Here is a 57,252-nt window from a genome sequence, read left to right on the forward strand (position 1 = left end):
CGCGCGCCTGTCGGCGCAAGAGCAGGAGCGCGTCTTCAAATCGAGCAACGCGCGCCGCATCGTGCTGGCGACCAACGTCGCCGAGACTTCGCTGACCGTCCCCGGCATCCGCTACGTGGTCGATGCGGGTCTGGCGCGCGTGAAGCGCTACAGCTACCGCAACAAGGTCGAGCAACTGCAGATCGAAGCGGTCGCGCAATCGGCCGCCAACCAGCGCGCCGGCCGTTGCGGCCGTGTTGCTGCAGGCGTATGCATCCGCTTGTACGAAGAACAGGACTACCTGCAGCGACCGAAATTCACCGAGCCGGAAATCCTGCGCTCGTCGCTGGCCTCGGTCATCCTGCGCATGAAGTCCCTGCATCTGGCCGACGTCGAAACCTTCCCGTTCATCGAACCGCCATTGGGCCGCGCGATCGCCGACGGTTATCAACTGTTGCAAGAGCTCGGCGCCGTCGATGAGTTCAACCAGTTGACGCCGCTCGGCAATCAACTTGCCAAGCTGCCACTGGACCCGCGCGTGGGCCGCATGATTCTGGCGGGCCGCGAGAACGCCTGCCTCTCCGAATTGCTGATCATCGCCTCGGCGCTGTCGGTGCAGGATCCGCGCGACCGCCCGATGGAAGCGCAGGCCGCCGCCGACCAGGCGCACAAGAAATTCGCCGATGAGAAATCGGAATTCCAGAGTTATCTGCGAATCTGGAAGTGGTTCGAAGAAGCCGTCGAGCACAAGAAATCCAATCGCCAGCTGCAAGACCATTGCCGCGCCAACTTCCTCTCGCAGCTGCGCCTGCGCGAGTGGCGCGACGTCCATTCGCAACTGCTGACCATCGTGCGCGAGCAGGGTTGGCGCATGAACGAAGCGCCGGCGACCTACGAGCAATTGCACACCGCGTTGCTGACCGGTTTGCTCGGCAACGTCGGCTTCAAGTCGGACGAAGATCCGCATTACCTTGGCGCGCGCGGCATCAAGTTCCACATCTGGCCCGGTTCCAGCTTGCAGAAGAAGGCAGGCAAGTGGATCGTCGCCGCCGAACTGGTCGACACCTCGCGCCTGTACGCGCGTTGCGTGGCGCAGATCCAGCCGGAATGGCTGGAGCGCGTCGGCGGCCATCTGCTCAAGAAATCCTGGGGCGAACCGCGCTGGGAAAAGCGCAGCGCCCAGGTCACCGCATCCGAACGCGCCACCTTGTACGGCTTGGTGGTGTACAGCCAGCGCCGCATCAACTTCGGCCTGATCAATCCGCAGGAAGCGCGCGAAATCTTCATCCGCGACGCGCTGGTCGGCGGCGACTTCGACACGCGCGCACCGTTCTTCGCGCACAACCAGAAGCTGGTGCGCGAGATCGAAAACCTCGAACACAAATCGCGCCGGTTGGACGTGCTGGTCGACGATGAACTGATCGCCGCCTTCTACGACAAGCTGATCCCGGCCGACATCTGCAACGGCATCACTTTCGAGAAGTGGCACAAGGACGCCACTGCCGCCAACGCCGATCCCAAGCTGCTGTTCCTGAACCGTGACGACCTCATGCGTCACGAAGCGGCCGGCGTGACCACCGAGCTGTTCCCGAAAACCATGACGGTGGCGGGTTTGTCGATGGCGCTGTCCTATCACTTCGAACCCGGCACGCCGCGCGACGGCGTCACGCTGACGGTGCCGCTGTATGCGCTGAACCAAGTGTCCGCCGCGCGCTGCGAATGGCTGGTGCCCGGCATGCTCAAGGAAAAGGTGCACCTGCTGCTCAAGTCGTTGCCGCAAAAGCTGCGTCGCCATTGCGTGCCGCTGCCCGACTACGCCGCCGGTTTCTGCGCGCGCATGGAAGAGCGTCATCTGTTCGGCCGGGGCGACCTGATCGATGCGCTGATTGCCGACATCCGCGAGCAGATCACCATCATGGTCAAGAGCACCGACTTCAAGCAGGAGACCTTGCCCGCGCATCACGCGATGAACTTCAAGATCGTCGATGAGCACGGCCGCCAGCTGGAGATGGGCCGCAACCTTGGCAGCCTGCAAGCAGAATTCGGCGGCCAGGCGCGCGAGCAATTCCAGAAGCTGGCCGAGCAGACGGCGATTACCGGGATTGCGACGCCGGTGGCATCCATTACCGCCGCCGCGCCCGCAGGAAAAACTGCAACAGCTGCGCCTTCAGGAGCGAGCGCGGCTTCGGTTTCCGAATACGGCAATCTCACCAACTGGACCTTCGGTGAGCTGCCCGAGCTGCTGGAAATCCAGCGTGGCGCAGTCGGACCAAATTCAGGCAAGTCACAAACGCTGATCGGCTTCCCCGCACTGGTCGACAAAAAGACCCATTGCGATCTCGAAGTCTTCGACGACCCCGCCGACGCTGCGCGTCAGCATTTCGCCGGCCTGCGCCGCCTGTTTGCGCTGCAACTGAAAGAGCAGCTCAAGTACCAGGAAAAGAACATCCCCGGCCTGCAGCAGATGGGCATGCAATTCATGGCGCTGGGTTCGCAGGAAGAGTTGCGCGACCAGATCCTGTCGGCAGGTCTGGAGCGCGCCTTCATGCAGGACCCGCTGCCGAAGAATGCCGACGAGTTCAACCGCCGCAAGGAAGAGGGCAAGGCGCGCTTCGGCCTGCTGGTCAATGAAATCGCGCGCCTGGCCGCACTGGTGCTAGCCGAGTACTACACGCTGCCGAAGAAGCTGCAGACCATCAAGACGCACGCGCAGGCCTCGGCCGACATCCAGTCGCAGTTGCAGAACCTGGTCGGCAAGCGCTTCATCGCCGACAGCGACTATAACAACCTGATGCATTTCCCGCGCTACCTCAAGGCGATCAATGTGCGCCTGGAAAAGCTGCGCGCCGACCCGACCCGCGACGCACGCCTGTTGTCCGAGTGGACCCAGGTGGCTGCGCCGTGGCAGCGAGCGCAAAAGGACCGTGGCGCAAGCGACCCCAAGATGCAGGAGTTCCGCTGGCTGCTGGAAGAGCTGCGGGTGTCCCTGTACGCGCAGGAGTTGAAGACCCCGATGCCGGTGTCGGTCAAGCGGTTGCAGAAGGTGTGGGAAACCATGCAACGTTGATGGTACGGCATGTAGTATTTGAAGAACGATGCTGCGTTTAGCGTAAAATTGCAGCACTTTTACCGCAATCTATTTCCAAAAAGACAATGGCAATCAAATCCGACAAATGGATCCGTCGCATGGCGGAAAGCAGTGGCATGATCGAGCCGTTCGAGCCCGGTCAGGTGCGCGAGGCCAACGGCCAGAAGATCGTTTCCTACGGCACCTCGTCGTACGGCTACGATATCCGCTGCGCCAACGAATTCAAGATCTTCACGAACATCAACTCGACCATCGTCGACCCCAAGAACTTCGATGAAAAATCCTTCGTCGATTTCCACGGCGACGTCTGCATCATCCCGCCGAACTCGTTCGCGCTGGCGCGCACGGTCGAATACTTCCGCATCCCGCGCAGCGTGCTGACGATCTGCCTCGGCAAGTCGACCTACGCGCGTTGCGGCATCATCGTCAACGTCACGCCTTTCGAGCCGGAATGGGAAGGTTACGTGACGCTGGAGTTCTCCAACACCACGCCGCTGCCGGCCAAGATCTACGCCGGCGAAGGCTGCGCGCAGGTGCTGTTCTTCGAGAGCGACGAGATCTGCGAGACCTCGTACAAGGATCGCGGCGGCAAGTACCAGGGCCAGCACGGTGTGACATTGCCGAAGACCTGAGTCCGAGATTCAGACCGTTCCCAGAACGCCACCATCGCTGATGCGCTGGTGGCGTTTCTTTTGGTGCCGGGACCAGGTAAAGCTGCTGCCAGTCATTGAAATTTTTTCCTGTTCAGCGATAATGTCGAGCCTGTATACCTATCATCGTCTCAGCCCACTGTGGTGAAATTTGTTGTTGCACTGCCTTGGCGGCTTTGGCACGTATGCAGGCCGATTGGTTACCACAGCCTGTTGCTGCGGTTCTTACTCTCCCGCGAGACAAGATCAAAACGATGATTCTTCTCGCTTAAAAAAATTATAGGGGCAATTCATGTTTTTACGTACTCTGAAATTATCGACGTTCGTGTGCGCCTTGACCGCAGGTGTTTGCGGTTCATCCGTCGCTGCCGAAGCGCAGGGGTGGTATGCAGGTGTCAGCGCGGGTTATGCGCAAAACAAGGCAAGTGGAATCAATTTCTTGGCTGGCACTTCGAAAAAGGAAAGCGATACGGGCTTCAAGGTTTTCGGTGGTTATCAGTTCACTCCTAACTGGGCAGCGGAACTGGAAGCAGTCGATTTCGGCAAGTTCCAGGCCGACTCCACTTTTCTGACGTCACGGGTGAAAGCCTCCGCTATTGGCGCCAGTGTCATCGGCAGCTATCCTTTGTCGAGTGAATTTTCAGTGTTCGGCAAGCTCGGGGCCGCTGCGAAATTCACCAAGGTCGATGAGAGCGCCCCGATCATCGGCTATAAGTATTCGCAGAAAAAAACATCCGGGAGCGTTCTGGCCGGCGTCGGAGCGGAATATAAACTGAGCGCACAGCTGAGCCTGCGCGCAGAGTACGAATACTTCGGCAAGACATCTGTCGGTGAAACCACCGGAAAGCTGACCAATAGTCTGGCATCCCTGGGGTTGCGTTACAGTTTCTGATCTTCTCAGATCCGGAGCGAACGTAAAAAAGCCGTCGCAGGCATCAATGTCTGCGACGGCTTTTTCTTGCACGCCTTATTTTGCAGGTGAGCGACCAAGGTTTCGTCCCGCCTTCGCACACTTCCTGGCTTCCACAATAAACCGCTTGACCGCCCCCGACTGCCCGCTGTCGCGATACGCCAGATGCAGCGGCGCTTTCAAGTCGGGCGCGTCGTCGATGCTGAGATAGCTGACCGATTCCAGTTCGACGTGGCGCATCGAGGCGGGGATGATGGAGATGCCCAGGCCTGCCGCCACCAGGCTCAGCGTGGACAGGTTCTTGCGCGCCTCTTGTTCGACGCGCGGGCTGAAACCGGCGGCGCGGCAGGCGGCGATGATGGTGTCATACAGGCCGGGGCCGCTGGGGCGCCGATTGAGCACGAACACCTCTTCGGCCAGCGCCGCCAGCGCCACGCTCTTGCGACGCTTGTTGCGCACCAGCGGATGGCCGGCGGGCAGGGCGACGATCATTTCTTCCACCATCATGGTTTCGATCGTGATGTCGCTGACGTCACCCACCGGTGAACGGATGAAAGCGACGTCGATGCGATTCTGGCTCATCTGCGCCACCAGGTCGGTGGTGCTGCTTTCCTCCACGGTCAGTGCAACGTCCGGGGCGGCGTCGCGGAACGCGCGGATCACGGTCGGTACGAACGGATGCAGTGAGGCGGATTCGGTGAAACCCACCGCAATGCGACCGAGCTCGCCGCGCGCGATGCGCCGGACGCCGGCCACGGTGGAGTCGACTTGCGCCAGGATCGTGCGGGCATCAGTCAGCAGCGCCTGGCCGCTTTCGGTCAGCTCCATGCCGCGCGGCAGGCGGTTGAACAGCGTGACGCCGAGCTCGGTCTCAAGCGCGCGGATCTGCTGGCTCAATGGCGGCTGCTGGATGCCGATGCGCTGCGCGGCCTTGGTGAGGTGGCCTTCTTCGGCCACGGCAATGAAATAACGCAACAGGCGCAGGTCGATGGCTGACATATGATTTATGTATGGTTGATGTGCTTGCCATATATTAGACAAAATAACGACGCAAGAGTAGCCTTCTGTTTGTGGTCGCAACGACCCGCAGAACAGAAGGCAGAACAGAAGGCCAACAGCATGCTCAACGACAACAATCCACTTTCATCCGCGCCACCGGTCACGCCGGAAATCCGCGTCGTGCCGACCTCGCGCGAACTATTCCTCGGTTTCCTCGGCCTCGGCATGACGGCCTTCGGCGGCGCGCTGCCGCTGGCGCACCGCATGGTGGTCGAGCGCCACCGCTGGCTGACCGAAGCCGAATTCGTCGAGCTGCTCGGCTTGTGCCAGTTCCTGCCGGGCGGCAACATCATCAACCTGTCGGTGGCGCTGGGCATGCGTTTTCGCGGCGTCAAAGGCGCGCTGGCGGCGATCTTCGGTCTGATTGCCGTGCCTTCGATGGTGGTGGTGATGCTCGGCATTCTGTATCAGCACTACCAACACGATCCATTGATCAAGCACTTGTTTGCCGGGTTGGCCGCAGCCGCGTCCGGATTGCTGATCCAGATGGCGGTCAAGATCGCACTGCCGCTGCGCAAGAACCTGGTGCTGTCAGGACTGGCGACGATCTGCTTCATCGCCATCGCCTGGCTGCGCATTCCGCTGTTGTGGACCATGCTGGTGATGACGCCGGTGAGCGTGCTGGTCACGGCGAAGTTTGGCGGAAAGAATGCGCCGAAAGATGACGCCAAGAAGGGAACCGCATCATGATCCAGACCCTGATCTCGCTCGGATTGATTTTTTCGGAATTGTCGGTGCTGGCCTTCGGCGGCGGCAACACCATCCTGCCGGAGATGCAGCGCCAGGTGGTGGAAGTACACCACTGGATGACGGCGGAAGATTTCAGCGCGCTGTTCGCACTCGGCCAGGCCGCGCCCGGCCCCAACCTGATGATCGTGACCCTGGTCGGCTGGCACGTGGCCGGCTTCTACGGCATGCTGGTCACGACCATCGCCAAGTTCGGTCCGTCGTCATTGGTGACCATCCTGATGCTGCATGTATGGGAGCGTTTCAAGGACCGCCCGTGGCGGCGTCATGTGCAATCCGGTCTGCTGCCGGTGACCGCCGGCCTGGTGGCCGCCAGCGCCGCACTGATTGCGCATGCCTCGATCAGCAACGGCATCCTCGCGGCGATCACGGCGGCGACAGCCATCATCGCGCTCAAGACCAAGCTGCATCCGCTGTGGCTGCTGTTCGGCGGCGCCATGTCGGGAATGATTTTCCTGCGCTAGGTGCGGCTCAGTCCAGATATTGCCGCAGGAATTTTTCCATTTCGGTGAAGGTCGTGACGCGGTCTTCCTCGCGGCTCAGGTTATGATCACCGAGCGGCAGCTCGACGTAACGGTAATCCTTGTTGCCGGCACTCTTGAGCGCAGAAGCCATGTCGCGTGATTGCTCGACGTCGACAATGCGATCTTCCTTGCCGTGGATCAGCAGCAGCGGCGTGCGGATTTCCTTGACGCGGTTGACAGGTGAAGTCTGGCGCAGGCGTTCGCGGTCGTTCCACCATTCGCCGATCTGGCGTTCGGCGGCGATTTCATAGCCGATATAGCGCTGACTTTGAGCCAGCAGATCCCGCAGATCGGCAACGCCGGCAATGCTGACCGCGCAGCGGTACAGGTCCGGCGTCTTGACCACGCCCATCAGCGCTGCGTAGCCGCCATAGCTGGCGCCCACGATACAGACTTTGGACGGATCAATCTTGCCGCTCCTGGCCAGCCAGTCGACGCCGTCGGTCAGGTCGTCCTGCATTTCCATGCCCCAGCGTTTGAAACCTGCCGTTTCGAAGTCGCTGCCGTAGCCGCTGGAGCCGCGGAAGTTGACTTGCAGCACGGCCCAGCCGCGGCTGGCGAAGAATTGTGTCCAGTAGTCGAAGCCGGCGACGTCGCGTACGCCGGGGCCGCCATGCGGGAACAGGATCAATGGGGCCTTGCGGTTTTCTTGCCCCGTGCCAGGCTCCGTTAACGGCATGGTCAGGTAGCCGTGCAGGCTGATGCCGTCGCGACTCTTGAAGTTGACTGACTGCGGCGTGGCCAGGCGGGCTGATGCCAGCTCTGGATAAGTCTCGGCAAGCAGCGACATCTTGCCGGCCTTGCGATCGAGCCAATACAGGCGCGGCGGTGCGGCGAGCGATAGCGAGGCGACGATATGGCGCATGCCGTCGTCGCTGCTGCTGACGAGGATGTTGTTGTGGCCCGGAAGGGCGCCGTCGAGCTGTTGCTGAAGCTGGCGTGCGCTGTCGTCCCAATAGAGACGCTGGCCGTACTCGGTGGAATAGCGCAAGCCCACCACCTTCTTCAGCCATGGTGCATAGATCACGCCGCCGTCGACGTCGAAGCGCGCGTCGGCATGCACCAGCGTGCGTGGAAAGCCTGCTTGCGACAGATCGACGCGGAACACCGCTTCCTTGCCCTGGTGATCGGCATTGACGTAGAGGAAATTCGGATCACTGTCGAAGCCCAGCGGCGTCATGCGTTTTTCGCGTATCTCGTCGTAGTTGTCGGCGGTGTAGCGGCTCAGAGTTTCCCATTTGTCGCTGCCCGGCGCCTTGACGATCACCCTGATGGTTTTCTCGCTCCAGCCGGTGCCGACGCGCGCTTCGCCGTTGCGGTCGGCCATCCAGCGATAGATATTGCCGGGATTGCGCATCACCTTTTTTAGTTCGGCGGTTTCGACGTTGAGGCGGTAGACGTCCGGTTTTGTCGCGTTGTCGAGATCGAGCGAAACCAGCACGCTGTCGGGCGCGCCGGCGATCTTGCCGAGGATGCGGTCCTGAAACTGCGGTACGTGTTTTCTGTTGCTGAACGCGTCGAATTGCGACCGCAGCAGGTCGGCGTTGAGATTGCTGCCATCGCTGTTGATCGCCAGCATGCGCGTCTCGATGGATTGGCTGCCGTAGCGGCGATCGGGGTAACGCACGCCGATCAGCAGCCGTTTGTCGTTGGCCCAGCGCAGGCTGGAGAAATAGAACTTCTGGTTATCGGTGGTGAGGATCGCCTTGGGTTTGACGCCGCCGCTTTGCGTCACCAGATAGCTCTTGCCGTCGACGTTCTGTATATAGGCCGTGGTCAAGCCGTCGGGCGAGAGTCGGACACTGCCGATCAGGGGCAGCGATGCAAATGCCTTGAGCGGGATGTCTTCAGCGAAGGCGAGCGGAGCAGAGACGAGGAAAATACAGAAAACCAGCTTTTTTATTGTGTGCATGGACAGGTTCTGGCGACGTTGAGCAGAGAATGACGGAGAAGAGCGCCGCGCCATTCTGCATGAGGCCTGGGCACGGGTCAATCGCCGGGATTTTGGATGCGCCATGAAAAAAAGCCGATACCAGTTTTCTGGCATCGGCTTTTTTTTGTGACGGAAGTGCTTACTCCTTTACGCAATCCACGAAGTAATCGCGGCGACCGTTCACTTCACGCTTGACCAGGCCATGTACGTCGGTTTCGAAGCCCGGGAATTTCTCGTTGAAATCACGCGCGAACTTGAGGTAGTCGACGATGGTCTTGTTGAAGATTTCACCAGGGATCAGCAGCGGGATGCCCGGTGGATACGGCGTCAGCAGGATCGAAGTCACGCGGCCTTCGAGTTCGTCCAGCGGCACGCGATCGATTTCGCGGTGGGCCATCTTCGAGAACGCATCGGACGGCTTCATCGCCGGTTGCATGTCGGACAAATACATCTCCGTCGTCAGGCGTGCGACGTCGTAGGCGCGATAGGTTTCGTGGATCTGCTGGCACAGGTCGCGCAGGCCCAGGCGCTCGTAGCGCGCGTTGCGGCCCTGGTTCGCGGCGGCGAACTCGGGCAGGATGCGCCAGATCGGCTGGTTCTTGTCGTAGTCGTCCTTGAACTGCTGCAGCGCAGTCACCAGGGTATTCCAGCGGCCCTTGGTAATGCCGATGGTGAACATGATGAAGAAGGAATACAGGCCGCACTTCTCGACGATAACGCCGTGTTCCGCCAGATACTTGGTGACGATCGAGGCCGGGATGCCGTTCTCGCCGAACTTGCCGTCCAGCGACAGGCCCGGAGTGACGATGGTCGCCTTGATCGGGTCCAGCATATTGAAGCCCGGAGCCAGATTGCCGAAACCGTGCCAGTCGTCTTCCGCCTTGATGACCCAGTCTTCGCGCTCGCCGATGCCGTTGGCGGAGAAGCTGTTCGGACCCCACACCTGGAACCACCAGTCCTGGCCGAATTCCTGGTCGATCTTCTTCATGGCGCGACGGAAGTCCAGCGCTTCGAGGATGCTTTCTTCCACCAGCGCGGTGCCGCCCGGTGCTTCCATCATCGCCGCAGCGACGTCGCACGAGGCGATGATCGAGTATTGCGGCGAGGTCGAGGTGTGCATCAGGAAGGCTTCGTTGAAGGCGTCCTGGTCGAGTTGCACGGTTTCCGATTCACGCACCAGGATCTGCGATGCCTGCGACAGGCCGGCCAACAATTTGTGGGTCGACTGGGTCGAGAAGATCATCGACTTCTTCGCGCGCGGACGATCCTTGCCGATGGCATGCATGTCCTTGTAGAAATCATGGAAGGTCGCGTGCGGCAGCCAGGCTTCGTCGAAGTGCAGCGTGTCGATTTCGCCGTCCAGCATTTCCTTCAGCGTCTCGACGTTGTAGACCACGCCGTCGTAAGTCGATTGCGTGATGGTCAGGATGCGCGGCTTCTTGTTGACGGCTTCGCGGGCGAACGGATTGGCTTCGATCTTGCGACGGATGCTTTCCATCGTGAACTCTTCCAGCGGGATCGGTCCGATGATGCCGAGGTGGTTGCGCGTCGGCATCAGGAACACCGGAATCGCGCCGGTCATGATGATCGAGTGCAGGATCGACTTGTGGCAGTTGCGGTCCACGACGACGATGTCGCCCGGAGCGACGGTCGAGTGCCAGACCATCTTGTTGGAGGTCGAGGTGCCGTTGGTGACGAAGTAGCAGTGATCGGCGTTGAAGATGCGCGCGGCATTGCGTTCCGAATCGGCGACCGGGCCGGTGTGGTCGAGCAACTGGCCGAGTTCTTCGACGGCATTGCAGACGTCGGCGCGCAGCATGTTTTCACCGAAGAATTGGTGGAACATCTGGCCGATCGGCGACTTCAGGAAGGCGACGCCGCCCGAGTGGCCGGGGCAGTGCCACGAATACGAACCGTCCTGCGCGTAGTGCACCAGCGCGCGGAAGAACGGCGGCGCCAGGCCGTCGAGGTAGGACTTGGCTTCGCGGATGATGTGGCGCGCCACGAACTCCGGCGTGTCTTCGAACATGTGGATGAAGCCGTGCAGTTCGCGCAGGATGTCGTTGGGGATATCGCGCGAGGTGCGGGTTTCACCGTACAGATAAATCGGGATGTCGGCGTTCTTGTGGCGAATTTCGCCGACGAAGGCGCGCAGCGATTTCAGCGCGAAGTCGGTTTCCTCGGACGAGCCGGCGCCGAATTCTTCATCGTCGATCGACAGGATGAAGGCGGAGGCGCGCGATTGCTGCTGGGCAAACTGCGACAGGTCGCCGTAGCTGGTCACGCCTAGCACTTCCATGCCTTCTTCCTTGATGGCGTCTGCGAGGGCGCGGATGCCCAGGCCGGAAGTGTTTTCAGAGCGGAAATCTTCGTCGATGATGACGATGGGGAAACGGAATTTCATAGGTTCTCCAGGAGAACGCATGTGAGATCAGGGGTATGCGTTCAGTTCAGTTAACACTTGGACTGCGCCTGGGCGAAAAGCTTACGCGCTCGGACGGTTGCTTTTTGGTAGGGGCAAACCGGTCAAAACAATGTCGCTGCAAGTGGAAAGGCAGGATCGGAATGTTCCGGATCCGGTGCGCTTCCAGCCTGGCAGAACCTTCGTGGACCTGTTGCTCGTGCTGGCGTTCCGGATCGCGGCGACGGTGCAGCGGAGGCAGGTTTTAAAAAGAAGCCGAATTTTCGCAGATATCGCCAAACGATGGGGCGAAAAATCCGCGCGTTCTTGTTGAAAATCAGGGAAAAACAACAAAAAGGCCCGCAGGCCTTTCAGCGTCTTTCGTATGTCACAAATGCGTAATTAAATCCCTGAGCAAATCCTTGCGCAGATTCCTGTGTTTCAGCACGGTGGGTTTCACGCGCCGTCTCGCGCCACACTCCGGCGTCGATGGCCGGAAAGAAGGCGTCGCAGTCGAAGGCCTTGTCGATTTCGGTCACGATCAGGCGCGTCGCCAGCGGCAGCGATTCGGCGTAGATCTGGGCGCCGCCGATGATGAAGGCGTCGGCGCCAGCCACCAGCGCCGCAGCTTCTTGCAAGGATGACACTGTTTCGACTCCCGCGTGCGACCAGTCGCGGTTGCGCGTGATGACGATATTACGGCGATTCGGCAAAGGGCGTCCGATCGAGTCGAAAGTCTTGCGTCCCATGATGATGGGATGGCCTGAGGTGGTGCGCTTGAAATGCGCGAGGTCTTCCGGCAGATGCCAGGGCAGGGTATTGTTGATGCCGATGCCGTTCTGGCTGTCGGTGGCGACGATGACGCACAGTGCGCCTGAGGCGGAAGGTGTAGGTGACATGCCGATACTTGTGTAGGATTGCCGAATTCCGGCGCGCCTGATGGACTTGCGTCGCCGGTGAGCGCGTCATATTACAGGACAGTCCGACCCCGATGGAACTTTATGGGGCGCAGCTGTCCTTATAGAGGTATCCCCGGTAGCGTCCGCAAGAACCTGGCTAGCCTGTATCCAGTGAGTCAGCGATGGTTCTTTGCGGCAACTTCGATGCCGGCGTAGTCTGCAGCACTGTTGCGGGGGCCCGCGGGTGCGGTAGCCCGGCCAGCGCAGCAATCTTTCACGGTCTTGCCTGTTTCCCGACGAAGTGTTCGGTCAACTTGGGCAACATTGGGTAAACTACGCCAGCTTTCGAAACTGGAAGCGCGTTATCGGACAAGAAAAACTGCATGTCAGACGGAAATCCAATGGTCTTATCTTTGTATCGGCGGGGCGCCTTGAAAGCTGCCGCCAAACTGCACCCATCCCGTCTTCTGGGCCAGGTGCTCGTGCCGGCTGCGCTGACCGCGCTGCTGGCCTTCTATGGAAACAATGCGGCGGCGTTCGACTTCAACGACGTCGCGGTGCGCGCCAAGGCGCTGGCCGGCAAGTCGTACAAGAAGCCGGCCGACAAACTGCCCAAGGAGATCAAGGATCTCAGCTACGAGCAGGCCAATCAGTTGCATTTCAAACAAGATCGCGCCTATTGGCGTCCGGAAAAACTGCCCTTCGAGTTGTCATTCGTACATCAGGGCGGCGGTTACGTCGAGCCGGTGCGCATCAATGAAATCATCGGCGGCGGCGTGCGCGAGATCGCCTTCAATTCGGGTCTGTTCGATTACAGCCATACCCGCATCGATCCGCGCCGTGTGCGCAACATCGGTTTCGCCGGCTTCCGCATCCGCTATCCCGTCAATTCCACCAAGGAAAAAGACGACGTCCTGACCTTCCTCGGCGCCAGCTATTTCCGCGCCATGGGCAAGGGCCAGGGTTACGGCATTTCGGCGCGCGGCCTGGCGCTCGACACAGCGCTGTATTCGGGCGAGGAGTTTCCGCGTTTCACCGAGTTCTGGCTGGCCCGCCCGAATCCGGGCGACAAGGAGTTGACGATCTACGCGCTGCTGGATTCGCCGCGCGCCACCGGCGCCTATCGCTTCGTGCTGCGTCCCGGCGTCGACACCACCATCGACGTCAAGGCGCAGTTGTACCTGCGTTCCAACGTCACCAAGCTTGGTATCGCGCCGCTGACCAGCATGTTCTTCTTCGGTGAAAACCAGAACGGACCCACCGACGACTTCCGTCCCGAGGTGCACGACTCCGACGGCCTGTCGATCCAGTCCGGCACCGGTGAATGGATCTGGCGTCCGCTGGTCAATCCGAAGCGCCTGCTGGTGACCGCGTTCAGCCTCGACAATCCACTCGGCTTCGGCCTGATGCAGCGCGACCGCCAGTTCTCCAGCTATGAAGACCTGGATTACCATTACGAAGCGCGCCCGAGCACCTGGATCGAACCCAAGGGCAAGTGGGGCGCAGGCCGCGTCGAGCTGGTGCAGATCCCGACGCCGGACGAGACCAACGACAACATCGTCGCGTACTGGATGCCGAACGCCATGCCCAAGCCGGGTCAGCCGTTCAACGTCGAGTACAAGATGTACTGGCAGAAGGAAAGCGAGAAAAAGCCGCCGCTGGCCTGGGTGGCGCAGACACGTCTCGGACACGGCTATCGCGCCAAGTCCGATGACAGCATCGGCATGTCGATTGACTTCGACGGCGGCGCGCTCAAGAAGCTGCCTGCCAATGCGAGGGTGGAGGGGACAGTGGAAAGTGACGGCAACGGCAAGATCGTGAGCGTGACAACACGACGCAACGACGTCACTGGCGGCTGGCGCATGGAGGTGAAATTGCGCCGCAATGAAGATAACAAGCCGGTCGAACTGCGCGGATTCCTGAGGAATGCCGCCCAGAGCGGCGCCGGCGCAACCCTGTCCGAAACGTGGAGCTACATATTACCCCCCAACTGAGGCACGCCTCCGACGCAGCACACGAATCTCACGCGTCGCAACAGCTGGAGCGTTACCTCGATCGCCTGCCGCTGACGCCTGAACAGCGCCAGGCGTTGCTCGCCCGCGTGGGGGAGCAGGATGCCGGCGACGCCATGGGCAACTTGCACGGCCTGCTGGCAGGGGAGCAGCGCAGCTTGCACGACAATCCTGCGCAGGATTCCATCGCTGCGCGTCTCGAACTGACTTACCCGCGCGCTGCGGTCGAGGCCATGGCGCCGGCAGCACGCGTGCGGTCGGCTGAATCGCCGCGGCCCATTCCCGGTCCTGGCGACAACATCAAGGTGTCGCCGCCGCTCAATCGCCGCTCGATGGTGCCGCGCCCCTGGGGCACGCTCAATCCGCTGTCGCGCTGGGTCGAAGAAGCCACGCGCGCCTTCGAGCAACGCGCCGCCCGCCGCAAGGGCCTGCCGCCGAAGGAACCGGCCTTCGTCGAAGACACGCTCGACCTGCCCGATTCTCCCGATCCGCGCGGTTACTGGACGCATAGCGGCAACGTGCGCCGCGTGGTGCTGCTGATCCTGATGCTGATGCAAAGCGCGCTGGCCACGTATTTCATGAGCGACGTGCTGCCTTACCACGGCGAGAAGCCGCTCGAGATGGTCATCCTCGGTTTGTTCGGCTTGCTGTTCTGCTGGGTCTCGGCCGGATTCTGGACCGCCATGACCGGCTTCCTGGTGCTCATGCGCGGCGACGATCCCTATCTGATTTCGCACGAGCAGGCCGGACCGAAATGGATCGCGCCCGATGCGCGCACCGCCATCGTCATGCCGATCTGCAACGAAGACGTGGCGCGGGTGTTCGCCGGCCTGCGCGCGACGTATGAGTCGGTGCAGCGCAGCGGCGATCTCGACCGTTTCGATTTCTTCGTCCTCAGCGACAGCGGCGAGTCCGATATCTGCGCCGCCGAAGTGCAGGCCTGGGCCGCGCTGTGCAAGGAAGTCGACGGCTTCGGCCGCATCTTCTATCGCCATCGCCGTCGCCGCGTCAAACGCAAGAGCGGCAACATCGACGATTTTTGCCGCCGCTGGGGCGCCGACTACCGCTACATGCTGGTGCTCGACGCCGACAGCGTCATGAGCGGCCAATGCCTTTCGACGCTGGTGCGCCTGATGGAGGCGCATCCCGGCGCGGGCATCATCCAGACTGCGCCGCGCGCCGCCGGACGCGATACGCTGTATGCCCGCATCCAGCAATTCTCGACGCGCGTGTACGGACCGCTGTTCACCGCCGGCCTGCATTACTGGCAACTCGGCGAATCGCATTACTGGGGCCACAACGCCATCATCCGGCTGGTGCCGTTCATGAAGCATTGCGCGCTGGCGCCGTTGCCGGGCGACGGCAACCTGTCCGGCCCGATCCTGTCGCATGACTTCGTCGAAGCCTCGTTGATGCGTCGCGCCGGCTGGTCGGTGTGGATCGCCTATGACCTCGACGGCAGCTACGAAGAAATGCCGCCGGCGCTGCTCGACGAACTCGGCCGCGACCGCCGCTGGTGCCAGGGCAACCTGATGAACTTCCGCCTGTTCCTGGCGCGCGGCATGCACGTGGTGCATCGCGCAGTGTTCGTCACCGGCGTCATGGCCTATCTGTCGGCGCCGCTGTGGGCCTTGTTCCTGGCGTTGTCGACGGTGCTACTGGCGACGCACACGCTGATCGATCCGCAATACTTCGTCGAGCCGCGCCAGCTGTTCCCGATCTGGCCCGAATGGCATCCCGAAAAAGCCCTGGCGCTGGTCTCGGCCACCGCCACCATTCTGTTCCTGCCGAAGATCCTCAGCGTGCTGCTGATCATCGTCAAGGGCGCGAAAGGCTACGGCGGCGCATTGCGCGTGACGTTGAGCATGCTGATCGAATTGCTGTTCTCGATGATGCTGGCGCCGGTGCGCATGCTGTTCCACACGCGCTTCGTGCTGGGCGCTTTCCTCGGCTGGGCGCTGAGCTGGAAGTCGCCGCCGCGCGCCGACAACGAAACGGGTTGGGGCCAGGCGGTGCGTCGCCATGGCGTGCACTCGGTGTTGGGTGTGGCCTGGGGCGCATTGGTGTACTGGCTCAATCCGTCCTTCATCTGGTGGCTGATGCCGATCGCCGGTTCACTGATGTTCTCGGTGCCGCTGTCGGTGCTGTCGAGCCGTGTTTCGTTCGGCCGCCTGTTCCGTCGCCTTCAATTGTTTGTGATTCCGGAAGAGGTCGATGCGCCGCGCGAATTGCGCGACACCGTGACCCATCTCAATGCCACCGCGCCGCTGCCCGGTTTCGTCGACGCCGTGGTTGATCCGGCCGTCAACGCACTGGTCTGCGCCGGCGCGCACGGTCATCCGCGCATGCCCGATCTCAGTCGCGCTGCCGGCGACTCGCTGGTGCTGCAAGCGCTGCGCCGCGGTCCCGCGGTGCTGACCGAGAAGCAAAAACATGCCTTGCTCGACGATCCGCGCCTGCTGTCGGCGTTGCACTATGCCGTGTGGAGCCAGCCGACGCGGCACTCTTCCTGGCTGGCATCGGCATGAGGAGGGATCCCGTGGACAATCTCGACGACATGACTGCCGAAGATCGCCATCTGGGCGACCCGATCGAATCGGCCGCTGCCGAGCGCCGCCGCACGTTGGCGCGACGCGGTTGGAGTGCGCTGGCCCTGGTGCTGGTGATCGCCGCCGGCGTCGCCGGCTGGTACAGCTTCCGCCAGCGCCATCCGCAAGCGGTGCCGGTGCGACTGGAAACAGTGATCGCTGAGCGCGCCGACATCGAACAGGTGGTCAACGCCACCGGCAACGTCGCCGTGCAGAGTTACGTCGACGTCGGCACCAAGGTCTCCGGACAGATTTCCGATGTGTACGTCGGCATCGGCGAAACCGTCAAGGAAGGCAAGTTGCTGGTGACGGTCTCGCCGGTGGTGCAGGCCGGCCGCGCTGAAAACAACCGCGCCCAGATGGCGCGCCTGAAGGCGGAACTGGCCGGACAGAACGCCCAGCTCGATTTCGCTCAGCTGCAATTCCAGCGCCAGACCCAGCTCAAGGCCGAGAACGCCACACGCGAAGAAACCTACGAATCGAGCCGCATGGGCATGTACTCGGCGGCCGCCAAGGTGGACGCCATCAACGCCCAGATCCAGCAGCTCGACGCCGCCATGAAGGAAGACGAAGCGATCCAGAAGCAGACCCGCATCGTGGCTCCCATCGGCGGCACCGTGGTGGCCTTGTCTGCACGCGTCGGCCAGACCCTGTCGGCCAACCAGGATGTGCTCATGCGCATCGCCGACCTGAGCAAGATGAGCGTGCAGGCGCGCGTCGCGGAAGAAGATGTGACGCGCCTCACCAAGGGCATGACCGCCTACTTCACCACGCCCGGTTATCCCGGCAAACGCTGGGCCGGCAAGTTGCGCCAGATCATGCTGTTGCCTGCGGATGACAGCGGTCGTCAGGGCAAGAAGGCCTTCTACACGGTGTTGTTCGACGTCGCCAATCCGAGCCGCGAGCTGATGGCCGGCATGACTGCGGATGTCTTCTTCGTGCTGGAAAAGGCCGAACGCGCCGTCACCATTCCGGCCTCGCTGGTGGTCAAGCCGAACAACAAGGGCATGCAAAAACTCAAGGTCCTGCACGCTGACGGCAAGCTGGAAACGCGCGACGTGCGCATCGGCTTGCGCAACGCCGACAAGGCACAGGTGCTGACCGGCCTGGCCGAGGGCGAGCAGGTGTTGTTGCCGGCGTCGTCGGCAACAGCAGTGGAGCCACCGCAGCCAGCACAGCAACAGCGCGGCAACGCCGGCTGATGACAGGTATCCGTTCATGATCTTGCCTCTTTCGTTTCCTTCGATGAAACCCGCCGCCCTCGCTGCGCTGGCGTTGCTGTTGGCCGGCTGCGCCGCGACCCAGGTCGACGTCGAACCGGTGCAGAAGGTCGATGTGCCCAAACAGTGGGGGGATGGTTCAGGCGCCAACGGCAAGGACGGCGCCGTGCAGCTGGTGCTCGACACCGACTGGTGGAAGCAGTTCGGCAGCGCCGAGCTGAGCAGCCTCGTCAACGAAGGCCAGCAGAACAATTTTGAAATCGCCGCCGCCATGTCGCGCGTGCGCCAGGCCGAGGCCAATGCGCGCATCGCCGGCGCGCCCTTGTTGCCCGACGCCGACATCGCCAGCAGCGCCAACCGCGCTTTGCCTTTGAGCGGAGGCAGTCCGACCACCTCCGCCAGCGGCATGCTGGAGATCAATTACGAAGTCGATTTCTGGGGCAAGAACAGGGCTGGTCTGGCAGCGGCGGAAGCCTCGCTGCGCGCCAACATGTATGACCGCGAAACGGTCGCGCTGACGGTTACCAGCGGCATCGTCTCCACCTTTCTGCAAGTGCTGTCGCTGCGCGACCGTCTGCAGATTGCGCAGCAAAACGTCGCCAACGCCCAGCGCGTGCTCAAGCTGGTTGAGGCGCAAAGCCGCGCCGGCGCCGCCTCGCCGCTGGACCTTGCACGCCAGCGTTCAGCGCTCGCCAACCAGCAGGCGGCATTGCCCGACCTGATGCAGCAGGAGCGCGACGCGCAGACCGCGCTGGCGATCCTGCTGGGACGTCCGCCGCAGAATTTCAGCGTCGGTGAAAAAGGCCTGGCGACCATACAGATGCCGAAGATCGCCGCCGGTTTGCCGTCCGAATTGCTGACACGCCGTCCCGATATCCGCCGCGCCGAAGCGCGCCTGGCGGAAGCCAACGCCAACGTCGCCGTGGCGCGCGCCGCGTTGTTCCCGAGCATCCGCCTGACCGGTTCGACCGGCGCGCAAAGCAATGCCTTGCTGTCGCTGTTCGACGGTCCCAATTTGCTGGCGAACCTGGGCGCCTCGCTGACGGCGCCGATCTTCGATGCGGGCCGCCTGAGCAGCCGCCGCGATCTCGCCATCGCGCAGAAGCAGGAGCTGGTGCAGGTGTATCGTTCGGCGGTGGTAAGTGCCTTGTCGGAGGTGGAGAAATCGCTCGGCGCCATCCGCAGCCTGGAAGAGCGCTATCGCCTCAAGAACCAGGAAGTCGACCAGGCCCGCTTTGCATTTGAATTGTCGGAGATTCGCTATCGCAGCGGCGCCGAAGATCTGATGGTGGTGCTCGACACGCAGCGCATCCTGTCGGAAGCGCAAAACCAGCTGGGGCAGATCAAGCTGCAACGATTGCAGGCGACAGTCTCGCTCTACAAGGCGTTGGGTGGGGGATGGAAAGACGGTGCGCAATACGGTAATGCGGGCAATGCGCCGTCATAGTGGCGCAACCCTGAATGCTCCGGTCAGGGAGCACTTTTCTACATGGTAATTCTCAGAACAGGATTGCCGTCGTCGCCGGTCCTACTTCTATGTCCTGCATACCGCGCTGAGGCAGGGCATCCTTGCTGCTGTCGTTCAAGGCCAATGGATAGAACAAACCAAAACCGGCCATCGCCACGGCGATACATGCCGACAATGAGGCCCATGGCGTCTCCGCAGGTAACAGCGACGTCAGCAAGACAAGGCCGCTGGTGATCAGCGCTACTTTTTTTCCGGACCATTGCATGAGTGGCTCCTGTGTCGGTTGTTGCGGGTGTTAGCGCAAAGCAGCATACGAGCAACAACTATAGGCGGCGAAGGCGGCAAAGGGAAATAACAATTACGTCTTAGCTTAGATGCAATGAACCCGTCCGGCAGGCTTACCGCCGTTGTTCATCGTTTCAAAATTGCAAAGCAGGTGCGCATGCACCATGTTGATCCACGGTCTTTTGCGACGCAATAATGCAAGCACTGACAACAAGGAGCAACCATGGGATTCAATCGCCGCACCTTTCTCAAGCATGCCGCTGCAAGCGCCGTGCCAGTTTCACTGATGGGCCAGTCGTTGCCGGCGTTTTCTGCGCCGGCAGCGTCGGCCGCCGCGCCGCTCAAAGTCGGCGTGGTGCATGTTTCCGCCATTGGCGATTATGGCTGGGCCAAGCAGCATGATCTGGCGCGCCAGGCAATTGATGCGGCTTTCCCGGGCCGGGCGCAGACCATGGCGATTACCAATATCTTCAATCCGCTCGACGCTGAACGCGTGTTCCGTGATCTCGCCGGGCAGGGACATCAGTTGATTTTCGGCACCAGTTTCTCTCACATGACGCCGATCATGAAGGTGGCGCGTGAATTTCCCAATGTGCGCTTCGAACACTGCTCCGGCTTGCACACGCTGAGTAACTTGTCGACCTTCGAGGCGCGCTATTATGAGGGTTCCTATCTCGCCGGCATCGCCGCCGCCTCGGTCAGCAAGACCAAGGTCATCGGCTTCATCGGCGGTTTTCCGATTCCCGACCTGATTGCTACCGCCAACGCGTTCCTGCTCGGCGCACGTTCGGTCGATCCGCAAATCGTCTGCAAGGTGGTCTGGCTCAATACCTGGATTGATCCTTCCAGAGAGCGCGAAGCTGCGGCCTCCTTGCTGGCGTCGCAGGTCGACGTGCTGCTGTCGACTTCGGGCGACATCACCGGCGTCAAAGTGGCGGAAGAAAAGGGCGTCTGGAGCGTCGGCTACGCCAGCGACTTCCGCAAGTTTGCGCCGAAAGGGCAACTGACCTCGTTCACCCTCGACTGGTCGGGCGTCTACGTCGACGCCGCGCGACGTGTGCTGGACAACAACTGGGTTGCCACTGATCGATGGGACGGCGTACAGGCGCGCATCGTCAAGATGGCGCCTTACAACCCGGCGATTCCCGCCGCCGGCATGGAGCGCCTGCGCGCTTATGAAGCGCGTCTGGCGGCCGGCACGGTGCGTCCGTTCACCGGGCCGGTGAAGGACACCAGCGGCAGGCAGCGGCTCGCCGCCGGCGCCGTACTGGCCGACGCCGACATCCGTAAGATGGACTGGTATGTCGAAGGCATACTTGGTGCTTTCACCAGCTGATCCTTCTCATTGATGATTCAAATTCTAGGGAGCACTGCATGGCAGTTTCACAAGCACTCGCCCTGAGCAATGCGGTGGAGTGCAATCAGGTCATCCTGGCGCGTGCACCGGAACTGGAAATGGCGCTCTGGCGCGATTCCACCGGAGCGCTGCACGCCAACCAGAACCGTTGCCCGCACCGCGGCATGCGCCTGCATTTCGGCTTTGTCCGCGACGATCGCCTCAATTGCCTCTATCACGGCTGGTCCTACGACAATCAGGGCCACTGCAAATACATCCCGGCGCATCCGTCCCACACGCCATCCAACATGATCTTCCTGCAGACGCATGGGGTGCAGGAAGCGCATGGCGTCATCTGGAAAGGACTGCCGCCTGCCATGCCTGAGCGTGTCGCGGCAATGCGAAGCACGCCGGTGCGTTCGGTCTATGTCGCTGCCGCACTGGAGCAGGTGCGCTCCGCCATGTCGGTCGCGCTGTTTTCCGATGCTGATGGTTTGCAGCATGCCGGTATTGACGACAACGCCGGCTATTGGCTGCCTGCCGACGACTACGCGGCCCAACGCGGTTGTCTGTACGCCTTGCAGGACGCCGGAGAAGGAAACACCGGCATCCATCTCGCTGCGCTGACGCGGGCCGATGCGGCGGCGCCTTCCGCTTGGTTGCTGGCGCTGTCTGCGCAGCTGCAAGCGGTGCAATTGGATCTGGAAGGAACCGCACCATGACCAAAACCATCGACCCGATCGCCCTGCGCGAATGGATCGTCATCGGCGCGATCACCGATGTGCAGCAAGGCGTTCCCTATTGCACGCGGGTCCTCGGGCAAGAAATCGTCTGTCTGCGCAACGGCGATTCGTTCGAGGTCCGGGAAGCCGGTAGCGATCGGCAGCCGCAGCGTCAGGTGCAGGTGCGCACGCGCTACGGCCACGTCTGGATCTGTTTTGCCGATTCGCCAAGGCCGATGATCGACATCACGGAATTCGACGATCCCCGACGCCGCATGATCACCTGGGGCGGCGTCTACGTCCGCACGTCTGCGCAGCGCCTGGTCGAAAACTTCCTCGACATGGGCCACTTCCCCTTTGTGCACACCGGTATTCTCGGCGCCGAACCCGTGACGGAAATCCGTGAATACAAAGTCGAAGTGCGGGCGGAAGACGCCGAAGTCTGGGCCACCGAGTGCATGTTCTACCAGCCCAAGGCATCGACGGCAGCCGATACCGGACGCGATACCGCCTACATCTATCGCACCTCGGGTCCGTTCGTCGTGGTGCTTTACAAGACGGCGGAAGCCGAGGGTGAGTTCGACAATATCGGCATGCTGGTGCAGCCGCTGGATGAAGAGCATTGCCGCGTATTCGGTTACACCCTGCTGCTGGAAGCGGATACCACCGACACGGAGGCGCTGCATTTTCAGCAGACCGTGTTCCTCCAGGATCGCCTGATCCTGGAGCAGCAGACGCCGCGCCGCATTCCGCTCTACGAGAAAAATGAAATCCCGGCCCGCGCTGATGCAGCCAGCATCGGCTACCGACGCTGGTTGCGCGCGGTAGGGATGCAGTTCGGCGTGTTGCCGCAGCAAGCGAAGGAAGGATCGCCGCCATGAAGCTTTACGATTATGAAATCTCCGGCAGCTGCTACAAGGTGCGCTTGCTATTGTCGATGCTGAACTTGCCGTACGAGAAAGTGGCTGTCGATTTCTACCCCGGCAAGGCGCATCGCCGTCCGGAATTCTTGCGCATCAATCCGCTTGGCCAGATCCCGGTGCTGGCCGATGAGGATGTGGTTCTGCGCGATGCACAGGCCATCCTGCTCTATCTGGCCGCGCGTTACGACACGGGCGCGACCTGGTATCCCGCCGATCCGGCGACGCAAGGGCGCATCGCCATGTGGCTGGCGTTTGCCGGCGGCGAGCTGATGCAGATATCGGCGGTGCGCCTGCATGACATGCTGATGGGCTATGAAGTGATCGATGCCGAGGCCGCGCGCAGCGCTGCATGCAAGGCGCTGGCCGTGCTTGACCAGCATCTGGCGGAGTGCGAAATGCGCGGCCGGCAATGGATCGCGGCTGCACATCCGACCATTGCCGACATCGCCTGTTTCGCGTATCCGGCGCTATGCCATGACGGCGGCATCGACCGTTCCGCGTATCACAACGTCAATCGCTGGCTGCGCCGGGTGCGGGCTTTGCCGGGATTCATTGTGATGCCGGGGATACCGGCTTACGCCTGATTTTTAGTCTGATCTTTGCAAGGAGGCCCCGACCGTTGCCGCGGCCGACGCTTTTGCCGCAACAGCGGGTACCTTGGAGGCGCCGCCGCTGAGCTGGGTCTTGCGGCCGAGCACGACATACATCATGAAGGTCTCGGTGCCGGAAAAGTTGTCGGCCATCAGCTTGACGAAGGCCTTGAGCTTTTCCGAGGCGTGACGCTGCTTTTGATAGACGCAATAGACCGGCAGGGTTTCTGACGCCCACTCCGGCAGTACCGGTGCCAGCACGCCGGCATCGACTTCCACGCGTGTGAAAAAGTCGGGCAGGTAAGAAATACCGTAGCCATCAATGCAGAACGTCTTGTCCACCCAATAGTCGTTGCTTACCACCGTGCAGCCTGGAGCAACTTCCGCGCATTCTTGCCCACGATAGAAGCGCCATTTACCGTCGATCAGTTCATCGCTGCGCACATTGGTGCGATGGGCCGACAGATCGCCGGGATGCTGCGGTACACCGTGTTGTTTGAGGTAGGCCGGACTCGCATAAAGGCGGCAATGAAAGGAGCCGATACGCTTGGCGATCAGGTTGGGATGATCGGGTGGCGTGGTGCAGATGAAGCAATCGGCTTCATCGGGAAACACCGGATTCGGTTTGTCTTCCACGATGCGCAGATGACAGCGCACATTCGGATAGAGCGACATGTAGCGCTCGACCGCAGGCGCGACAAAGGTGGTGCTGAAATAATTGGTGGTCATCAGGTGTAGTTCGCCGCTGATGCCCTGGCTCAGATTCTGGACGTCGATCAGCACCGTTTCCAGATCGGTCTGCATGTTGCGCATCAGGCGTGAGCCACGTTCGTAAAGCAGGCGTCCCGCTTCCGTCAGCGTTGCTTTGCGCGACGTGCGGATGAATAGTTGTTGACCAAGCAAGTCTTCCAGCCGCGCCATCTGTCGGCTTAGCGTCGCCTTGGAAATCCCGCTCTCTTCTTCCGCTTGCGACAAGGTGCCGCAGCGTGCCACGAGGACGAAATTTTCTACCAGACGCAGGTCGATACCTAGTTCGCTGTATTTTTCGATTGCTCCCATACGCCTCGCCCTTGGTGGTGTGGATCGCCGGAATTGGCATTTGCAAAGCAAGCAAGATCCGTGCGCATCATGCGTATGCCGCCAACAAAAACGCCCGCAGGTGTGCGGGCGTTTTGACGGTGCGGTCGATGTTTATTGTTCTTCCGTCATGAAGGGATAGACCGCTCCGGCAATCACCGCACCGACGATCGGCGCCAGCCAGAACAGCCACAGCTGCTCCAGGGCCCAGCCGCCGACGAACAAGGCCGGGCCGGTAGAGCGGGCCGGATTCACCGAGGTGTTGGTCACCGGGATGGAGATCAGATGGATCAGCGTCAGCGCAAGACCGATGGCGATGGGCGCAAATCCCGCCGCCGCACGTTTGTCGGTGGCGCCGAGAATCACCAGCAGGAAGAAGAAGGTCAGCACTGCTTCAATGATCAGCGCCGCTCCCAGCGAGTACAAACCGGGAGAATGCGCGTCGTAGCCGTTGGCGGCAAAACCGCTGGCCACCAGGTCGAAGCCCGGCTTGCCGCTGGCGATGCAGGCCAGCACGGCGCTGGCGATGATTGCACCGGCAAGTTGCGCCGCGATGTAGGGTGCGATGTCGCGTACCGGGAAGCGGCGCGCGCTGGCGAGACCGATGGTCACGGCCGGATTGAAGTGCCCGCCGGAGATATGTCCGAGCGCATAGGCGCCCGTCAATACGGTCAGCCCGAACGCCAGCGAGACGCCGGCAAAGCCGATGCCGAGACCGGGAAAACCGGCTGCCAGCACGGCGCTGCCGGTGCCGCCGAAGACCAGCCAGAACGTGCCGATGAGTTCAGCCGCGAGTTTTTTGGAGAGATGCATTGTTTGCCCTTTTTCGATTGATTGGATGTCGCATTGCCGGGCGCGCCGGCAATGGAGCAAGAGCTTAGGGCGGCGTGATGCAAATCGAAGAGACTAGGAGGAGAAAACGGTAAAACTCAAAAAGGCGACGGCGACTTGTTTGAATTTATTGGAAGGGATGGCTGCAAAGCAGCAGATGCACGTTGTGCAAAAACAAAAACGCCTGCGATTGCAGGCGTTTTCATGTGCGGATAAAGCTGGGGTCAGACTGCTACGGGCGCCTTGATATGGGCCTGCGCTTCGTAGCCGGTAATCTCGAAATCATCGAATTGGTAATCGAAGATGGACTCCGGCTTGCGCTTGATGACCAGCTTCGGCAACGGGCCCGGCGTGCGCGCGAGCTGTTCCTGCACCTGTTCCATGTGATTGGAATACAGATGGCAATCGCCGCCGGTCCAGACGAAGTCGCCGACCTCGAGCCCGGTCTGCTGCGCGACCATGTGGGTCAGCAACGCGTAGGAGGCGATGTTGAATGGCACGCCGAGGAAGATATCGGCGCTGCGCTGGTACAGCTGGCAGGACAGCTTGCCGTCGGCCACGTAGAACTGGAAGAAGGCATGGCAGGGTGGCAACTTCATCTGCGGGATGTCGGCCACGTTCCATGCCGACACGATCAGGCGGCGCGAGTCTGGATTGTTCTTGATCTGGCTGACGACCTGCGCGATCTGGTCGATGTGCTCGCCGTTGGGGGCTGGCCAGGAGCGCCATTGGTAGCCGTAGATCGGTCCGAGGTTGCCTTCCGGATCGGCCCATTCGTCCCAGATCTTGACGCCGTTGTCTTTCAGATAAGCAATGTTGGTCGAGCCGGCCAGGAACCAGATCAGTTCATGCACGATGGACTTGATGTGCAGCTTCTTGGTGGTCAGCAGGGGAAAGCCTTCCTGCAGATTGAAGCGCATCTGGTGGCCGAAGACGGAGCGCGTGCCGGTGCCGGTGCGGTCGGTTTTTTCGGTGCCATGTTCGTAGACGTGGCGCATGAAATCGAGGTATTGGCGCATGGGATTTGGTGCTGATGGAATGAGGGGGATTGTAACTTATTTGGGGGAGGGGGCAGGGTTTGGGCGGGGCTCGGGGCTTGTCGGTTGTTCCGACTGGCCTGCTGGTCGTTGATGAATGTTTTTCTTTCTTCGGACGACCTTGCCGGGGGTAGCCCGGCGGCTACTCACTTTCTTTGCTTCGCCAAAGAAAGTAAGCAAAGAAAGGCGACCGCGATTCGCCGCCCCGCTACGCGGGGTACCCGTTGATGCCACGCACAAATCGGGAAGGGAAACAAACTCGCTACGCTCAGACAAGTTTCCCTTCTTTATCCGATTTGAGCACGTCACCAACGGCGACTCATAAGCGGAATTCTTTTTTCGGCTCGCTTCGCATTGCCTTGGGTGGCTCGCCTTCGGCATCGTGATTATCATTCTTGGTTTTATTGGTGGCGGAGGACTGCGACCATCGCTCCATCTCCGTCCCCTGGCGATGCGAAGCGAGCCAGTCTGGAAGTCCGCTTGCGAGTAGCCGGTGGCGGCAGGTGCAAATCGGATAAAGAGGGGAAACTTGTCTGAGCGCAGCGAGTTTGTTTCCCCTCCCGATTTGTGCCTGCCGACGCCGGGAACCCCCGCAGGGGGCTACGAACCAGCGGTCGCTTCTTTTGCTTACTTTTCTTGGCGAGACAAGAAAAGTGAGTAGCCGCCGGGCTACCCCCGGCAGGGTAGTCCGAAGAACAAACAATAGAAGCTATCCAAAAACGGAAGTCGGAACAACTGTCACAGAAGAAGATCAAGCGTCACGCTCACTTCTCCACACCCTTCCTCACAGCCGCCACCTGCTCAGCACTAACCGCCCCAGCATGGTTACCCCAATTCCCGCGAATAAAGCTGACCACCTCCGCCACCTCCTGATCACTCAAGCGCCACCCAAACCCCGGCATCCCCATCGGCGAAGGATCAGACTTGGTGGAAGGCATCGCGCTACCCGCCAGCACCACATGAATCAGCGACGTCGGATCCGCCACATTGACCACCGCATTCTTGCCCAGCGCCGGGAAAGCCTTCATCGCCCCGGTGCCGTCCGAGCGATGGCAGGCGTTGCAGTTGTTGAGATACACCAGCGCACCGGCGGTCTGCAGCTTGCCCGAACGCAGCTCCAGCGTGGCCGGCTGATCCGCGCCGGCGGCATTGGATGCTGCTGTCGCTACCGGCGTCTTGGCGGTGCCGTCGGCCGGCTTCTTGCCCGGCAGGCTGCTCAGGTATTCGCCGATGGCCAGCAGGTCGGCGTCGCTGAGGTGCTGCGTGCTGTCGTTGATGACCTGGCTCATTGCGCCGAAGGCCGCACCGTCGGTGGTGCGGCCGGTGCGCAGGTAGGAGGCGATCTGTTCCTTGTTCCAGCGGCCCAGGCCGTCCTTGTCGTTGCGCAGGCTGGGCGCGTGCCAGTTGTCCAGCGTATAGCCGGACAGGAAGCCGTCATCACTGCCGTCCAATGATTTCTCCTGGCCGAAACGACCGTGCGGCGTATGGCAGGCGCCGCAATGGCCGAGGGTCTGCACCAGGTAGGCGCCGCGATTCCAGCTGATGCTTTGAGTCGAGTCGGCCTTGAACGGCTTGCTTTCGAAGAACAGCATGTTCCATCCCGCCATCAGGATGCGCATGTTGAACGGGAACGGCAACGCCGTCTTCGGATTGTCCTGCTGCACCGGCTTCACGCCCTGCATGAAGTAGGCGTACAGCGCCGAGACGTCTTCGTCGCTGAGCTTGGTGAACGAGGTGTAAGGCATTGCCGGATACAGGCGCACACCGTTGCGACCCTTGCCCTTGCGCAGCGCCGAGGCGAAATCGTCGTAGCTGTAGTCGCCGATGCCGGTCTGCTTGTCCGGCGTGATGTTGGTCGAATAGATGGTGCCGAACGGCGTGTTCATCGCCAGGCCGCCGCTGAACGGCGCCTTGCCCTTGACCGTGTGGCAGGCCATGCAGTCGCCGGCGCGGGCCAGGTATTCACCGCGCTGAATCTGCTGCGGTTGCGGACTGGACGGCGTCGGATTGACGGTCTGCGCCGCGACCATGCCGGCAAGGCTCAGCGTTGCCGTCGCCAGCAACGCCTGCGTGAAGAGACGGGCGCTCATGCTTGCACCAGCGGGCCGGGATTTTTCAGATAGCGCTCGCGGATCGCGGTCGCCGACCAGTAGGCCAGCGCGCCGACCATGCCGGTCGGGTTGTAGGCCCAGTTCTGCGGGAAGGCGCTGGCGCCCATGATGAACAGGTTGTGCACGTCCCACGATTGCAGGTATTTGTTGATCACGCTGTTGTCGGGGCGATCACCGCAGATGGCGCCGCCAGTGGTGTGGGTGGTTTGGTAGGGGCGCACGTCGTAGTGTTCGCCGGACTTGCCGGCGCTGGCGTGCATGAGCTTCGGCTTCATCGCCTTGGCGACGTCGACCACGCGATCGGTGACGTACTGGGTCATGCGGATTTCGTTTTCCTTCCAGTCGAACGTCATGCGCAGCAGCGGCAGGCCCCAGGCGTCGCGATACGTCGGATCGAGGTCGAGGTAGTTGTCGCGATTGGCCATGACCGATCCTTCCGAACCGATATTGAACGAGTGCAGGTAATTGTCCTTGAGCGCCTTCTTCCAGCCGCTGCCCCATTTAGGCGTGTCTGGCGGCACGATGGATTGCCCGATCGGACGGCCGCCCGTGACCATCGCGCTGATGTACGCGCCGCCGACGAAACCGTGCGGACCATGGTCGAAATTGTCGCCGTTGAAATCGTCGAGCACCTGGCCGCCGGCGCCGGCTCCCGCGAACGGATTGATCGCCACGTCCTTGTCGAAGAAGAGCGATACCGAACTGTTCTTCTGATACGCGTAATTCTTGCCGACCACGCCTTCGCCGGTCTTCGGATTGTAGGGTTTGCCGATGCCCGACAGCAGCAGCAGGCGTACGTTGTGCATCTGGTAGGCGCACAGGATCACCAGGTCGGCCGGCTGTTCGACCGAGCGTCCCTGTGCATCGATGTAGGTGACGCCGGTGGTGGTCTTGCCGTCGCTGGCAAGATTGATCTTGGTGACGTAGGACTTGTCGCGCAACTCGAAATTTGGCTTCTTCAGCAGCGCCGGCAGGATACAGGTTTGCGGCGACGCCTTCGAATACATGTAGCAGCCGAAGCGCTCGCAATAGCCGCAATAATTGCACGGACCAAGTTGCATGCCGTAGGGATTCTGGTAGGCCTGCGACGCATTGGCGGCGGGAATCGGGAAGGGATGATAACCAACTTCGCGTGCGGCTTTTTCAAACAGCGTGGCGGGCGCGTTGTTCTTCAGCGGCGGCAGCGGATAGTCGCGCTTGCGCGGTGCTTCGAAGACATTGCCGCCCTCGATGATCTTGCCGTCGATATTGCCGGCCTTGCCCGACACGCCGGCGACGTATTCGAAGCGATCGTAGAACGGTTCCAGTTCGGCATAGGTCATCGGCCAGTCCTGGATCGTCATGTCGACCGGGATGAAATGCTTGCCGTAGCGCTGCTCGTAATGGCTGCGGATCTGCAGCTCGGCATCGTAGGCGCGCCAGGTGACGCCGTTCCAGTGCACGCCGGCGCCGCCGACGCCGTTGCCGAGCAGGAAGGAGCCGAGCTGGCGATACGGCAGCGCGTCTTCATCGGGCGAGTGGCGCACCGTGACGGTTTCCTTGCTGAGGTTTTGCATCAGCTTGTAGCGCTGCGCATAGGTGAGTTCGTCGGCGATCTTGGGGTAGGCGAAGTCGGGATTGGTGTCGCGGTTTTCGCCGCGCTCCAGGCCGACCACGGTGAGGCCGGCTTCGGTCATTTCCATGCCCATGATGGAACCGCTCCAGCCCATGCCGACCAGGACGACGTCTACTTTCGGTTTGGTGATGTCTGCCATGCTGTTCTTCCTTGTTCTTGTTGTGGGTGAGGCGTTGCCTCACTCAGTTCCTTGACTTGCTTTAGCTGCATCAGCTGCATCAGCTGCATCAGCTACGCTTGCCTATGCTCACCGGACCATACGGATAGACCTTGTCGGCCGGACCGACGAAGTCAAGGAAGTCCGCGCGCGCGCCCGGGAAGCCAATCATCTTCCAGCTGGCCATGCCCTTGTTGCCGCCGTGGATCGGATCCGACAGGTAGCCTTCCTTGGTGTTCTGCAGCAGGAAGGTGAAGAACCACTGCGCCGACACCTGCTCGAATTTCAGCGTGCCGCCGTCCATGTCCTTGAACAGTTGTTCCTGCTCGGCCGGGGCTAGTTGCGCGAAGGTCTTGCCGCTGAAATTCTTGCGGCAGTGTTCGTTGAGTGCGGCGATGCCGGCGCGGTACAGTTCGCGCGGCGGCATGCTGGCCTGGTAGCCGAACAGCGCCGGCGCGTCGCCCTTGAACGGTCCCTGCATGTACCAGTTGGAGGCGTGGCCGAAGCCTGACTCCATCTGGCCGTCGATGAAGGCGGCCACGTTCAGTTCAAGCGCACCCGGACCTTCCGGATCGGCGGGGATCAGGCGGTCGACGGCAGCCTTGAGGAAGGTCCATTCATCGGCATTGAAGTAGCGCGGCTGGTAGTCGGCGCCCGCAACGGCAACGTCGGCGGTTTGCGCCGCCGACGGCAACAGCGCGGCGGTAGTCAGTGCAGATGCGGCCGGAACGATGGCGATGGTCTTGAAGAGGAATCCGCGGCGTGAAGCTACGCCGGGTTCGCTGGGAGGCGGGTTATCTTTTTTCATTGTTCACCTGGGCTGGTTAGCACGCGGCGCGGCACGGACTGCGACTGGCTGTTCGTGTGCTTGCGGACCTGCTGCGCCGTTTACCTGGGGTCGGCTGAAGCAAAGGGCTTCGGCCTTTTTGTTTTTTGCTGAAGATTCGACCGGGGCGGTCGCAATGATGTTCCGCAGGCAAGCGTGCCGCCGTCAGACTCGCTTTCACAAGCTGACAGCGAGCCGGACGCAGAACCGGTGAATTGGTGGGGAAATGACGTCATCTGAAACCATCTTCTTCGATTGAAAAAGAAAGCTGACGAAAAAAGAAAACTAAAAAAAACGGCGCTCACAAAATCGTGAAGCGCCGCGGGAGATAAAAAGTAAAGCTGCTCCTACGTGGCCTGTAGGAGCGTTCTGAAAAGACGTGTAGGCGAGGTGGTGGGTGTCCGAGCGTCTCGCTCAGAAGCCGACGTTGTCGCCGCCCTTGAGCTTGAGCATCTGGCGTGCGTCGTCCGGGGTCGCCACTTCCAGCGACAGCGCTTCGATCACGGTGCGGATGCGTTTGACTTGCGCGGCGTTGCTTTGCGCCAGCTTGCCCGGACCGTCCCACAACGAATCTTCCAGGCCGACGCGGGTATGGCCGCCCATCGCCGCCGACATCGTGGCGATCGGAATCTGGCCGCGGCCGGCGCCCAGCACCGACCAGTAGTAGTCGTCGCCGAACAGGCGGTCGGCCGTGCGCTTCATGTGCATCACGTCTTCGACATCGTTGCCGATGCCGCCGCGCAGGCCGAACACTGACTGGATCAGGAACGGCGGCTTGATCAGGCCACGGTCGATGAAGTGGGCGGCGGTGTAGAGGTGGCCGATGTCATAGCACTCGATCTCGAAGCGCGTCTGGTTGGCGCTGCACGATTCGAGGATGTAGGCGATGTCCTTGAAGGTGTTGCGGAAGATGCGGTCGTCGGATTCGGCGAGGTAGGGCTTTTCCCAGTCGTACTTGAAGTCCTTGAAACGGTCGAGCATTTCGTACAGGCCGAAATTCATCGAGCCCATGTTGAGGGAGGCGACTTCCGGCTTGAGTTGCAGCGCCGGTTGCAGGCGTTCTTCCACGCCCATTGTGGGGGCGCCGCCGGTGGTGAGGTTGATGACGACGTTGGATTTGGCTTTGATTTGCGGGAGGAATTTGCGGAATTCTTCCGGGTCTTGCGTGGGCTTGCCGTTTTGCGGGTCGCGGGCGTGGAGGTGGACGATGGCGGCGCCGGCTTCTGCTGCTCCCAATGCTGCGTCACGGATTTCGTCCGGCGTGATGGGCAGGTGGGGGGACATGGAGGGCGTGTGGATCGCGCCGGTTACGGCGCAGGTGATGATGACTTTTTTGGGTTTGCTCATTTGGTTCTCCTGGTGATTGTTGGTTTGAGTTCGTTTGGTTCGAGTTCGTTTTTTTGTAGCTAATTCTGTTTTTTCTTCGGACTACCGGGGTTGCCGGGGGCGGCCCGGCAGCCGCTCACTTTCTTTGCTTCGCCAAAGAAAGTAAGCAAAGAAAGGCGACCGCGATTCGCCGCCCCTTCGGGGTACCCGTTGGTGCCGCACTCAAATCGGGAAGGGAAACAAACTCGCTACGCTCAGACAAGTTTCCCTTCTTTATCCGATTTGAGCACGTCACCAACGGCGACTCATAAGCGGAATTCTTTTTTTCGGCTCGCTTCGCATTGCCTTGGGCTCGCCTGCGGCCTCGCTATGTTTTTACGTTGCTTGCTTCCGCTTATGCGCCACCAAGCCCATCAAGCGGTTGTCACGCCAGCGCGAGCGTTCTTCCAGTTGATCGGCTTTGAGTACGGTGCGCCGTTCGTCCTCGATCTGCTTCAGCGTCGCTGCATCCCATTCGTTCGGCAACTGTGTCTTCGCCACGTCGCGATAGGTGTGGCCGTAGCGCTTGGCGTAGTCGATCACGCCTTCGGGGGCGTTGAGGTCGATGGTTTCGAACGGGCCCATGAAGGACCAGCGCAGGCCGAGGCCGTCCTTCAATACCTTGTCGAGGTCTTCGGAGGAGGCGTAACCGTTTTCGTACAGGTTCAGCGCTTCGTTGAGCACCGCGCCCTGGATGCGGTTGAGCAGGAAGCCGGTGATTTCTTTTTTCAACAACACCGGCGACTGGCCGGCGCGGGTGTAGATGTCGTGGGCGCGCTTGACGGTTTCTTCCGAGGTCCATGGCGCCGGGGCGAGTTCGACCAGCGGCACCAGATAAGGTGGATTGACCGGATGGGCGACCAGGATGCGGTGGCGGCCGGGGAGGTGTTCGGAGAACTCCGAGGTCGGGATCCATGACGTCGAGCTGGTGAGGATGGTGTCGGGCGCGGCCAGTTTGTCCATCTCGGCGAAAATTTGGCGTTTGACTTCGACGGTTTCCTTGACGTTCTCTTGCACCAGCGCTGCGCCCTTGAGCGCTTCGGCCAGGGTGCTTACCGGCTTGATGCGGGCCAGCACCACCTCGGGCGTTTCCGTGATCAGGCCGTGTTTGGCGAGGTCGCTGATGTTGTCGTGCAGGAGCTTGGTGCAGGCGCTGAGCGCTTCGGGAACGGCGTCGTAGATGGCGACGCTGCAGCCGGCGCGGGCGAAGACGATGGCCCAGGCGCGGCCGATCAGGCCGGCGCCGATGACGGCGATTTTTTCATTCATGGTGTCTCCTCGAATGGATACCAGATCAATGTGATTAGCCGAGATGCTCGACATTACCGCAGACCGACAAACTCTGCCCGCTGATGGCGGAACCGGCCGGTGAGCAGATGTAGATGATCTGGTTGGCGATGTCTTGCGCGGTGACCATCTTGCGCATTGAGACCTTGGACAGCAGGCGCTCGCGCATTTCTTCGTGGCCGATGTTGTAGGACGCTGCCTTGGCAGCGATCACGCGCTCCTGGCGCTCACCTGCGACGATGCCGGGCAGGATGGCGTTGACGCGGATGTTGGATGGGCCGAGCTCCATCGCCCAGCTTTCGGTCAGGCCGATGACGCCGAACTTGGAGGCGGAGTAGGGCGTGCGCAGCGGGAAGCCGAGGCGGCCGGCCGCCGATGAGATGTTGACGATGGAGCCGCCGCCGGCTTTTTTCAGCAGTGGCACCGCGCGACGCGTACACAGGAAAGGGCCGGTCAGGTTGACGGCGATGGTCTGGTCCCAGGCCGACAATTCGGTCTCTTCGACCTTGGCGGTCGGACCGGCGATGCCTGCGTTGTTGACCAGTACGTCGAGCGTACCCCAGCGTTGCGCCAGCTCGGCGAACATGGCGTCGACCTGTGCTTCGTTGGCGACGTCGGTCTTGCTGTAGCTGACCGGCGCGTCGGCGAACTGCTTGCGCGCGCTGTTGAGGAAGTCGTCGCTGACGTCGCAGATGTGGACATGCGCGCCGGCTTCGACGAAGGAGGCGGTGATGGCCAGGCCGATGCCTTGGGCGCCTGCGGTGACGACGACGCGTTGATCTTTCATACTGGTGTTCATGTTGGTCCTTGTTACTTTAAGAAATGAGAAATTACAGCCAGAGAATTTGTTTGCGATAGGTCAGGTCGGTCAACAGCGGTTCGGCCGGGCCGGTGTGGAACACCGCACCGCGTTCCAGCGCGAACACGCGGTCGGCCAGCGCCAGCACCAGGTCGAGGTTGTGCTCAACGATGACGATGGAGACTTCCTTGCGCAACTGATCGAAGACGGTGAACAGCTCCTGCACCACGGCCGGCGCGAGACCTTCAAACGGTTCGTCCAGCAACAGCAGCCTGACGTTGCCCGACAAGGCGCGCGCCACTGCCACCATTTGCTGCTCGCCGCCGGAGAGGAAGTCGGCCGGCGTATGCAGGCGTTCTTTCAGGCGCGGGAAGTAATGCAGGATTTTTTCTTCGCTCCAGGCGATGCCGTTGGAACTGTCGGTCTTGCGCGCCAGACGTCCCAGCGACAGGTTTTCCGCCACGGTCATGCCGGCGAACAGTCCGCGTCCCTGCGGTACGTAGCCGATACCGAGGCGCGCAATGTCGGGCGCACTGAGGCCGGCGATATCCTTGCCGTTGTAGCGGATGGCGCCCGAGGCAGGCTTGAGCAGACCGGTAAGCGCTTTCAACAGCGTCGACTTGCCGGCGCCGTTGCGGCCGAGCAGGGCGACGATCTCGCCTTCGCGCACTTCCAGCGTGGCGTCGTTGAGGATGTGGCTCTTGCCGTAGAAAGCATTGACCTTGTCGAAGGCCAGCAACTGCGGACGTTCCTGCGCATCGCCGGCGACGCGTCCGGTGACCGGCGGCGTGCCGGTACCGGTGTAGATCTCTTGCACGCGCTGGTCGGCGCGCGCTTCGTCCGGCGTGCCCGACATCAGCACGCTGCCCTGGTTCATCACCGTGACCTGTTGCGAGAAGCCGAGTACGCGGTCAATGTCATGCTCGACGATCAGCACCGGGATATTCTCGGCGATGATCTTCACGAGGCGCGACACGCGTTCGCGCTCGGCGGCAGCGAGGCCGGCCAATGGTTCGTCCATCAGCAGCACGTGCGGTTTCGATCCCAGCGCGATGCCCAGATCGACCAGCCGTTGGCCGCCGTAGGACAGCGCGCCGCCTTCGATCTGGTCGATGCCCTTGAGCCCGAGGAAGCGCATCAGCTCATCGGTTTCGGCGTGGATCTCGGGATAGCTGTCGATGTCCTTCCACATGTTGAAGCGCGAAGCATGGCGCGCCTGCAGCGACAGCCGCAGGTTTTCGTAGATGCTCAGGCCCTTGAACAGGTTGGTGATCTGGAACGAGCGCGCGAGGCCGCGCTGGCAGATCTGCCCCGGCGTCAGGCCCTGGATTTCTTCGCCGTTCAGTTTTACCGTGCCGCGGTTGGGCACGAACATGCCGGAGATCAGGTTGAAGGTCGTGGTCTTGCCGGCACCGTTGGGACCGATCAGCGCGTGGATTTCGCCGGCGTGCAGATTGATCTGCGCGCTCTTGACCGCCTGGATGCCGCCGAAGCGGATGTCGACGTCCTTGACCTCCAGCACCAGTCCTTCTTGCGATGGCGGCTGCAAGAAAGCCGGCAGCGGTAAACCATCGACGATCTGGCGCTGGCTCATCGCCGCGCCAACTTCGGCTGGCGGGCGCAGGCGATTCTTGATCAGCTGCCAGATGCCGACCAGGCCGGTCGGCGAGAACAGGATGAAGCCGACGAAGGCGAGGCCGAACCACAGCAGCCAGTTCTCGGTCCAGATCGACAGGCATTCACGGAACAGGATGTAGAACAGCGCGCCCAATGCAGGACCGAGGAAACTGCGCATGCCGCCGATCACCACCATCGCCAGCAACTCGCCGGAGAACGCGACCGAGGTCGGCTCGGCCGAGGCGAAGCGGTGGTGGAAGGCCAGCAACGCTCCCGCGAGGCCGGTCACGCTGGCCGACACGATGAACATGATCAGCTTGTAGACGATGGTGCTGTAACCCTGGAAACGCGCGCGCTGCTCGTTCTCGCGGATCGCCACGATGGTGTGGCCGAACGGCGAGCGGATCACGCGTTGCAGCACGTACAGCACGATCAGCGCAATCACGCTGACGAAGACCAGGAAAGGAATCGACTGATCCAGATCGATACCGGCCACCACCGGGCGCACCACATTGCCAAGTCCCGATTCGCCGCCGGTGAAATCAGTCCAGCGGAAGGCGATCGCAAACGTCAGCGCCGACAAGGCCAGCGTCAGCAGCGAGAAGTACACGCCGCGCCGGCGCAGGATCAGGAAGCCGACGATCGCCGCCGACACCGCGATGAAGGCGATCGTGAACAGCATCGGCGCCACGATCTGGCCGGGGAACCAATATTTCTGCGACAGCGCCGCCGCATAGGCGCCGACGCCGAACCAGGCGCCATGGCCGAACGAGGTCAGGCCGGTGTAGCCGACCAGCAGGTTCAGACCCATCGCCGCGATGGCGTAGATGACGACGTCGGTGGAGGACGACATGGTCAGGCCCAGCAGTTGCAGCAGGATGGGAACGATGACCAGCGCCAGCGCGCCGATCCATAAAGTCTGATATTTGTTGTACATGTCCGCTCTCATTCAAAACGTTCGATGCGCTCGCCGAGCAGGCCGCGCGGACGGAAGATCAGGACCAGCAGCATCAGCAGATACATCGACGCTTCACCGGCCGGCGCATAGAACTGGATCGTGATGCCGCGCACCACGCCTACCAGCAGCGCCGCCAGCACCACGCCCCAGAAGCTGCCGAGTCCGCCGATCACCACCACCACGAATGCGGCGGTCATGATTTCCGCGCCCATGGCCGGATGCACGCCGGAGATCGGCGCGAACAGCACGCCGGCCAGCGCCGCCAGACCGACGCCGAGCATCACGATGGCGGTCATGTAGGGCTGCAGCTTGATGCCGAGCACCGCGACCATGTCGGGCTTCTGTACGCCGGCGCGCACCACGCGGCCGAAGGAAGTCTTGTTGAGCAATATCCAGATCAGCGTCAGCGCGACGATGACCGCCGCCAGCATCAGCAGGCGGTATTTGGAATACATGAAATCACCGACCATGATCTGGCCCTTGAGCGCCGGCGGGATCGATGCCGGCAGCGGCGAAGCGCCCCAGAAAATGCGGATCACCTGTTCCGCCACCATCGCCAGCCCGAAGGTCAGCAACAGGCCGAGAATCGGATCGGCCGAATAGAAGCGGCGCAGCAGGAAGCGCTCGAACAGGATGCCGATCAGCGCCACCAGCAGGGGCGAGATGATCAGGGCGCCGGTGAAGCCGAGGTACTTGGTGATCTCCACCGCGAGGTAGGCGCCGATGGCATAGAAGGCGCCGTGCGCCAGATTGACCACGCCGCCGAGGCTGAAAATCAGCGACAGCCCGAGCGCGATCAGCAGGTAGTACCCGCCGACCAACAGGCCGTTGAGGATTTGTTCCAACAGGAAAACGATTTGCATTGCTGCTCCGGAGGGGAGTACGGGAAAAAGCGAGTGAGGTCCAAACCACCCGTCTTCGTTCCGGCTTGTACCGGAGCGAAGACGATGGGTTAGCTAGACTCAGGTGAACGTGCAGGCGTTCTCTTGCATGGTCGGCGCGAGGATTTCCAGCGACTCATTCGGTCCCGGCACCGACGAGCCGAGCAGCATGAAGTCCCATTTGTCCTTGATCTGCGCCTTCGGCTTCGGCGTGACGGTGTACATCTCCTGCAGCAACTGGTGATCCCAGGCGCGGTAGACGCCTTTACGCGCTTTCAGCACGTCGACTTGCGCGCCTTTTTCGAAGTAGTCGATCAGCTTGGCGGTGTCGAGCGTCTTGGTTTCGGTGATCGCCTGCACGATGGAGCGGAAGGCAACGTATTCGCCCCACGCCTGATTCTCGGGCGGCTTGCCGTATTTTTTCATGAAGGCGGCGACGAAGGCCTTGGCCGACGGCGCATTGACGTCGTGGTGCCAGGTGGTCGGCCAGGTGCCGGCGAAGCTGTCGGCGCCCGCGCCCCATGCGACCGCCGTGTCGAAGCCGAAACCGGCAATCGGGAACGGCAGGCCGAACTCCGAGTATTGCTTGATGAAGTTGGTGATCTGGTTGCCGGCCAGGTTGGAGATGACCAGGTCCGGTTTGGCCTGGCGGATCTTCAGCAGGTAAGGGCTGAAGTCGGTGGCGTCGGTCGGCACGAGCTCGTCATTGGCAATCGTGCCGCCGTTGGCCGAGACGAAGGATTTGGCGGCGCGCAGCAGATCGTGGCCGAAGGCGTAATCAGCCGACAATGCGTACAGCTTCTTGCCCTTGATCAGGTTGTCGCGCAGCAGCGAGCGGCCACAGGCCTTGACGTAGGTCGAGTTGGCGGCCTCGATGTGGAACATGTATTTGTTGCAGCTCTTGCCGCGCAGTTCGTCGGAGTTGCAGCCGGTGTTCATGAACAGCTTCTTGTTGCGTTGCGCGACTTGCGCGATGCCCAGCGCCGAGGCGGAGGAGATTTCACCGATCAGCACGGCGGCGCCGTCGCGTTCCAGCAGGCGTTGCGCCTTGGAGGAGGCGGTCGGCGGATTGACCGAGTCTTCCGAAATCAGGGTGAGTTGGCGACCGAGCAGGCCGCCGGCCTTGTTCTGTTCTTCCACCGCCAGCGTGATGCTCATGACGGCGTATTCGCCCAGCGGGCCGAGGAAGCCGGTGCGCGGGGTCAGGTGACCGATGATGATTTTGTCCGACTGCGCCTTGACGATGGCGGGGAAGCCCATCGCCGAGGTGGCTGCGACGGCGGCGCCGGCTTTCAGTACGGTGCGACGGCCGGGCGACAGGATCTTGCTGTTGTCTTGTTCCATGGTGCATACCTCCTAAGGGTCCGGCGCGAGCCGGGTGTCTCGATGAAAAGCCGGTAACGGCAGCGGACTGCCGGCACGACTTGTTTTCTTATGGAGTGCCGTTTGCAATCAAGACAAGACTGAAAACGAAGCGCCGCAGCCATCTGGCTGGTCCGCCTCCGTCTCGTGATTTTTGCAACAGCCTCTTTTTTATGTCAGTTATTTGACATGTGATCAAATGTATTCGATAGAATTGGGGTGTGTCAATCGGCGATGCAGCATGGTTGGACAAGTTTGCGGTGCCGGACGCCACCGGGAAAAGCTGCGTTCCGACAGGGTGTCAAACCACTGTAAACGCGCTGCGGTGCTGCATTGGAAGAGAAGAGCGGAACAAGGCGACTGCTATAATCCGCGGCAATTTTGAATAACAGACGCATTTCATCGGCACGGATGAAATGGTTTCAAGTGAGAAGCCGGGGACCATGGAACACACGATACTTGCGGACCTTTCGCAGATACGCAAAATCAGCCACACCACGCTGTCGCAGCGCGTATATGAAGATGTGCGCGAGCTGCTGCTGGCAGGGCAAGTCCGCCCCGGTCAGAAGCTGACGCTGAAAAGCCTGTCGGAGGCGCTCGGCACCAGCCAGATGCCGGTGCGGGAAGCGATCCGCCAGTTGTCGGCGGAAGGCGCGCTGGAAATTCTGCCCAACCGCGCCGTGCGCGTGCCGCTGATGACCAAGGACAAATTCCGCGAACTGCTCAAGATCCGGCTGGCGCTGGAAGGGCTGGCGGTCGAGCACGCGGCGCTGAACATTTCAGCCGAAGGCCTGCAAGCCGTGGCCGACCTGCACGACACCCTGTGCATCGAAATGCATCGCAAGAAGCCCGATGTCGACCTGATCATCCGCCTCAACAAGCAATTGCACTTTGCCGCCTATGAAGGATCCGGCATGGCGACGCTGGTCGGCCTGATCGAGAGCCTGTGGCTGCAAGTCGGCCCGGTCATCAACCTCGACCTGCGCGCCGGTTCACGCCGCCTGTCGGAAGCGCCGGCGCTGGTGCATCACGCCGCGCTGCTCAAGGGCTTGCAGGACAAATCCCCGGAGCAGGCGCGCGCCGGCTTGTCGGGCGACCTGCTTAGCGCTGCGCAGATGATCCTGGCCGGCGACGGTTTGCCGGATTAGGGCCTGCAAACAGGCTCGCCACCACCAGACTGAGCAGCGGTATCGCTGCGGCCAGCATCTCCAGGATGCCGGCGCTCTGTTCTATCATTTCCAACCGCACTTTGTAGTGCGTTGCGAACGCCATCAGCAGTAACAAAAACACGGCGGACAATCCCGCCATCAATCGAAGTCGCATGCTGTTCTCCCTGGGATGAGTGAAGGATGAATGGTGAAAATGGTGGATGGATTCCGCGGCGCGGAGTCCTGTCATGGATATCGACTGCGGCGTGCAAGACTTGCGCGATTTCCGCGTAAAGAAAGGTAAGTTTGCGTGGGCGCGAATACGGATAAAATGCGGGCAGCCGATTGTCTACGCCTGCCTTTCAATCAAAGGGATTTCATGTCCGTTTCGTACGTTTCGCATTTCAATTCCAGCAAGGTGCTGGTTTCCGCTTTGCTGTGGTGCGCTTGCCAGTTCGCCGGGGCCCAGAACCTCGCTCCCGCGCCGGTCGCACCGCTGACCTTTGCGCCGCTTGAACCGACCCTGACGTCTTACCTGGTCCAGTACAAATTGCCGGCGCTGGCCGCCGCCGTGGTGCAGGACGGCCGCATCATCGCCGCCGGCGCGGTCGGTACGCGCAAGGTCGGCTCCGGCATCGCGGTGACGGTCAATGACCGTTTCCACATCGGTTCCGACACCAAGGCTTTCACCGCCACGCTGGCCGGCATCCTGGTCGATCGCGGTACGATGGCGTGGACCACCACGCTGGGCGAAGCTTTCCCCGAACTGGCGCCGAAAATGGACCCGGACTTCCGCCGCATCACCATCAGCCAGCTGCTGTCGCATACCTCGGGCATTCCGGCCGACAACGCCGAGTTCCTCGAACTGCTGGCCAAGTCGATGTTTGAAGAGGGCAATCTTGACGACCTGCGCTATTGGACTTTGCAGCAATGGATGAGCAAGCCGCTGCCGGCGCAGCCGGGGCAACCAGGTCAACGCTTTGCCTATTCCAACCTGGGTTACACGATCGCCGGCGCGATGATCGAGCGGGTGGCGCGCAAGAGCTGGGAAGAGCTGATCAACGAATGGATCTTCGATCCGATGGAACTCAAGAGCGCCGGCCTCGGTTCGCAGGCGACACTGGGTCGGGTCGATGCCGCGCTGGGTCACGTGCTGGTCGGCGAAGACATCGCCAAGCCCTTCATGGCCGGTCCCGGCGACGACAATCCGCAACTGATCGCACCGGCCGGCGGCGCCAATATGTCGGTGCTCGATTTTGCGCGCTGGGCCGGCTGGAACGCCGGCGAAGGCAAGCGCGGTCCGGCGCTGCTCAAGCCTGAAACGCTGAAGTTGCTGCACACGCCGGTGATCGACATGCCGCACGTGCAGAATCCTGAGCCAGGCACGCCGACCGACGGCAAGTACGGGCTCGGCTGGGTGACCGCGAAGATGGACTGGGCACCGCAGCCGCTGGTGTTCCACGGCGGCTCCAACCAGAAGAACCTGGCGCACATCTGGCTCAGTCCGGACAAGGATTTTGCCATCGTGGTGGTGACCAACATCGCCAGCCAGGGCGCCAACGACGCCTTGTTTGCGGTGGCGGAAAAACTGTATCGCCAGTTCGCGCCGTGAAAGAGGGGACGCGCGTGTTGATACAATGCGCGTTCGTTCTGACTTATTCATCAACCTAGCGGGTGCTCATGGATTTTCTTTTGTTCCTGGTCGATTTCATCGTCCATATTGATCGTCATCTGGCCGAACTGGCCGCGTCTTACGGACCGTGGCTGTTCCTGATCCTGTTCCTGATCATCTTCGCCGAAACCGGCCTGGTGGTGACGCCCATCCTGCCGGGCGACTCGCTGCTGTTCGTGACCGGCGCGATTGCCGCGACTGGCGCATTCGACATCCATCTGATGGTGCTGACGCTGATCGTTGCGGCGATCCTCGGCGACAGCGTCAACTACCAGATCGGCAAGGCCATCGGCCTGAAGGTGTTCGACAATCCCAATTCACGCATCTTCAAGCGCGAGTATCTCGACAAGACGCACGCCTTCTACGAACGCCACGGCGGCAAGACTGTGATCATCGCGCGCTTCGCGCCCATCGTGCGCACCTTCGCGCCGTTCGTGGCCGGCGTCGGCGCGATGACGTACACGCGCTTCTTCGCGTACAACGTGATCGGCGGCATTTTGTGGGTGGCCAGCTTCGGCTATGCCGGCTACTTCTTCGGCAACCTGCCGGTGGTGAAGCAGAACCTCAGCCTGCTGATCGTGGCGATCGTCGTGTTGTCGATCCTGCCGGGCGTGATCGGCTATCTGCGCCAGCGCATGAAATCGTCACGCTGAGTTCCGTAGCCGATAAAGTGAAAAGCCGTTCAGTGATGAACGGCTTTTTTTTGTCCTGCCATTTCACGACGGATTTCACTGCTTCCGGATCAATACTTCCACAAGATGTCCTGCAAGGTCTGGCGGTCGTTGGTTCTGGTCAGGGCCAGCGCCATCAGGATGCGCGCCTTTTGCGGGTTCTGGTCGCCCGTGACCAGCCAGTCGAAGCGATCGTCCGGCTGCTCGCCGTCGCGGATCACCACGCCGTTTCCGGTGCGCGACGCGCGCACCACGTGGATGCCCTTGCTGCGGATGTCCTGCAATACCGGGATGATCTGCTCGGCGACGCTGCCGTTGCCGGTGCCATTGTGGATGATGGCTTTGGCGCCGGCGTTAACCAGCGCCTCATAGGCGACCGGGCTGACGTTGCCGTAGTTGTAGACGATGTCGACGCGCGGCAGCGTGGTCAGCTTGTCGATGTCGAACTCGCTGGCGACGGTATGCGGACGCGTCGACTGGCGATAAAACAGCACCTTGCCCTCGATGATCAGCCCCAGCGGGCCATAGGTTGAACGCAGGGTCTCCAGCTTGACCGTATTGCTCATGGTGACGTCGCGGGCGGAATAGATTTCGTCATTCATGGACACCAGCGTACCTTTGCCGATGGCTTCCTTGCTGGCTGCAACGGCGATCGCATCGTGAAGGTTTGCCGCACCATCGGAGCCCAGCTGGGTGCTGGCGCGCATGGCGCCGACCAGCACCACGGGCTTGGTGCTCTTCAGCGTCAGGTTGAGGAAGTAGGCGGTTTCTTCCATGGTGTCGACGCCATGGGTGATGATGATGCCGTCCACATCGGATTTCTTGAGCAATTCGGACACGCGCTTGCCCAGCTTGATGAGCCGCTCGTCAGTGAAATTCTCACTGGGAACCTGAAAAATCTGCTCCCCTGTAACCCGGGCTATTTTCTGGATTTCCGGTACGGCGGCGAGCATCCTGTCGACAGGCACCACGGCGGCCTGGAAGGCCGGGGAACGAATGCTCGAGGTATTGGCGCCGGCGATGGTGCCGCCGGTAGCGAGGACGACAATATTGGGCTTCTCCTGGGCCTGCGCGCAGAGACAGAACGAAGCAAGAAAAAGAAGCAGGGATCCGGCGAAATGTTTCGGTTGCAGGTGCAGCATGGCGTCTCCTTGGTGTTGAACGAAGAAAGAAGCGGGGGACGGTCTGGATCGGCCCGGGGGGGGCGCGCGATGGCCACTGCAGGCCTGCCGTTGGTAATGTCAGCGACGAACTTTTTCCATGGTGCGACCTGGATTGTCTTTTTGATAAGTCGAACAGAGCCGGGAAAATGGAAGAATTCCAGCTATCGAGAGCAAATGTGCAGTTCCGACACACAATAAAAAACGCCCGATGAAAGTCATCGGGCGTTCTTCAGATTTCTTCGGATACCTGATCCGGTAGTGATGCAGCATCAGCAGCAGAAGAATAAGAAGCCGCCGCTGCCGCAGCTAAGCCGGCATCAGTACTTCCACAAGATCTTTTGCAGTTCCTTGCTGTCGTTGGTTTTGGTCAACGCCAGTGCGGTCAGGATGCGCGCCTTCTGTGCATTCTGGTCGTCGGTCACAACCCAGTCGAACTTGTCGTCGTTCTGTTCGCCGTTGCGAATCACGACGCCGCTGCCGGTGCGTGTTGCACGAACCACTTGCAGGCCCTTGCTGCGTACTTCCTGCAGGACCGGAACGATCTGCTCGGCGACGCTGCCGTTGCCGGTGCCGTCATGGATGATGGCCTTGGCGCCGGCGGTGACGAAGGCGTCATACGCAGCACGGCTGACGTTGCCGTAGTTGTAGGCTATGTCGACGCGCGGCAGGCTGTTGATCTTGTCGATGTCGAACTCGGTCTGCGTGGTGTGCGGACGGGCCGGCAAGCGGTAGAACATCAGTTTGCCTTCGACTACATAACCGAGCGGGCCATAAGGCGAGCGGAAGGTTTCGACCTTGAAGGAGTTGGTCTTGGTGACGTCGCGGCCGGAATGGATTTCGTCGTTCATGACCACCAGCGTGCCCTTGCCGGCAGCGTCCTTGCTGGAAGCGACCAGCACGGCGTCATACAGGTTCAGCGCGCCGTCTGCACCCAGGGCAGTGCCCGGACGCATGGAGCCGACTACCACGACAGGCTTGTCGCTCTTGAGGGTCAGGTTCAGGAAGTAGGCGGTTTCTTCGATAGTGTCGGTGCCGTGGGTGATCACGATGCCGTCGACGTCACTCTGCTTGAGCAGTTCGGAAACGCGCTTGCCCAGTTTCAGCAGACGTTCGTCGTTGAAGCTTTCGCTGCCGATCTGGAAAATCTGTTCGCCGCGCACGTTGGCGATCTTCGAGATTTCAGGCACGGCGGCGATGATCTTGTCGACCGGGACCACAGCGGATTGATAAGCAGCGGTGTTGACGCTGGATGCGCCCGCGCCGGCGATGGTGCCGCCGGTGCCGATGACGACGACGTTGGCTTTCTTTTCTTGCGCCTGTGCCGACAGCGACATGGCGGCCGACAGCAGCAATACGCCACCGAGTTGTTTCAACTTCAGATGTTGCATAAGGATCTCCTGAGCAATAGATGGGTCCCGCCATTGCACCCTGAACATGCGCGCAACGGCGACATTCGTACCGGTTAGTTTTACGTTATGAAACGGCACCGAGGGATAGTACGGAATAGCGATTGCGAAGTCCTATGCTTTTAAAGCATGAGTTTTGAAAGATTATGCGAGGCGTGCATAAGCTTTTGAAAAGCAAAAAATACGCTAATTATTTAGAAGAATTCGACGATATCGTTGGTCGAAATTTCGTTGCTGAGGACGCCCGAAGTGACCAGTTCATCGTAGTAGCAGATGCGGTTGCGACCGTTTTTCTTGGCGTGGTACAGAGCCTGATCGGCATGACCCAGGATCACCACCGGCGTTTCCTGCGAAATGCCGACGAAGCCGAGGCTCACGGTGACCTTGCCGACCTGCGGGAAATCGTAGTCCTGCACGTGCTGGCGGAAGCGGCCGAAGATCTTGCTGGCGTCGGCCAGCGTGGTCGAGCGCAGCAGGATCACGAACTCTTCGCCGCCGAAGCGGAAGATGCGGTCGTGCGAGCGGAACGAGGTGCGCAGGATATTGGCGACCAGGATCAGCACTTCATCTCCGTACAGGTGGCCGAACTGATCGTTGACCTGCTTGAAGTGATCAATGTCGACCACGGCCAGCCAGTGCGCCTTGGTCTCGCCGCCGTTGCGACGCTCGTTGTTGTCGAGCGAATGCGCTTCATGCGGCGCCAGCGCGAAGGCGTGGCGCGAGAATTGTTCGTCGAAGGTCTTGCGATTGAACAGGCCGGTCAGCGCATCGCGCTCGCTGTAATCAAGCAGGCTCTGGTAATTGCAGTAGATGCCGAAGATGCCGTCGATCAGTTCCAGCGTGGCGGTGTCGTAGGCATGCGGATTGCGGATCTCGAGACAGGTGTTGACCTTGCCGTGCAGCCATACCGGCAGCCACAGCACGTGCCAGCCGTCGGCGGCGATTTCGTAGTGTTCGTTCTTGTGCTCGCGGATGCACTCGACGATGGCCGGAAAGCTGCTCAGCAGTTCCTTGGGATCGTCTTCGGTGTGTTCGGCGATGGTGCTCAGATGTCCCTCGTTGAGGTACATCTTTTCTTGCACGAACATCTCTTCGCGCAGCGAAAAGATGTCGAGCACGCGAATTTGTTTGACCTTGGTCAGTTCATACAGGCCAGTGATTACTGCGCCGGCGAGGCGCGAGTTTTCACGCTGGGCTGTGATATCTACCAGGTTCTTTAGAAGCTGTTTCATCATCCGGATGTCGACTCCTGCTTGAGCACATTATTCTATGTTTAGTGGGTACTCTAAGAACCTGCATGCGCTTGCGCCGCGTTTTGTACGCGATCGTCGCCGGCAGGTTTTGATAGGCTTTACCATTCATAGAATGCATAAGAACTTACGCAAGAATCACGCCATGAATCAAGCCATGAAGCAGGGGATTTTACACGCTGCTCAGAGGAACAGCTATTGAGTTAACGCAAAATCAAAAGGAAAAATTCGCTTTCATTTCCGAGTGGAAATTTTCGCGTGATTTTATGCGCAATGTCCGCACTATATTGGCGTGGCGCGATGCGGAGCGTGTCGTCCTGCGATGGATCCGGCAGTGATTTTTTTCTCAATCCCGCATTGATTGCTCAGCTGCGCGCCGTCGCGGTGCAAACTATTTACGGTATGCACGACGGACGCTTCGTTCCCGCTCACCGGGAATGTTGCAGCAGGGGAAAACAGAAAGCGGAAGAGCAGGGAAGAAAGGGACGCGATGCGGCGCAAGCTGTTCGCATTGCGCCGCTGCAAAGCGGAGAAAATTACAGGTAAATGATGGCCAGCGCGACAACGATGATCAGGCCGAACTTGGTGGCGCGATAGGCGTTGCGATTCCAGTTCTTGAACTTGCGGCGGTACTGGCCGGCGATCCAGACAAAGCGGAACAGCTTGTTGATGCGGCCGGTCTGGTCGCCGGTCTCGTTGGGCGAGCTGGCGGCGGTCATCATGGTCTTGCCGAGCCACTTGTTGATGGCCTGGGCCCATTGATAACGCAACGGGCGTTCGACGTCGCAGAACAGGATGATACGGTTCGTCTCGGCGCCGTTCTGCGCCCAATGGATGAAGGTCTCGTCGAACACCACGCTCTTGCCGTCGCGCCAGCTGTAACGCTGGCCGTCGACTTCGATGAAGCAGCGGTCGTCGTTGGGCGTGACCAGGCCGAGGTGATAGCGCAGCGAACCGGCGTAGGGATCGCGGTGAGGATTGAGCGTGCCGCCCGGCGCCAGTTCGGCAAACATCGCCGCCTTGACGCAAGGGATCTGACGCAGGATTTCAACGGTCTTGGGGCAGAACTGTTCGGCCGACGGATGGCTGGCGTCGTACCACTTCAGGTAAAAGCGTTTCCAGCCGGCCTTGAAGAAGGAATTGAAGCCGGCGTCGTCGTTCTTTTCGGCGGCCTTGATCTTGGAGATGTTCTGCAGGCTGACGGCTTCGGCCCGGATGGTTTCCCAGTTGTCGTCGAGCAGGTGCAGGTTCTGGAAGCCACTGACTCCCGGATACGGCACCGCCGGTACGCGCGAGAAGGCATACATGAACAGATTGATCGGCGCCATGATCGAGGAGTGGTCGAAGAATTGCCGTAGGAACGGCAGTCTCACCTTTCCGCGGAAATGGATGAACAGGATGGAAAACAGATAAATGCCGACAACGACCCACTTCATTGCAATGTCCTCATGACGATGGCTGCAGCGGCGGCCATCTCGTATAGATACGCAGTAGATAGGCGCTCGATGCGCGATATCAATGCGGTAAGAGTTTGATCTGGAAATCGGGCGGATGCGCCACGATGGATGAGGCTGATTCTACACCAAGCGGTTTGAGGCAGCTTTGAGGGAGATCAGTGAAGAAAGGTAAAAAATGCCGACCGGGCCTGAAAAGGAGAACAGGCCGGGTCGACAAGGAGGGGCAAAACGGTATTCGGCGACCGGCAGGGCGTGCCTGCCGCCGAGATGTTTCGGATTACTCCGGATTACGCAGGTTGAGTGGAAAGCTTGCCCGGCGCCTTGCGTGGCAGGCCGGTGAAGCCGAAGTCGATCTCGGGTTGACGGCCGGCAATGATTTCGGCGATCGCGCGGCCCGAGCCGCAACCCATGGTCCAGCCCAGCGTGCCGTGACCGGTGTTGAGGTACAGGTTGTTGAACTTGGTCTTGCCGACATACGGAATGTTTGACGGCGTCAGCGGGCGCAGGCCGGTCCAGTAGACCGGGTTGTCGTAATCGCAACCATCCGGGAACAGTTCACGGGTGCGGCGCGTGATGGCGTCGCAGCGGGTGGTGTTCAGTTCGCGGGTGTAGCCGTTCAGTTCGCAGGTGCCGGCCACGCGCAGGCGGTCGCCAAGGCGCGACACCACCAGCTTGTAACCGTCGTCGGTCAGCGAGACGGTCGGCGCGGCGTCCGGATTGGTGACCTTGTAGGTCGCCGAATAGCCCTTGCCCGGATACAGCAGCAGGTTGATGCCCAATGGACGCAGCAGCGGCTCCGAGAAGCTGCCCATGGCGACCACGAAGGCGTCGGCGCGCAGTACCTTGTGGCGGCCTGCGCCGTCGATGACTTCAACGCCGGTGATCTTGGCGGCGGCGCCGGTGCCTTCGGTCAGCAGGCGCGTGATGGTGGTGTTGAACTGGAAGTCGACGCCGGCGTCTTCCGCCTTTTGCGCCAGGCCGGTAGTGAGCTTGTAGACGTCGCCCGATTCATCGGAGGCGGTGAAGTCGCCGCCGACGATCTTGTCGCGGATGCTGGCCAGGGCCGGTTCGATCTTGATCACTTCATCGGCGCTGATCGAGTCGCGCTGGCAACCGAGGTCGCGCATCAGCTTGGCGGCCGGCAGCGACAGTTCGAATTCCTTTTCTTCAGTATAGAAGTGCAGGATGCCCTTGTTCAGGTGGTCGTACTGGATACCGGTTTCGGCGCGCAAGGCCACCAGCGTCTGGCGGCTGTATTCGCACAGCGCAACGATCTGGCGGATGTTGGCGTCGGTGCGCGCAGGCGTACATTCGCGCAGGAAGCTGACGGCCCATTTCCATTGCAGCCATTCGGGACGGAAGCGATACAGCAGCGGGGCGTCTTCCTTGCCCAGCCATTTCAGGACCTTGAGCGGAGCGGAGGGATTGGCCCATGGTTCGGCGTGCGAGACTGAAATCTGGCAACCATTGGCGAAACTGGTTTCCTGGGCGGCGCCAGGTTGTCGGTCGATGACGGTGACGTCGTGACCTTCACGCTTCAAGAACCACGCGGACGCGGTGCCGATGATGCCTGCTCCCAATACGATGACTTTCATCACATTCTCCTTGTTCGATGATAGAACCTGCCCAAATCGCCCCGACTGGCACAGGTCTTTAATGGTGAAATTGTAAGAAGTAATCGGTTTTTTAGGTAAGCAATCAGCGTGCCTGTATTTCTATTTTTTAATGAATAGGCAGTGAAGGTGTTTGAAAAACAAAATATTTTTGTTTAAAACTTAATATTTTGCATTTTCGAATTTTGCCATTTCCTCCGCCAGCGCCTGCGTCACGGTTTCGGCCAGCGCCTGTTCCAGGCTGGCGCGCACGCGGGTCTTGAGGATGTCAGCCATGTTGTCGAGGATGACCGCGAGGTGATCCTGCAGATGCTGGTGCAGCACGCTGTCGACCTGGCCCAGCAGCGTCTGCATGACGTTCTCCTGGATGTCCTGGCGAATCTGGCGCAACTGTTCGGCGCTGGGTTCCGGCGCAACGGCCGGTGGCGGCAGCGGCGTGCTGACCGAAACGGACACGGGCGCAGCGTCGTAAGTGGGCTGGTACTGCGGCTGGAAGGCCTGGATCGGCTCCGGCTGGAAATGCTGCTGATAGTCGGGTTGGTACTGCGGCTGATTGTGTTGCGGTTGGTTGTCATCCCACTGCAGCGCTTGCGGCGCCTGGTGTTCCGGCGCATTTGGCTGAGCGATGACCTCGGTCAGGAGCGGGATGCTGTTGTCGGCGGACGATTGGCTCATGATCTCAGTCGGCGACGAAGTGGCTGAGGGGATAACCGCGCTCTTTATAGAAGCGGTAACGATCGCGGCCGGCGGCCTTGTCGGCTTCGTCCGAGGAAATGATCTCGAACATGCGCTCGAAGCGGGCGAAATGTTCCGGGGTATTGCCCGACAGGTTGATCAGCACGTGATGGTGCGGCAGCTCAACGGCTTCGCTGTCGGTCAGGATCACCGGCGTCTGCGCCGCCAGCGGATCGCCGGCATGCACGTGGGGGATGAAATCCTGTTCCGAGAACGACCACAGCAACTGATCGAGCTGGGTCAGTTCGTTGCGATCGCGGCCGAGCAGCACGATCTTGCACTGCGCGGCGCGCGCCTTGCGCACCAGGCGGCAGGCGTAGGCGATTTTATTGGGGACGTTACTGTGGAAATCGATGCGGGTCATGGACGAAGTATAGACATATCCCAGAATAACGAAAACCCGCGAAGCGAACTTCGCGGGTTTTCGGGCGGTACGAAACTAATTTATCTACGTTGCCATGCTAAGCAGCCATGCCGCTATGACGCAGCAGTGCATCAATGCTGGGTTCGCGGCCGCGGAAGGCCTTGAATGATTCAATCGCCGGACGCGAACCACCGACGGCCAGGATTTCCTTCTGGAAGCGCAGGCCGGTTTCGATCGAGACCACGTTGTCGCCCTTGGCCGCAGCTTCTTCAAACGCGCTGTAAGCGTCGGCCGACAAGACTTCCGCCCACTTGTAGCTGTAATAGCCGGCCGCATAGCCACCCGCGAAGATGTGGCTGAACGAATGCTGGAAGCGATTGAATTCCGGCGGACGAATCACCGCGAACTTGTCGCGCACGGCGTTCAACACCGACTGCACGCTGTCCTTGCCGGACGCGTCGTAGTCGTAATGGATGTGCATGTCGAACAGCGAGAACTCGACCTGGCGCAGCATCTGCAAGCCGGACTGGAAGTTCTTGGCGGCGGTCATCTTGTCGAACAGTTCGCGCGGCAGCGGCGCACCGGTGTCGGCGTGGGCGGTCATGTGTTGCAACACTTCCCATTCCCAGCAGAAGTTTTCCATGAACTGCGACGGCAGTTCGACCGCATCCCATTCCACGCCGGAGATGCCCGACACGCCGACTTCGTCGACTTGCGTGAGCATGTGGTGCAGGCCGTGGCCGGATTCGTGGAACAGCGTGATGACTTCATCGTGGGTGAACAGCGCAGGCTTCCGCTCTTTCCCCCCCGTGCCGTCGACGGTCATCGGTTCGGTGAAGTTGCAGACCAGGTAAGCGATCGGCGTCTGCACGCCATTGGCAGTCATGCGGCGGCCGCGGGCGTCGTCCATCCAGGCGCCGCCGCGCTTGCCGCTGCGGGCGTACAGATCGAGATAGAACTGGCCGACCAGCTTGCCGTCGCGCTCGATGCGGAAGAATTTCACGTCCGGATGCCAGACCGGGGCGCTGTCGGGTTTGATGCTGACGTTGAACAGGCGCTGGATGACCTGGAACAGGCCTTCGGTTACCTTCGGCTCAGGGAAATATTGCTTCACTTCCTGCTCCGAGAAGGCATAGCGCTGTTCACGCAGCTTTTCGGCGGCGTAGGTCATGTCCCAGGCTTCGATCGTGTCGATACCGAGCTCGTCCTTCGCGAAGGCGCGCAGTTCTTCCCAGTCCTTTTCGCCATAGGAACGCGCGCGGCGGCCCAGGTCTTCGAGGAAGCCGATGACTTCTTGCGGCGACTGCGCCATCTTCGGCACCAGCGACAATTCGGCGAAATTCTTGAAGCCCAGCATCACGGCTTCTTCATGGCGCAATTGCAGGATTTCCTGCATGTTGGCGGTGTTGTCCCATTCCGGCTTGGCGCCGAGCTCCGAGGCCTTGGTGGCGTTGGCGCGGTAGATCTGCTCGCGCAGGCTGCGGCTATGGGCGTATTGCAGGATCGGGAAGTAGGACGGGAAGTGCAGGGTAAATTTGAAACCCGGCGTCCCGTCTTTTTCGGCAGCCGCGCGTGCAGCTTGCTTGACATCGTCCGGCAGGCCGGCCAGGTCGGTTTCGTTTTCAACGAACAGGCCGAAATCATTGGTGGCGTCGAGGATGTTTTCCGAGAAGCGGGTGGTCAGCGCGGCCGACTTTTCCTGGATCTCGGCGAAGCGTTCCTTCTGGTCGTCGGACAGCTCGGCGCCGGACAGGCGGAAGTCGCGCACGGCGTTGTCGATGACCTTCTTGCGGGCGCCTGACAGGCTGGCGTATTCCGGGCCGTTTTGCACCGCCTTGTATTTTTCGAACAGCGCCAGATTCTGGCCCAGCGCGGTCCAGAACTCGACCAGGCGGGGCTGGTTTTCATTGTAGGTGGCGCGCAGTTCCGGCGTGTCCACCACCGAATTCAGATGTCCGACGATGCTCCAGGCGCGGCCCAGTTGCTCGGTGGCGTTTTCCAGCGGCTCGACGAAGTTGGCCCAGGTAACTTGTGCCATGGGGGCTTCCAGCTCGGTGACCAATGTGCTTGCCTTGGCCAGCAGGGTGTCGACGGCCGGAGTGACGTGTTCAGGCTTGATCGCGTCGAAACGCGCCAGGCCGGAAAAATCCAGCAGCGGGTTGTTGCCGGAAGTGATCGTGGTATCTGCAGTAGTGGTGGTGGTCATGGGACTCAGGTTCTTTCAGCAGCTTCAATGGTGTTGACCAGCAACATGGTGATGGTCATCGGACCCACGCCGCCGGGCACGGGGGTGATGTAACCTGCGACTTCCTTGGCATTGGCGAAATCCACATCGCCGCACAACTTGCCGTTATCGTCGCGGTTCATGCCGACATCAATAACGACTGCGCCGGGTTTGACCATGTCGGCGGTGACGATGTTGCGCTTGCCGGTGGCCACCACCAGAATGTCTGCCTGGCGGGTATGGTGGCCCAGATCGCGGGTCTTTGAATTACAGATAGTGACGGTAGCCCCGGCTTGCAAGAGCAACATGGCCTGCGGCTTGCCGACGATGTTGGAGGCACCGACCACCACGGCATTGGCGCCGCGCACCGGATAATCGATGGATTCCAGCATCTTCATGACGCCGTAAGGCGTGCACGGGCGGAACAGCGGCTGGCCGGTCATCAGCAGGCCGGCATTGCTGACGTGGAAACCGTCGACGTCCTTTTCGGCGGCAATCGCTTCGATTACCTTATGGGCGTCGATATGTGCCGGCAGCGGCAATTGCACCAGGATGCCGTTGATCTTCGGGTCCTTGTTCAGGGCGTCAATGCGCGCCAGTAACTCGGCTTCGGTCAGGGCGGCGTCGTATTTTTCCAGCACCGAGTGCAGGCCGTTGTCTTCACAGGCCTTGACCTTGTTGCGGACGTAGACCTGCGAAGCCGGGCTGTCGCCCACCAGGATCACGGCCAGGCCGGCCTGTTTGCCCTTGGCGGTGAGGGCGGCGGCGCGTTTGGCGACGTCGGCGCGCAGTTGTTGGGAGAGCAGGTTACCGTCGATGAGTTGTGCTGGCATGGTGGCTGGGGCTGAAAAAGAGGGAAAATAAAGCGTCATTATAAGGGGCCTTGCCTTCGGCGGTCGCGGAGCCGTGGACGGACGGGATGCGAGTCGTCGGCCCGATTTCGACACCGGGGCGTCGGACGACGCTGATTTTAATTTTCGGTTATGCTCCGCCAACCAATCGAATTGAGTGACATCTGAGGACCTTGCATGACCGATCTGCTGACCCGCCGCCTAGCCCTTTTTGCCAGCCCGGAAAATCGCGCGTTGCTCAGTCGTGGCTTGCGTGGCGTGGAGCGGGAAACCTTGCGGGTGACCACCAACGGACAGCTGGCGACCACGCCGCATCCGGCCGTGCTGGGCTCGGCGCTGACCAACGAACAGATCACCACCGACTATTCGGAATCCCTGCTGGAATTCATCACGCCGGCCAAACCAGACATCGCCGAGGCGCTCCAACGCCTCGATGAAATCCACCGCTTCGTGCACGCCAATCTGAACGGCGAACTGCTGTGGAACGAGTCCATGCCCTGTGTGCTGCCGCCCGAAGAAGACATCCCCATCGCCTGGTACGGCACCTCGCACATCGGCACATTGAAACACGTCTACCGGCGCGGCCTGGCGCTGCGCTACGGCAAGACCATGCAATGCATCGCCGGCATCCACTACAACTTCTCGCTCAGCGAAGACGTCTGGACCCTGTTGCGCGAGCTGGACGATCGCGAGCAGAACGTCGAGCCATCGTTCTCGGCGCGCGATTACCAATCAGAGAGTTATATTGCGCTGATCCGCAATTTCCGCCGCTACAGCTGGCTGCTGATGTATCTGTTCGGCGCTTCGCCGGCGCTGGCGACGAATTTCCTGCGCGGCCGTCCGCACAAGCTGGAGACGCTCAGCGACGACACGCTCTACCTGCCGTACGCCACCAGCTTGCGCATGAGCGACCTCGGCTACCAGAGCAACGCCCAGGCCAACATCACGCCGCACTACAACAACCTGCACAGCTATATCCGGAGCCTGTCGCAAGCCGTCAGCCAGCCGTATCCCGCGTACGAAGAACTGGGCACCAAGCGCGACGGCGAGTGGATCCAGATCAACACCAATATCCTGCAGATCGAAAACGAGTTCTACTCGGCAATCCGTCCCAAGCGCGTCATCTACAGCGGCGAACGGCCGGTGCAGGCGCTGGCGGCGCGCGGCGTGCAATACGTCGAAGTGCGTTGCATGGACATCGACCCGTTCGAGCCGCTCGGGGTGAGCCTGAAGGCGTCGCGCTTCCTCGACGTGTTCCTGCATTTCATCGCGTTTGAAGAGAGCTCGCTGACCTCCGACGAGAGCGGCGCCGAAAGCCGCTGCAATTTCTCGCGCGTGGTCAAGGAAGGCCGTCGTCCCGGTTTGCAGCTGGAACAGGAAGGCAAAGAGGTTGGCTTGCAGGACTGGGGCCTGTCGCTGCTGGAGCGTATGCAGCCGATCGCCGATTTGCTGGACGCCCAGGCCGGCGGTTCCGAGCATGCAGAGGCGCTGCAGGCGCAGCGCGAGAAGTTGCGCGATGTCGAGCTGACGCCGTCGGCGCGCGTGCTGCGCGAAGTGCGCGCGGCCGGCAACTCCTTCGCCGCCTTTGCGCTGAACCAGAGCAAGGAGCAGGCCGCGCAATTCCTGGCGCGCCCGCTGAGCGCAGAGCAAACCGCAGAATTCGTCGCCACCGCCAACACGTCGATCGAAGATCAACAATCGATCGAGCGCACCCAGGTCGGCGATTTCGATACCTTCGTGGCCGCCTATCGCGCCAGCACGCTGGGTAATATCAGCGTCTGAGCGTGGGTTGCTACCGCACCCGCCCGGGTCAGGTCCTCAATTTGTCATGCGCCGTCTTCAGGCGCGCCACTCCGGTCCTGATTTCCTCCGGCGAGGCGGTGGCGAACGACAGTCGCAGCCGCGCCGGATCGGCGCCGCCGGCATAGAACGCGCTGCCCGGCACATACATCACATTCTCAAGAACTGCTCGCTGCAATAGCGCATTGGCTTCCGTGCCATCGCGCCAGCGTGCCCACACGAACATGCCGCCTTGCGGGACCGTGACTTCCAGCGTGTCGCCGAAACATTCCTGCAAGGCTGCCAGCATGGTCTCGCAACGCTCCTTGTAGGTCGCAATGATGGTCGGCAAATGCCGCGCGAGGCAGCCGTCGTGCAGATAGCGCGCGGCGGCGAGCTGCATCCATGGCGCCGTGCACAGGTCGCCGGTTTGCTTGGCGATGACGGCGCGCCGCAGGATTTCGGCAGGGCCGCTCATCCAGCCGATGCGCAGGCCGGGTGCGACGATTTTCGACAGACTCGACAGATACACCAGCCAGTCGGCGCCGCCCGGCACATCGGCGGCGATTTCCAGCAGCAGCGGCTGCGGCGCACCGGCGAAGCGCAATTCACCGTAAGGGTCGTCTTCAATCACCAGCATCTGATAGCGCACCGCCAGTTCCAGCAGATGGCGGCGGCGTGACGCCGGCAGGGTCGCGCCGGTCGGATTGGCGAAGGTCGGCACCACGTACAGCAGCTTGGGACGGGCGCCGGCCAGCAGCATTTTTTCCAGCGCCTGGGTATCCATGCCGTCGTCGTCGCTGGGGACTTCCAGCATCTCGGCATTGGCCAGCCGCAGCGCCTGTATCGCCGCTGGATAAGCCGGTCGTTCGATGGCTACGCAATCGCCCGGGCCAACCAGCACGCGCAGCAACAACTCGAAGGCTTGCTGCGAACCGGTCGTGACCAGCAGGTTCTCCACCGAGGCCTTGCCGCCGGTGCGTTCCTGCGTGAGTGCGCGCAGCGCTGCGGTCAGCGCCGGCACGCCTTCGGTCGCGCCGTATTGCAGGCAGGCCGTCGGTGACTCGCGCAACACGGCGGCGCCGCTGTGCGCCAGCGCTTCGGCGTCGAACAGCGCCGGCGACGGGTAGCCGCCGGCAAACGAGATCATGCCCTGCTGCTGGGTGTACTTGAACAGCTCGCGAATAGGGGAACCCTGCGGCGTCTGAAACGCGGGGTTAAAACGATAGGCTGGTTTCATGGCGTGTGCAGGTGTGCAGAATGCGGAAGGAGAGGAAGCCGGCGGGCATGGAGCCATGCCGCCGGTTCCTGATAAATCCTGAAAAAGACTTCAGTCGTGTGTGCCGGACCGAGATCCGGCGCACCTAACCCAATTACTGCTCAACCATGCGGTTCCAGCGGTTGTTCCACTCGGTGCGTTTTTCGTTGACCGAGTCCCAGTCGATGGTGTTCATGTTCTTGGTCAGGACTTCGGTCTTGCCGCCGAGTTTGGCCTGCGCCGCTTCGGTCAGCTTGACGTTGCGGTTGACCGGGATCGACGCGGCCATTTCCATGCCCTTGGTTTGCGCCGGCACGCTCAGCAGATACTCGATCAGCTTTTGCGACAGGTCAGGCTCGCTGTTGTTCTTGAGCGCACAGGCGCCGACCATCAGCAGCACGCCG

General features: G+C 61.1%; 48 protein-coding genes (2 of these 48 cut by a window edge). 19 read left to right on the forward strand and 29 right to left on the reverse strand.

Annotated features, from left to right (window positions below):
• The 3 genes from hrpA to E4P32_RS00560 all read left to right on the forward strand — a co-directional run.
• On the forward strand, positions 1-3,046 hold the 3' portion of the coding sequence (hrpA, locus tag E4P32_RS00550) for an ATP-dependent RNA helicase HrpA (RefSeq protein WP_116433738.1). The gene continues 989 nt to the left of window position 1, outside the view; only the last 3,046 of its 4,035 coding nucleotides appear in the window; its start codon lies beyond the left edge, outside the window; the stop codon is at positions 3,044-3,046.
• A gap of 86 nt (positions 3,047-3,132) precedes the next feature.
• Positions 3,133-3,699 carry a dCTP deaminase gene (gene dcd, locus E4P32_RS00555; RefSeq protein ID WP_116433737.1) on the forward strand — a complete coding sequence of 189 codons (567 nt, stop codon included), beginning with the start codon at positions 3,133-3,135 and terminating at the stop codon, positions 3,697-3,699.
• Positions 3,700-4,009: 310 nt separating this feature from the next.
• On the forward strand, positions 4,010-4,609 hold the full coding sequence (locus tag E4P32_RS00560; RefSeq protein WP_116433736.1) for an outer membrane beta-barrel protein: 600 nt from the start codon (positions 4,010-4,012) through the stop codon (positions 4,607-4,609).
• A 75-nt stretch (positions 4,610-4,684) separates the two neighbouring features.
• On the opposite strand, the gene E4P32_RS00565 is transcribed toward E4P32_RS00560, so the two are convergent.
• Positions 4,685-5,626, reverse strand: coding sequence for a LysR family transcriptional regulator (locus E4P32_RS00565; RefSeq protein WP_116433735.1), 942 nt, complete (start codon positions 5,624-5,626; stop codon positions 4,685-4,687).
• Positions 5,627-5,746: 120 nt separating this feature from the next.
• On the opposite strand from E4P32_RS00565, the gene E4P32_RS00570 reads away from it, so the two are divergent.
• On the forward strand, positions 5,747-6,376 hold the full coding sequence (locus E4P32_RS00570) for a chromate transporter (protein WP_116433967.1): 630 nt from the start codon (positions 5,747-5,749) through the stop codon (positions 6,374-6,376).
• Positions 6,373-6,897, forward strand: coding sequence for a chromate transporter (locus tag E4P32_RS00575; RefSeq protein WP_116433734.1), 525 nt, complete (start codon positions 6,373-6,375; stop codon positions 6,895-6,897). Before E4P32_RS00570 ends, E4P32_RS00575 begins: the two co-directional genes overlap by 4 nt.
• A 7-nt stretch (positions 6,898-6,904) precedes the next feature.
• Here E4P32_RS00575 and E4P32_RS00580 read toward each other — a convergent pair whose 3' ends face one another.
• Both E4P32_RS00580 and E4P32_RS00585 read right to left on the reverse strand, forming a co-directional pair.
• Positions 6,905-8,869, reverse strand: coding sequence for a S9 family peptidase (locus E4P32_RS00580; RefSeq protein ID WP_158559715.1), 1,965 nt, complete (start codon positions 8,867-8,869; stop codon positions 6,905-6,907).
• A gap of 160 nt (positions 8,870-9,029) precedes the next feature.
• Positions 9,030-11,294 (reverse strand): arginine/lysine/ornithine decarboxylase, encoded by a 2,265-nt coding sequence (locus tag E4P32_RS00585; RefSeq protein WP_116433732.1) that lies wholly within the window; start codon positions 11,292-11,294, stop codon positions 9,030-9,032.
• Positions 11,295-11,424: 130 nt separating this feature from the next.
• On the opposite strand from E4P32_RS00585, the gene E4P32_RS00590 reads away from it, so the two are divergent.
• Positions 11,425-11,625, forward strand: coding sequence for a hypothetical protein (locus E4P32_RS00590; protein ID WP_116433731.1), 201 nt, complete (start codon positions 11,425-11,427; stop codon positions 11,623-11,625).
• Between the two features lie 37 nt (positions 11,626-11,662).
• Here the strand turns inward: E4P32_RS00590 and E4P32_RS00595 are convergent, their stop codons facing one another.
• Complete coding sequence (locus tag E4P32_RS00595; RefSeq protein WP_116433730.1) at positions 11,663-12,190, reverse strand: dihydrofolate reductase; 528 nt, start codon at positions 12,188-12,190, stop codon at positions 11,663-11,665.
• Between the two features lie 401 nt (positions 12,191-12,591).
• On the opposite strand from E4P32_RS00595, the gene E4P32_RS00600 reads away from it, so the two are divergent.
• Genes E4P32_RS00600 through E4P32_RS00615 form a run of 4 tightly spaced genes read left to right on the forward strand, consistent with a single transcriptional unit; the run spans position 12,592 to position 19,457 of the window.
• Complete coding sequence (locus E4P32_RS00600; RefSeq protein WP_233526594.1) at positions 12,592-14,184, forward strand: glucan biosynthesis protein G; 1,593 nt, start codon at positions 12,592-12,594, stop codon at positions 14,182-14,184.
• Complete coding sequence (mdoH, locus tag E4P32_RS00605) at positions 14,157-16,730, forward strand: glucans biosynthesis glucosyltransferase MdoH (RefSeq protein ID WP_116433729.1); 2,574 nt, start codon at positions 14,157-14,159, stop codon at positions 16,728-16,730. The genes E4P32_RS00600 and mdoH overlap by 28 nt, the downstream gene beginning before the upstream one ends.
• Positions 16,727-17,992, forward strand: coding sequence for an efflux RND transporter periplasmic adaptor subunit (locus E4P32_RS00610; RefSeq protein WP_116433728.1), 1,266 nt, complete (start codon positions 16,727-16,729; stop codon positions 17,990-17,992). The genes mdoH and E4P32_RS00610 overlap by 4 nt, the downstream gene beginning before the upstream one ends.
• A 16-nt stretch (positions 17,993-18,008) precedes the next feature.
• The gene (locus E4P32_RS00615; protein WP_116433727.1) at positions 18,009-19,457 is read left to right on the forward strand and encodes an efflux transporter outer membrane subunit; all 1,449 of its coding nucleotides are present in this window, start codon (positions 18,009-18,011) and stop codon (positions 19,455-19,457) included.
• A 52-nt stretch (positions 19,458-19,509) separates the two neighbouring features.
• On the opposite strand, the gene E4P32_RS00620 is transcribed toward E4P32_RS00615, so the two are convergent.
• Positions 19,510-19,743, reverse strand: coding sequence for a hypothetical protein (locus tag E4P32_RS00620; protein ID WP_116433726.1), 234 nt, complete (start codon positions 19,741-19,743; stop codon positions 19,510-19,512).
• A 243-nt stretch (positions 19,744-19,986) separates the two neighbouring features.
• On the opposite strand from E4P32_RS00620, the gene E4P32_RS00625 reads away from it, so the two are divergent.
• Genes E4P32_RS00625 through E4P32_RS00640 form a run of 4 tightly spaced genes read left to right on the forward strand, consistent with a single transcriptional unit; the run spans position 19,987 to position 23,328 of the window.
• Positions 19,987-21,099, forward strand: a complete 1,113-nt coding sequence (locus E4P32_RS00625) for a BMP family ABC transporter substrate-binding protein (RefSeq protein WP_116433725.1) — start codon at positions 19,987-19,989, stop codon at positions 21,097-21,099.
• Between the two features lie 38 nt (positions 21,100-21,137).
• Complete coding sequence (locus E4P32_RS00630; protein ID WP_116433724.1) at positions 21,138-21,821, forward strand: Rieske 2Fe-2S domain-containing protein; 684 nt, start codon at positions 21,138-21,140, stop codon at positions 21,819-21,821.
• Positions 21,818-22,702, forward strand: a complete 885-nt coding sequence (locus tag E4P32_RS00635) for an aromatic ring-hydroxylating dioxygenase subunit alpha (protein ID WP_116433723.1) — start codon at positions 21,818-21,820, stop codon at positions 22,700-22,702. The genes E4P32_RS00630 and E4P32_RS00635 overlap by 4 nt, the downstream gene beginning before the upstream one ends.
• Positions 22,699-23,328, forward strand: a complete 630-nt coding sequence (locus E4P32_RS00640; protein WP_116433722.1) for a glutathione S-transferase family protein — start codon at positions 22,699-22,701, stop codon at positions 23,326-23,328. Before E4P32_RS00635 ends, E4P32_RS00640 begins: the two co-directional genes overlap by 4 nt.
• A 3-nt stretch (positions 23,329-23,331) precedes the next feature.
• On the opposite strand, the gene E4P32_RS00645 is transcribed toward E4P32_RS00640, so the two are convergent.
• The 12 genes from E4P32_RS00645 to E4P32_RS00705 all read right to left on the reverse strand — a co-directional run bounded on the left by E4P32_RS00645 (position 23,332) and on the right by E4P32_RS00705 (position 39,239).
• The gene (locus E4P32_RS00645) at positions 23,332-24,393 is read right to left on the reverse strand and encodes a LysR family transcriptional regulator (RefSeq protein ID WP_116433721.1); all 1,062 of its coding nucleotides are present in this window, start codon (positions 24,391-24,393) and stop codon (positions 23,332-23,334) included.
• Positions 24,394-24,525: 132 nt separating this feature from the next.
• On the reverse strand, positions 24,526-25,224 hold the full coding sequence (gene aqpZ / locus E4P32_RS00650) for an aquaporin Z (protein ID WP_116433720.1): 699 nt from the start codon (positions 25,222-25,224) through the stop codon (positions 24,526-24,528).
• A gap of 242 nt (positions 25,225-25,466) precedes the next feature.
• Positions 25,467-26,261 (reverse strand): thymidylate synthase, encoded by a 795-nt coding sequence (locus tag E4P32_RS00655; protein ID WP_116433719.1) that lies wholly within the window; start codon positions 26,259-26,261, stop codon positions 25,467-25,469.
• Between the two features lie 782 nt (positions 26,262-27,043).
• Positions 27,044-28,369: a cytochrome c gene (locus E4P32_RS00665; RefSeq protein ID WP_233526593.1), complete on the reverse strand. Its 1,326-nt coding sequence runs from the start codon at positions 28,367-28,369 to the stop codon at positions 27,044-27,046.
• Positions 28,366-30,144: a GMC family oxidoreductase gene (locus E4P32_RS00670; protein ID WP_116433717.1), complete on the reverse strand. Its 1,779-nt coding sequence runs from the start codon at positions 30,142-30,144 to the stop codon at positions 28,366-28,368. The genes E4P32_RS00665 and E4P32_RS00670 overlap by 4 nt, the downstream gene beginning before the upstream one ends.
• An 88-nt stretch (positions 30,145-30,232) precedes the next feature.
• Complete coding sequence (locus E4P32_RS00675; protein WP_116433716.1) at positions 30,233-30,970, reverse strand: gluconate 2-dehydrogenase subunit 3 family protein; 738 nt, start codon at positions 30,968-30,970, stop codon at positions 30,233-30,235.
• 432 nt (positions 30,971-31,402) lie between these two features.
• Positions 31,403-32,335, reverse strand: a complete 933-nt coding sequence (locus E4P32_RS00680) for a 3-keto-5-aminohexanoate cleavage protein (protein WP_116433715.1) — start codon at positions 32,333-32,335, stop codon at positions 31,403-31,405.
• A 354-nt stretch (positions 32,336-32,689) separates the two neighbouring features.
• Positions 32,690-33,676, reverse strand: a complete 987-nt coding sequence (locus tag E4P32_RS00685) for a 3-hydroxyacyl-CoA dehydrogenase (RefSeq protein ID WP_348533500.1) — start codon at positions 33,674-33,676, stop codon at positions 32,690-32,692.
• Positions 33,657-34,439 (reverse strand): SDR family oxidoreductase, encoded by a 783-nt coding sequence (locus E4P32_RS00690; RefSeq protein WP_116433713.1) that lies wholly within the window; start codon positions 34,437-34,439, stop codon positions 33,657-33,659. The genes E4P32_RS00685 and E4P32_RS00690 overlap by 20 nt, the downstream gene beginning before the upstream one ends.
• A gap of 31 nt (positions 34,440-34,470) precedes the next feature.
• Positions 34,471-36,993, reverse strand: a complete 2,523-nt coding sequence (locus E4P32_RS00695) for a branched-chain amino acid ABC transporter ATP-binding protein/permease (protein WP_116433712.1) — start codon at positions 36,991-36,993, stop codon at positions 34,471-34,473.
• Positions 36,994-37,001: 8 nt separating this feature from the next.
• Positions 37,002-37,877 (reverse strand): branched-chain amino acid ABC transporter permease, encoded by an 876-nt coding sequence (locus E4P32_RS00700; protein ID WP_116433711.1) that lies wholly within the window; start codon positions 37,875-37,877, stop codon positions 37,002-37,004.
• A gap of 99 nt (positions 37,878-37,976) precedes the next feature.
• A complete protein-coding gene (locus E4P32_RS00705) occupies positions 37,977-39,239 on the reverse strand; it encodes an ABC transporter substrate-binding protein (protein ID WP_116433710.1) in 1,263 nt (420 codons plus the stop codon).
• Between the two features lie 461 nt (positions 39,240-39,700).
• On the opposite strand from E4P32_RS00705, the gene E4P32_RS00710 reads away from it, so the two are divergent.
• Complete coding sequence (locus E4P32_RS00710; RefSeq protein ID WP_116433709.1) at positions 39,701-40,405, forward strand: GntR family transcriptional regulator; 705 nt, start codon at positions 39,701-39,703, stop codon at positions 40,403-40,405.
• Here the strand turns inward: E4P32_RS00710 and E4P32_RS00715 are convergent.
• Entirely contained in the window at positions 40,359-40,655 is a 297-nt protein-coding gene (locus E4P32_RS00715; RefSeq protein ID WP_135008691.1) for a hypothetical protein, read from the reverse strand. The genes E4P32_RS00710 and E4P32_RS00715 overlap by 47 nt on opposite strands.
• A 129-nt stretch (positions 40,656-40,784) precedes the next feature.
• On the opposite strand from E4P32_RS00715, the gene E4P32_RS00720 reads away from it, so the two are divergent.
• Together E4P32_RS00720 and E4P32_RS00725 are read left to right on the forward strand one after the other, a co-directional pair.
• A complete protein-coding gene (locus tag E4P32_RS00720; RefSeq protein ID WP_233526592.1) occupies positions 40,785-42,017 on the forward strand; it encodes a serine hydrolase domain-containing protein in 1,233 nt (410 codons plus the stop codon).
• A 68-nt stretch (positions 42,018-42,085) separates the two neighbouring features.
• On the forward strand, positions 42,086-42,730 hold the full coding sequence (locus E4P32_RS00725) for a DedA family protein (RefSeq protein WP_116433707.1): 645 nt from the start codon (positions 42,086-42,088) through the stop codon (positions 42,728-42,730).
• An 89-nt stretch (positions 42,731-42,819) separates the two neighbouring features.
• Here E4P32_RS00725 and E4P32_RS00730 read toward each other — a convergent pair whose 3' ends face one another.
• From E4P32_RS00730 to E4P32_RS00740, 3 genes are all read right to left on the reverse strand, one after another.
• Positions 42,820-43,890, reverse strand: coding sequence for an asparaginase (locus E4P32_RS00730; protein ID WP_116433706.1), 1,071 nt, complete (start codon positions 43,888-43,890; stop codon positions 42,820-42,822).
• A gap of 338 nt (positions 43,891-44,228) precedes the next feature.
• The gene (locus E4P32_RS00735) at positions 44,229-45,299 is read right to left on the reverse strand and encodes an asparaginase (RefSeq protein ID WP_116433705.1); all 1,071 of its coding nucleotides are present in this window, start codon (positions 45,297-45,299) and stop codon (positions 44,229-44,231) included.
• A 212-nt stretch (positions 45,300-45,511) separates the two neighbouring features.
• Entirely contained in the window at positions 45,512-46,552 is a 1,041-nt protein-coding gene (locus E4P32_RS00740; RefSeq protein ID WP_116433704.1) for a GGDEF domain-containing protein, read from the reverse strand.
• Positions 46,553-46,840: 288 nt separating this feature from the next.
• Between E4P32_RS00740 and E4P32_RS00745 the strand changes: the two genes are divergently transcribed.
• Complete coding sequence (locus E4P32_RS00745; protein ID WP_135008692.1) at positions 46,841-47,113, forward strand: hypothetical protein; 273 nt, start codon at positions 46,841-46,843, stop codon at positions 47,111-47,113.
• On the opposite strand, the gene lpxO is transcribed toward E4P32_RS00745, so the two are convergent.
• The 6 genes from lpxO to folD form a co-directional block, all read right to left on the reverse strand.
• The gene (lpxO, locus tag E4P32_RS00750; protein ID WP_116433703.1) at positions 47,104-48,003 is read right to left on the reverse strand and encodes a lipid A hydroxylase LpxO; all 900 of its coding nucleotides are present in this window, start codon (positions 48,001-48,003) and stop codon (positions 47,104-47,106) included. The two genes, E4P32_RS00745 and lpxO, sit on opposite strands and share 10 nt — an antisense overlap.
• A 308-nt stretch (positions 48,004-48,311) precedes the next feature.
• On the reverse strand, positions 48,312-49,619 hold the full coding sequence (locus tag E4P32_RS00755; RefSeq protein ID WP_116433702.1) for a D-amino acid dehydrogenase: 1,308 nt from the start codon (positions 49,617-49,619) through the stop codon (positions 48,312-48,314).
• 180 nt (positions 49,620-49,799) lie between these two features.
• Positions 49,800-50,312: a hypothetical protein gene (locus E4P32_RS00760; protein ID WP_116433701.1), complete on the reverse strand. Its 513-nt coding sequence runs from the start codon at positions 50,310-50,312 to the stop codon at positions 49,800-49,802.
• A 4-nt stretch (positions 50,313-50,316) separates the two neighbouring features.
• On the reverse strand, positions 50,317-50,736 hold the full coding sequence (locus E4P32_RS00765) for a DNA polymerase III subunit chi (RefSeq protein ID WP_116433700.1): 420 nt from the start codon (positions 50,734-50,736) through the stop codon (positions 50,317-50,319).
• 97 nt (positions 50,737-50,833) lie between these two features.
• Complete coding sequence (locus tag E4P32_RS00770) at positions 50,834-52,942, reverse strand: M3 family metallopeptidase (RefSeq protein ID WP_116433699.1); 2,109 nt, start codon at positions 52,940-52,942, stop codon at positions 50,834-50,836.
• Between the two features lie 5 nt (positions 52,943-52,947).
• Positions 52,948-53,793 (reverse strand): bifunctional methylenetetrahydrofolate dehydrogenase/methenyltetrahydrofolate cyclohydrolase FolD, encoded by an 846-nt coding sequence (gene folD, locus E4P32_RS00775; protein WP_116433698.1) that lies wholly within the window; start codon positions 53,791-53,793, stop codon positions 52,948-52,950.
• Positions 53,794-53,988: 195 nt separating this feature from the next.
• Here folD and gshA point away from each other — a divergent pair, with 195 nt between their 5' ends.
• Positions 53,989-55,593: a glutamate--cysteine ligase gene (gshA, locus tag E4P32_RS00780; protein WP_116433697.1), complete on the forward strand. Its 1,605-nt coding sequence runs from the start codon at positions 53,989-53,991 to the stop codon at positions 55,591-55,593.
• A 28-nt stretch (positions 55,594-55,621) separates the two neighbouring features.
• Here gshA and E4P32_RS00785 read toward each other — a convergent pair whose 3' ends face one another.
• Positions 55,622-56,830 carry a PLP-dependent aminotransferase family protein gene (locus E4P32_RS00785; protein ID WP_116433696.1) on the reverse strand — a complete coding sequence of 403 codons (1,209 nt, stop codon included), beginning with the start codon at positions 56,828-56,830 and terminating at the stop codon, positions 55,622-55,624.
• Between the two features lie 133 nt (positions 56,831-56,963).
• Positions 56,964-57,252, reverse strand: partial view of an ABC transporter substrate-binding protein gene (locus tag E4P32_RS00790; protein WP_116433695.1) — the final stretch only. 761 nt of this gene lie beyond the right edge of the window; the window shows 289 of its 1,050 coding nt (coding positions 762-1,050); its start codon lies beyond the right edge, outside the window; the stop codon is at positions 56,964-56,966.

The organism is Herbaspirillum sp. 3R11, assembly GCF_004563925.1.
GTDB lineage: Bacteria > Pseudomonadota > Gammaproteobacteria > Burkholderiales > Burkholderiaceae_D > Herbaspirillum.

What these genes read in the sequence shown, in the direction of transcription:
- E4P32_RS00740 (WP_116433704.1), bottom strand. Translation starts at nt 46,552, where the DNA reads ATGATGAAACAGCTTCTAAAGAACCTGGTAGATATCACAGCCCAGCGT.
- gshA (WP_116433697.1), top strand. Translation starts at nt 53,989, where the DNA reads ATGACCGATCTGCTGACCCGCCGCCTAGCCCTTTTTGCCAGCCCGGAA.
- E4P32_RS00705 (WP_116433710.1), bottom strand. Translation starts at nt 39,239, where the DNA reads ATGGAACAAGACAACAGCAAGATCCTGTCGCCCGGCCGTCGCACCGTA.
- E4P32_RS00635 (WP_116433723.1), top strand. Translation starts at nt 21,818, where the DNA reads ATGACCAAAACCATCGACCCGATCGCCCTGCGCGAATGGATCGTCATC.
- E4P32_RS00685 (WP_348533500.1), bottom strand. Translation starts at nt 33,676, where the DNA reads ATGTCGAGCATCTCGGCTAATCACATTGATCTGGTATCCATTCGAGGA.
- E4P32_RS00585 (WP_116433732.1), bottom strand. Translation starts at nt 11,294, where the DNA reads ATGAAATTCCGTTTCCCCATCGTCATCATCGACGAAGATTTCCGCTCT.
- E4P32_RS00715 (WP_135008691.1), bottom strand. Translation starts at nt 40,655, where the DNA reads ATGACAGGACTCCGCGCCGCGGAATCCATCCACCATTTTCACCATTCA.
- E4P32_RS00570 (WP_116433967.1), top strand. Translation starts at nt 5,747, where the DNA reads ATGCTCAACGACAACAATCCACTTTCATCCGCGCCACCGGTCACGCCG.
- E4P32_RS00710 (WP_116433709.1), top strand. Translation starts at nt 39,701, where the DNA reads ATGGAACACACGATACTTGCGGACCTTTCGCAGATACGCAAAATCAGC.
- E4P32_RS00630 (WP_116433724.1), top strand. Translation starts at nt 21,138, where the DNA reads ATGGCAGTTTCACAAGCACTCGCCCTGAGCAATGCGGTGGAGTGCAAT.
- E4P32_RS00770 (WP_116433699.1), bottom strand. Translation starts at nt 52,942, where the DNA reads ATGACCACCACCACTACTGCAGATACCACGATCACTTCCGGCAACAAC.
- E4P32_RS00655 (WP_116433719.1), bottom strand. Translation starts at nt 26,261, where the DNA reads ATGCGCCAATACCTCGATTTCATGCGCCACGTCTACGAACATGGCACC.
- E4P32_RS00595 (WP_116433730.1), bottom strand. Translation starts at nt 12,190, where the DNA reads ATGTCACCTACACCTTCCGCCTCAGGCGCACTGTGCGTCATCGTCGCC.
- E4P32_RS00670 (WP_116433717.1), bottom strand. Translation starts at nt 30,144, where the DNA reads ATGGCAGACATCACCAAACCGAAAGTAGACGTCGTCCTGGTCGGCATG.
- E4P32_RS00680 (WP_116433715.1), bottom strand. Translation starts at nt 32,335, where the DNA reads ATGAGCAAACCCAAAAAAGTCATCATCACCTGCGCCGTAACCGGCGCG.
- E4P32_RS00730 (WP_116433706.1), bottom strand. Translation starts at nt 43,890, where the DNA reads ATGCTGCACCTGCAACCGAAACATTTCGCCGGATCCCTGCTTCTTTTT.
- E4P32_RS00785 (WP_116433696.1), bottom strand. Translation starts at nt 56,830, where the DNA reads ATGAAACCAGCCTATCGTTTTAACCCCGCGTTTCAGACGCCGCAGGGT.
- E4P32_RS00760 (WP_116433701.1), bottom strand. Translation starts at nt 50,312, where the DNA reads ATGAGCCAATCGTCCGCCGACAACAGCATCCCGCTCCTGACCGAGGTC.
- E4P32_RS00665 (WP_233526593.1), bottom strand. Translation starts at nt 28,369, where the DNA reads ATGAGCGCCCGTCTCTTCACGCAGGCGTTGCTGGCGACGGCAACGCTG.
- E4P32_RS00625 (WP_116433725.1), top strand. Translation starts at nt 19,987, where the DNA reads ATGGGATTCAATCGCCGCACCTTTCTCAAGCATGCCGCTGCAAGCGCC.
- aqpZ (WP_116433720.1), bottom strand. Translation starts at nt 25,224, where the DNA reads ATGCATCTCTCCAAAAAACTCGCGGCTGAACTCATCGGCACGTTCTGG.
- E4P32_RS00745 (WP_135008692.1), top strand. Translation starts at nt 46,841, where the DNA reads ATGTCCGCACTATATTGGCGTGGCGCGATGCGGAGCGTGTCGTCCTGC.
- E4P32_RS00645 (WP_116433721.1), bottom strand. Translation starts at nt 24,393, where the DNA reads ATGGGAGCAATCGAAAAATACAGCGAACTAGGTATCGACCTGCGTCTG.
- E4P32_RS00565 (WP_116433735.1), bottom strand. Translation starts at nt 5,626, where the DNA reads ATGTCAGCCATCGACCTGCGCCTGTTGCGTTATTTCATTGCCGTGGCC.
- E4P32_RS00575 (WP_116433734.1), top strand. Translation starts at nt 6,373, where the DNA reads ATGATCCAGACCCTGATCTCGCTCGGATTGATTTTTTCGGAATTGTCG.
- E4P32_RS00580 (WP_158559715.1), bottom strand. Translation starts at nt 8,869, where the DNA reads ATGCACACAATAAAAAAGCTGGTTTTCTGTATTTTCCTCGTCTCTGCT.
- E4P32_RS00560 (WP_116433736.1), top strand. Translation starts at nt 4,010, where the DNA reads ATGTTTTTACGTACTCTGAAATTATCGACGTTCGTGTGCGCCTTGACC.
- E4P32_RS00690 (WP_116433713.1), bottom strand. Translation starts at nt 34,439, where the DNA reads ATGAACACCAGTATGAAAGATCAACGCGTCGTCGTCACCGCAGGCGCC.
- E4P32_RS00610 (WP_116433728.1), top strand. Translation starts at nt 16,727, where the DNA reads ATGAGGAGGGATCCCGTGGACAATCTCGACGACATGACTGCCGAAGAT.
- E4P32_RS00735 (WP_116433705.1), bottom strand. Translation starts at nt 45,299, where the DNA reads ATGCAACATCTGAAGTTGAAACAACTCGGTGGCGTATTGCTGCTGTCG.
- E4P32_RS00675 (WP_116433716.1), bottom strand. Translation starts at nt 30,970, where the DNA reads ATGAAAAAAGATAACCCGCCTCCCAGCGAACCCGGCGTAGCTTCACGC.
- E4P32_RS00765 (WP_116433700.1), bottom strand. Translation starts at nt 50,736, where the DNA reads ATGACCCGCATCGATTTCCACAGTAACGTCCCCAATAAAATCGCCTAC.
- E4P32_RS00700 (WP_116433711.1), bottom strand. Translation starts at nt 37,877, where the DNA reads ATGCAAATCGTTTTCCTGTTGGAACAAATCCTCAACGGCCTGTTGGTC.
- E4P32_RS00640 (WP_116433722.1), top strand. Translation starts at nt 22,699, where the DNA reads ATGAAGCTTTACGATTATGAAATCTCCGGCAGCTGCTACAAGGTGCGC.
- E4P32_RS00720 (WP_233526592.1), top strand. Translation starts at nt 40,785, where the DNA reads ATGTCCGTTTCGTACGTTTCGCATTTCAATTCCAGCAAGGTGCTGGTT.
- dcd (WP_116433737.1), top strand. Translation starts at nt 3,133, where the DNA reads ATGGCAATCAAATCCGACAAATGGATCCGTCGCATGGCGGAAAGCAGT.
- E4P32_RS00725 (WP_116433707.1), top strand. Translation starts at nt 42,086, where the DNA reads ATGGATTTTCTTTTGTTCCTGGTCGATTTCATCGTCCATATTGATCGT.
- E4P32_RS00620 (WP_116433726.1), bottom strand. Translation starts at nt 19,743, where the DNA reads ATGCAATGGTCCGGAAAAAAAGTAGCGCTGATCACCAGCGGCCTTGTC.
- E4P32_RS00695 (WP_116433712.1), bottom strand. Translation starts at nt 36,993, where the DNA reads ATGTACAACAAATATCAGACTTTATGGATCGGCGCGCTGGCGCTGGTC.
- E4P32_RS00615 (WP_116433727.1), top strand. Translation starts at nt 18,009, where the DNA reads ATGATCTTGCCTCTTTCGTTTCCTTCGATGAAACCCGCCGCCCTCGCT.
- E4P32_RS00600 (WP_233526594.1), top strand. Translation starts at nt 12,592, where the DNA reads ATGGTCTTATCTTTGTATCGGCGGGGCGCCTTGAAAGCTGCCGCCAAA.
- E4P32_RS00755 (WP_116433702.1), bottom strand. Translation starts at nt 49,619, where the DNA reads ATGAAAGTCATCGTATTGGGAGCAGGCATCATCGGCACCGCGTCCGCG.
- lpxO (WP_116433703.1), bottom strand. Translation starts at nt 48,003, where the DNA reads ATGAAGTGGGTCGTTGTCGGCATTTATCTGTTTTCCATCCTGTTCATC.
- folD (WP_116433698.1), bottom strand. Translation starts at nt 53,793, where the DNA reads ATGCCAGCACAACTCATCGACGGTAACCTGCTCTCCCAACAACTGCGC.
- E4P32_RS00590 (WP_116433731.1), top strand. Translation starts at nt 11,425, where the DNA reads ATGTCGCTGCAAGTGGAAAGGCAGGATCGGAATGTTCCGGATCCGGTG.